The 57,671-nt window shown below is 72.2% G+C and carries 37 protein-coding genes; 11 read left to right on the top strand and 26 right to left on the bottom strand.

Annotated elements, in window-relative coordinates:
• Positions 1 to 318: 318 nt before the first annotated feature.
• The 3 genes from pxpB to ACFVQ3_RS16400 form a co-directional block, all read right to left on the bottom strand.
• Entirely contained in the window at positions 319 to 1,929 is a 1,611-nt protein-coding gene (gene pxpB, locus ACFVQ3_RS16390; RefSeq protein WP_387641213.1) for a 5-oxoprolinase subunit PxpB, read from the bottom strand.
• Between the two features lie 2 nt (positions 1,930 to 1,931).
• On the bottom strand, positions 1,932 to 2,717 hold the full coding sequence (locus ACFVQ3_RS16395) for a LamB/YcsF family protein (protein WP_387641215.1): 786 nt from the start codon (positions 2,715 to 2,717) through the stop codon (positions 1,932 to 1,934).
• A 104-nt stretch (positions 2,718 to 2,821) separates the two neighbouring features.
• The gene (locus tag ACFVQ3_RS16400) at positions 2,822 to 3,013 is read right to left on the bottom strand and encodes a DUF1059 domain-containing protein (RefSeq protein ID WP_205308304.1); all 192 of its coding nucleotides are present in this window, start codon (positions 3,011 to 3,013) and stop codon (positions 2,822 to 2,824) included.
• Positions 3,014 to 3,192: 179 nt separating this feature from the next.
• Here ACFVQ3_RS16400 and ACFVQ3_RS16405 point away from each other — a divergent pair, with 179 nt between their 5' ends.
• A complete protein-coding gene (locus ACFVQ3_RS16405) occupies positions 3,193 to 3,795 on the top strand; it encodes a GNAT family N-acetyltransferase (protein WP_387641217.1) in 603 nt (200 codons plus the stop codon).
• Between the two features lie 168 nt (positions 3,796 to 3,963).
• On the opposite strand, the gene ACFVQ3_RS16410 is transcribed toward ACFVQ3_RS16405, so the two are convergent.
• From ACFVQ3_RS16410 to ACFVQ3_RS16480, 15 genes are all read right to left on the bottom strand, one after another.
• Positions 3,964 to 4,764, bottom strand: coding sequence for a hypothetical protein (locus ACFVQ3_RS16410; protein ID WP_387641220.1), 801 nt, complete (start codon positions 4,762 to 4,764; stop codon positions 3,964 to 3,966).
• A gap of 152 nt (positions 4,765 to 4,916) precedes the next feature.
• Positions 4,917 to 10,898 (bottom strand): ThuA domain-containing protein, encoded by a 5,982-nt coding sequence (locus ACFVQ3_RS16415; protein WP_387641222.1) that lies wholly within the window; start codon positions 10,896 to 10,898, stop codon positions 4,917 to 4,919.
• A 223-nt stretch (positions 10,899 to 11,121) separates the two neighbouring features.
• A complete protein-coding gene (locus ACFVQ3_RS16420; protein ID WP_387641225.1) occupies positions 11,122 to 11,985 on the bottom strand; it encodes a sugar phosphate isomerase/epimerase family protein in 864 nt (287 codons plus the stop codon).
• Positions 11,986 to 12,227: 242 nt separating this feature from the next.
• Entirely contained in the window at positions 12,228 to 13,448 is a 1,221-nt protein-coding gene (locus ACFVQ3_RS16425; protein ID WP_387641228.1) for a substrate-binding domain-containing protein, read from the bottom strand.
• Between the two features lie 105 nt (positions 13,449 to 13,553).
• Positions 13,554 to 14,651 (bottom strand): ABC transporter permease, encoded by a 1,098-nt coding sequence (locus ACFVQ3_RS16430; protein ID WP_387641230.1) that lies wholly within the window; start codon positions 14,649 to 14,651, stop codon positions 13,554 to 13,556.
• Positions 14,648 to 15,814, bottom strand: coding sequence for an ABC transporter permease (locus tag ACFVQ3_RS16435; RefSeq protein WP_387641233.1), 1,167 nt, complete (start codon positions 15,812 to 15,814; stop codon positions 14,648 to 14,650). Before ACFVQ3_RS16435 ends, ACFVQ3_RS16430 begins: the two co-directional genes overlap by 4 nt.
• A complete protein-coding gene (locus tag ACFVQ3_RS16440) occupies positions 15,811 to 17,424 on the bottom strand; it encodes a sugar ABC transporter ATP-binding protein (protein ID WP_387641236.1) in 1,614 nt (537 codons plus the stop codon). Before ACFVQ3_RS16440 ends, ACFVQ3_RS16435 begins: the two co-directional genes overlap by 4 nt.
• A complete protein-coding gene (locus tag ACFVQ3_RS16445) occupies positions 17,421 to 18,683 on the bottom strand; it encodes a Gfo/Idh/MocA family protein (RefSeq protein WP_387641239.1) in 1,263 nt (420 codons plus the stop codon). The genes ACFVQ3_RS16440 and ACFVQ3_RS16445 overlap by 4 nt, the downstream gene beginning before the upstream one ends.
• Positions 18,684 to 18,958: 275 nt before the next feature.
• Complete coding sequence (locus ACFVQ3_RS16450; protein WP_387641242.1) at positions 18,959 to 19,963, bottom strand: sugar phosphate isomerase/epimerase family protein; 1,005 nt, start codon at positions 19,961 to 19,963, stop codon at positions 18,959 to 18,961.
• Between the two features lie 83 nt (positions 19,964 to 20,046).
• Complete coding sequence (locus ACFVQ3_RS16455; RefSeq protein ID WP_387641245.1) at positions 20,047 to 20,736, bottom strand: hypothetical protein; 690 nt, start codon at positions 20,734 to 20,736, stop codon at positions 20,047 to 20,049.
• 400 nt (positions 20,737 to 21,136) lie between these two features.
• Positions 21,137 to 26,668, bottom strand: coding sequence for a ThuA domain-containing protein (locus ACFVQ3_RS16460; protein WP_387641248.1), 5,532 nt, complete (start codon positions 26,666 to 26,668; stop codon positions 21,137 to 21,139).
• Positions 26,669 to 26,829: 161 nt separating this feature from the next.
• Positions 26,830 to 28,005 (bottom strand): Gfo/Idh/MocA family protein, encoded by a 1,176-nt coding sequence (locus ACFVQ3_RS16465; protein ID WP_387641251.1) that lies wholly within the window; start codon positions 28,003 to 28,005, stop codon positions 26,830 to 26,832.
• A gap of 88 nt (positions 28,006 to 28,093) precedes the next feature.
• Positions 28,094 to 29,155, bottom strand: a complete 1,062-nt coding sequence (locus tag ACFVQ3_RS16470) for a substrate-binding domain-containing protein (RefSeq protein WP_387641254.1) — start codon at positions 29,153 to 29,155, stop codon at positions 28,094 to 28,096.
• A gap of 130 nt (positions 29,156 to 29,285) precedes the next feature.
• A complete protein-coding gene (locus tag ACFVQ3_RS16475) occupies positions 29,286 to 30,341 on the bottom strand; it encodes an ABC transporter permease (protein WP_387641256.1) in 1,056 nt (351 codons plus the stop codon).
• Positions 30,338 to 31,864 (bottom strand): sugar ABC transporter ATP-binding protein, encoded by a 1,527-nt coding sequence (locus tag ACFVQ3_RS16480; RefSeq protein ID WP_387641258.1) that lies wholly within the window; start codon positions 31,862 to 31,864, stop codon positions 30,338 to 30,340. The genes ACFVQ3_RS16475 and ACFVQ3_RS16480 overlap by 4 nt, the downstream gene beginning before the upstream one ends.
• Positions 31,865 to 32,293: 429 nt before the next feature.
• On the opposite strand from ACFVQ3_RS16480, the gene ACFVQ3_RS16485 reads away from it, so the two are divergent.
• Together ACFVQ3_RS16485 and ACFVQ3_RS16490 are read left to right on the top strand one after the other, a co-directional pair.
• A complete protein-coding gene (locus ACFVQ3_RS16485) occupies positions 32,294 to 33,427 on the top strand; it encodes an ROK family protein (protein ID WP_387641323.1) in 1,134 nt (377 codons plus the stop codon).
• Between the two features lie 17 nt (positions 33,428 to 33,444).
• Positions 33,445 to 34,110 carry a ThuA domain-containing protein gene (locus ACFVQ3_RS16490; RefSeq protein ID WP_387641326.1) on the top strand — a complete coding sequence of 222 codons (666 nt, stop codon included), beginning with the start codon at positions 33,445 to 33,447 and terminating at the stop codon, positions 34,108 to 34,110.
• Between the two features lie 150 nt (positions 34,111 to 34,260).
• Here ACFVQ3_RS16490 and ACFVQ3_RS16495 read toward each other — a convergent pair whose 3' ends face one another.
• Positions 34,261 to 35,379: a hypothetical protein gene (locus ACFVQ3_RS16495; RefSeq protein ID WP_387641260.1), complete on the bottom strand. Its 1,119-nt coding sequence runs from the start codon at positions 35,377 to 35,379 to the stop codon at positions 34,261 to 34,263.
• 81 nt (positions 35,380 to 35,460) lie between these two features.
• On the opposite strand from ACFVQ3_RS16495, the gene ACFVQ3_RS16500 reads away from it, so the two are divergent.
• Entirely contained in the window at positions 35,461 to 36,444 is a 984-nt protein-coding gene (locus tag ACFVQ3_RS16500) for a dihydrodipicolinate synthase family protein (protein ID WP_387641262.1), read from the top strand.
• A 60-nt stretch (positions 36,445 to 36,504) separates the two neighbouring features.
• Here the strand turns inward: ACFVQ3_RS16500 and ligA are convergent, their stop codons facing one another.
• Positions 36,505 to 39,114 carry an NAD-dependent DNA ligase LigA gene (gene ligA, locus ACFVQ3_RS16505; protein ID WP_387641265.1) on the bottom strand — a complete coding sequence of 870 codons (2,610 nt, stop codon included), beginning with the start codon at positions 39,112 to 39,114 and terminating at the stop codon, positions 36,505 to 36,507.
• A gap of 349 nt (positions 39,115 to 39,463) precedes the next feature.
• The gene (gene adhE, locus ACFVQ3_RS16510; RefSeq protein ID WP_387641268.1) at positions 39,464 to 42,193 is read right to left on the bottom strand and encodes a bifunctional acetaldehyde-CoA/alcohol dehydrogenase; all 2,730 of its coding nucleotides are present in this window, start codon (positions 42,191 to 42,193) and stop codon (positions 39,464 to 39,466) included.
• Between the two features lie 186 nt (positions 42,194 to 42,379).
• Between adhE and ACFVQ3_RS16515 the strand changes: the two genes are divergently transcribed.
• The gene (locus ACFVQ3_RS16515) at positions 42,380 to 44,557 is read left to right on the top strand and encodes a prolyl oligopeptidase family protein (protein WP_387641270.1); all 2,178 of its coding nucleotides are present in this window, start codon (positions 42,380 to 42,382) and stop codon (positions 44,555 to 44,557) included.
• A gap of 183 nt (positions 44,558 to 44,740) precedes the next feature.
• Here ACFVQ3_RS16515 and ACFVQ3_RS16520 read toward each other — a convergent pair whose 3' ends face one another.
• Both ACFVQ3_RS16520 and ACFVQ3_RS16525 read right to left on the bottom strand, forming a co-directional pair.
• Complete coding sequence (locus tag ACFVQ3_RS16520) at positions 44,741 to 47,218, bottom strand: glycoside hydrolase family 65 protein (protein ID WP_387641273.1); 2,478 nt, start codon at positions 47,216 to 47,218, stop codon at positions 44,741 to 44,743.
• Complete coding sequence (locus tag ACFVQ3_RS16525) at positions 47,218 to 47,958, bottom strand: HAD family hydrolase (RefSeq protein ID WP_387641276.1); 741 nt, start codon at positions 47,956 to 47,958, stop codon at positions 47,218 to 47,220. Before ACFVQ3_RS16525 ends, ACFVQ3_RS16520 begins: the two co-directional genes overlap by 1 nt.
• A 306-nt stretch (positions 47,959 to 48,264) precedes the next feature.
• On the opposite strand from ACFVQ3_RS16525, the gene ACFVQ3_RS16530 reads away from it, so the two are divergent.
• The 5 genes from ACFVQ3_RS16530 to ACFVQ3_RS16550 are packed head-to-tail and all read left to right on the top strand — an operon-like array spanning position 48,265 to position 53,147.
• A complete protein-coding gene (locus ACFVQ3_RS16530) occupies positions 48,265 to 49,215 on the top strand; it encodes an ABC transporter ATP-binding protein (RefSeq protein WP_387641279.1) in 951 nt (316 codons plus the stop codon).
• On the top strand, positions 49,212 to 50,099 hold the full coding sequence (locus tag ACFVQ3_RS16535) for an ABC transporter permease subunit (RefSeq protein ID WP_387641281.1): 888 nt from the start codon (positions 49,212 to 49,214) through the stop codon (positions 50,097 to 50,099). The genes ACFVQ3_RS16530 and ACFVQ3_RS16535 overlap by 4 nt, the downstream gene beginning before the upstream one ends.
• A 12-nt stretch (positions 50,100 to 50,111) precedes the next feature.
• Positions 50,112 to 50,951, top strand: coding sequence for a hypothetical protein (locus tag ACFVQ3_RS16540; protein ID WP_387641283.1), 840 nt, complete (start codon positions 50,112 to 50,114; stop codon positions 50,949 to 50,951).
• A gap of 55 nt (positions 50,952 to 51,006) precedes the next feature.
• Positions 51,007 to 52,473 carry a sensor histidine kinase gene (locus ACFVQ3_RS16545; RefSeq protein ID WP_387641287.1) on the top strand — a complete coding sequence of 489 codons (1,467 nt, stop codon included), beginning with the start codon at positions 51,007 to 51,009 and terminating at the stop codon, positions 52,471 to 52,473.
• A complete protein-coding gene (locus tag ACFVQ3_RS16550) occupies positions 52,470 to 53,147 on the top strand; it encodes a response regulator (RefSeq protein WP_387641290.1) in 678 nt (225 codons plus the stop codon). The genes ACFVQ3_RS16545 and ACFVQ3_RS16550 overlap by 4 nt, the downstream gene beginning before the upstream one ends.
• A gap of 14 nt (positions 53,148 to 53,161) precedes the next feature.
• On the opposite strand, the gene ACFVQ3_RS16555 is transcribed toward ACFVQ3_RS16550, so the two are convergent.
• The gene (locus ACFVQ3_RS16555; RefSeq protein ID WP_387641293.1) at positions 53,162 to 54,226 is read right to left on the bottom strand and encodes a hypothetical protein; all 1,065 of its coding nucleotides are present in this window, start codon (positions 54,224 to 54,226) and stop codon (positions 53,162 to 53,164) included.
• Between the two features lie 217 nt (positions 54,227 to 54,443).
• On the opposite strand from ACFVQ3_RS16555, the gene ACFVQ3_RS16560 reads away from it, so the two are divergent.
• Positions 54,444 to 55,004 (top strand): ester cyclase, encoded by a 561-nt coding sequence (locus ACFVQ3_RS16560; RefSeq protein ID WP_387641296.1) that lies wholly within the window; start codon positions 54,444 to 54,446, stop codon positions 55,002 to 55,004.
• 22 nt (positions 55,005 to 55,026) lie between these two features.
• On the opposite strand, the gene mnmA is transcribed toward ACFVQ3_RS16560, so the two are convergent.
• Both mnmA and ACFVQ3_RS16570 read right to left on the bottom strand, forming a co-directional pair.
• On the bottom strand, positions 55,027 to 56,283 hold the full coding sequence (mnmA, locus tag ACFVQ3_RS16565; RefSeq protein WP_387641299.1) for a tRNA 2-thiouridine(34) synthase MnmA: 1,257 nt from the start codon (positions 56,281 to 56,283) through the stop codon (positions 55,027 to 55,029).
• Positions 56,280 to 57,551 carry a cysteine desulfurase family protein gene (locus ACFVQ3_RS16570; protein ID WP_387641302.1) on the bottom strand — a complete coding sequence of 424 codons (1,272 nt, stop codon included), beginning with the start codon at positions 57,549 to 57,551 and terminating at the stop codon, positions 56,280 to 56,282. Before ACFVQ3_RS16570 ends, mnmA begins: the two co-directional genes overlap by 4 nt.
• Positions 57,552 to 57,671: the final 120 nt, after the last annotated feature.

Below are 57,671 nucleotides of genomic sequence, written 5' to 3' on the forward strand. Positions count from 1 at the left end.
TATCAAGCACACTGTTGAGTTCTCAAGCAACCGACACGCACCGACTCCAACCCACCAGGGGCCTTCACTCGGGGCAACTTCTCTAACCTACCAGACTCATTCCCGCGTCTCAACTCCGCCGTTTCCGGTGAAAGTGATCCGCCTGAGTCGACCGCCCCGACGACTCCCGCGACACGCAGAGGTGTCCCGAGCAGATCTGAGGGGTGGCCACCCGGGGGATCCAGCCACTTCGCGGCGGCTCCGAAGAGCTTCGCAGTGGTGTCTGTTCCTCCCTGCCGGGCTGACTTCGAGAACATTACGGGGTGCCCGTCGCCTCCGTCAACTCGCCTCCCTGAAGCGAAGCAGGTCCCCCGGGCGGAGCTGCGCGGCGACGTCGAGCGCGTCGGCCGGGACGACGCCGATCACGGGATAGCCGCCCGTGACGGGGTGGTCACGGAGGAAGAGGACGGGGTGCCCGTCGGGAGGGACCTGGATCGCGCCGGGCACGAGGCCCTCGCTCGGCAGCTCACCGCTCCGTCGGCGGACGACGGGGCCCGACAACCTGAGGCCCACCCGGTTGCTCGCGTCCGACACCTCGAACGTGGCACCCAGGAGGTCGCGCCAGGCGTCGTCGTCGAACCACTCGTCCCGTACGCCGCGGCGCACCACGAGGTCGACGACTCCCGTCGCCTCGGCACGGGGCGCCACCAGGTCGACCACGGGCAGGCGCGCGGGACGCGGCCCGATCGCCAACCGGTCGCCCGTGCGCAACGGCGACGGCCCCAGCCCGGCGAGGACGTCGGACGAGCGGGACCCCAGCACGGACGTCCCGTCGAACCCGCCCCGCACCCCCAGATACGTCCGCGTCCCGCGCGCGGCGAACCCGAGGCGCAGCTCGGCCCCCGGACGCACCTCGAGCAGCGCCTGCATGCCGACCGCCATGCCGTCGATCGTCGCCGACACCGTCGCACCTGCGAGCGCGATCGTCGCCCATTCGTGGAACTGCAGGACGAGCCCGCCGAGGGTCACCTCGAGCGCCGCGGCGGAGTCGTCGTTGGCGAGCAGGCGGTTCAGCAGGCGCAGCGCCCCCTGGTCCGCGGCGCCCGATCGCCCGACGCCCGACGACGCCCACCCTGGCCGCCCCTCGTCCTCGACCAGCGCCAACGGTCCCGTGGCGAGGACCTCTGCACCCCCGGCGGGTGCACCGTCACCCTCGCCAGAGTGCCGGTCACCCCCGCCAGAGTGCCGGTCCCCCCCGGCCGCAACGCCGGCACCCCCGGCAAGGGGCACGTCGCCCGGCAGCCGGTCGACCTCCCGGAAGCGCACCCGGGTCCCCGCCGTCAGCAGCGCCGGCGGGTCGCGGTCGACGTCGAACAGCTCGACGTCGGTCCGTCCCAGCAGGCGCCATCCGCCGGGAGTCGCCCGGGGGTAGACCGCCGTGAGGTCGCCCGCGAGCGCGACGGATCCCGCCGGCACCCGGGTCCGCGGGGTCGCGAGCCGGGGTGCCGCGATCGTCGGGTCGACCTCGGTCAGGTAGCCGAAGCCCGGCATGAAGCCGCCGAACGCGACCACGTACTCCCGCCCGCTGTGGCGCGCCACGACCTCGGCGACGGTCAGTCCGGCCCACGCGGCGACGTCGGGCAGGTCCTCGCCGTCGTAGACGACCGGGATCTCCACGAGGCGACCCTCCCCCTGCTGCGCGACCGCGCTGCGGGAGCCCCACGCGACCTTGACCGCGTCCTCGACCCGGGCCAGGTCCGCGACGGACGCCCGGTCGTCGAGCAGCACGAGCACAGTGCGTGCCGCGGGCACGACGTCCACGACGCCCGGCACGGGCGCGAGGCGCAGCGCGGCCGCGAGCGCGTGCACGTCGGCGAGCCCCTCGACGTCGACCATGAGGGCGTGGTCGCCGTAGACCTGGACGTGCGGCCCGACCGACCTCGTCGGCACGGTCACCGCCCGGCCGCCCGCACGACGACGCCGCTCGCCTCCAGCACCCTGCGCACCTCGGTCAGGAGCGCGACCGCACCGGGGGTGTCGGAGTGCACGCAGACCGAGTCGGCCTCGACCGTGATCTCGCTGCCGTCGGACGCGACCACGACGCCCTCGGTCACGAGGCGCAGCGCGCGGTCGGCGACCTCGACCGGGTCGTGCAGGACCGCCCCCGGCGTCCCGCGGGGAACGAGCGACCCGTCGGGCGCGTAGCCGCGGTCGGCGAAGACCTCGTGGACCACGGGAAGCCCCGCCTCCCGGGCGAGGCGCAGCACGGCCGAGCCGGACATACCGACGACGGGGAGCGTCGCGTCGTAGGCCGCGACCGCGTCGACGACCGCGCGGGCCTGCTCCTCGTGCCGGACGATCGCGTTGTAGAGCGCGCCGTGCGGCTTGACGTACCTGACCCGGTCCCCCGCGAGGCGCGCGAACGCGTCGAGCGCACCGAGCTGGTAGACGACGTCGGCCGTCAGCTCGGCGGGCGTCACCGCGAGGAAGCGGCGGCCGAATCCCGCAAGGTCGCGGTAGGCCACGTGCGCGCCGATGCTCACGCCCCGCTCGACCGCCGCGCGCGTGGTCGCACGCATGATCATCGGGTCCCCCGCGTGGAAGCCGCACGCCACGTTCGCGCTGGTCACGAGGTCGAGGAGAGCGTCGTCGTCCGCGAGCGCCCACGGCCCGAACCCCTCGCCCAGGTCTGCGTTGAGGTCGATGCGGCGCGCGTCGGGCGCAGGGAGGTGCGTCATGTCCCCATCATGGCCGAGAGCACGCGCGTCGGTCGTGACCCTCCGGTCACGACCGGCTGTGCTGTCAGGTGCTCTCTCGTGCTCGTCCCGTCCCGTCGGGCGCGTCAGGCCATCGACGGCTCGGCGTCGACCAGGTCGGCACGGATGTCCTCCCGCAGCTGGGGTGTGGGTTCGTGACCGTGCTTGCTGACCATGTGGTCGTATGCGGCGTCGAGGACTTCCTCCTCCTCGCCGGCGATCGTCAGCGTGCAGTTGATGACGCTGGGCGTGGTCCGACAGTCGACCATCTTCCTCATGTGTTCTCACCTCCCCTCACGCGGGCCCCGTCGTCGGGGCTCCGGCGGGGGCGGCGTCCGTGGGCTGGGCGGGCGACGTCTCCGGTCCTTCCACCGTCCTCCGGCCGGGGCGGGGTGTCAACGGCCCAACGGCGGGACGCCCCTCCCGCTCGTGGGTGCGGCCGGGTAGATTTCCGCGGGTGACGACCTCCCTGCGCACCGCGACCCCTGCCGACGCCGACCGCCTCGCGGCCCTGGCCGCGATCACGTTCCCGCTCGCGTGCCCGCCGGGCTCCGACCCGGCGGCGGTCGCCGAGCACATCCGCACGCAGCTCTCCCCGGAGAGGTTCGTCGCGTGGTCCGCGAGCGCCGACCACGCGCTGCTCGTGGCCGAGTCGCCCGGGTCGCCCGGGTCTCCCGACGTAGGGCCCGGGTCGCCCGACGACAGGACCGGGTCCGACGGCGCCGGCGACCTGGTCGGCTACGCGCTGCTCGTGCGCGGCGTGCCCGACGACACGGACATCGTGGCCGTCGTGGGCGCCGAGCCCACGGTCGAGCTGTCGAAGATCTACGTGCATCCCGCGTCCCAGGGCACGGGCGTCGCGAGCGACCTCCTGCGGGCCGCGCTCGACGCGGCACCTGCCCTCGTCCCGGACCGGGCCGTGTGGCTCGGCACCAACGGGGAGAACGCGCGGGCCCAGGCGTTCTACCGCAAGCACGGGTTCGCGGTCGCGGGAACGCGCACGTACGTCGTGGGCGGCGAGGCGCACGACGACGTCGTGATGGTGCGCCCGCTCGACTGAGCCCTCCGCCCGAGGCGTTCCCCGGGTCGGGGAAGACGCCGAAGACGCCCGGGCTGTCGTCCCCGGCCATCTTCCAGACCGCGCCGTCCTCACCTCCTCGTGCGCACCGTGCCCCTGGGCGCCCGCCGGGACTCGGCCCACCCGCAGGTGGTCCCGGCGGGCACCGGTCTAGTGGTCGCCCAGGCTCGCGGCGCCGTCGCCCGCGTCGTCCGGGTGGAGCGGGAGGAACACGTGGACGTGCCCCTGGTCGGCGCCGACGCTCAGCTCGTCGAGCTGGGTCGCGGCCATGGCCCACGTGTCGGCGGCGCGCAGCCGCAGGTCGGACGCGAGCGCCAGGAGCTCGGCGCGGGCGGGCTCGGCCGCGCCCTCGGCCAGGACGAGCGCGTCGACCGTGTCGCCCAGCAGCGCGATCGAGACCCCCAGGCCGTTGCGCGTGACGTTGTACCCCGACGCGCCGGTGGGCAGCGCCTCGGCCTCGGTCGTCAGGGCCGCGAGGTCCTCGCGCCAGGTCGCGACCTGCTCGGGGGTCGCGGGGGTGCCGGGTGAACCGTCGAGCGGCAGCGCCACGGACAGGTCGTTCATGGTCGGGACGAGGCGTTCCTGCGCGGAGAGCGCGAAGTCGGTCACGACGCCCAGGTTCTCGGCGTCGCGCGCGGCCTCGGCCGCCTCGAGCTCGGCCACGCGCGCGGGGTCGACGGCGTACGCGCCGGACGCTGCGTCGTCGGGCCCTCGTGTGAGCGCCCAGGCGACGACCGCGACGACGATGCCGACGACGACCACCGCCGCGGCGAGCAGCAGGGCGCGACGGCCGCGCGAGAGGTTCCGCGGCCACCGGGCGCGCTCGCGCTCCGGCGGCCGCGGGCGGGGACGGCCGGCACCGTCCCCGGTCTGGTGGCCCGCACCACGGGCGGTCGCGGAGCGGGCGGCCCGCTGGGCCTTGGTGCGCTGCGCGGACGTGGTCTGTGCCACGGGAGGACTCCTGTCGTCTCGGGTGCGGGAGGTCTGTGGGACGTCGGGTGCGTGGTCCTGCTGCGACGCGCCGGGCGTGTCCCGGCCGGGCCACGCACCCGACGTGCGCGGCAGGCGCCGCCCCCTGAGGGGCGACGCCTGCCGTTCGTGCATCAGCCGCAGGACGCGGCCGCGTAGTCGACCGTGTACGTCGACGTCCGGTCCCCGATCGTCGCGACGACCGTGGCGGAACCCGCCTCGACCGACGTGGCGCGCGAGGCGAACGACTGCGACGCGGACTTGCCCGGAGCGACACCCGTGAAGGTCTTCGTCCCGAACGGCGTGCTCACCTTGATCGTCGCCGGCGCGTCGTCGGTGTTGACGACCCGCACGTTGACGAGCACCTTGCCCGCGGTGCACTGGGTCTTGGCCACGACCTCGGCCGTGACCCCGCCCTCGACCGGCGGCACCGAGAGGGTGAGCGGCTCGCTCACGTTCCCGGCGACGTCGACCGCGCGGTACGAGACCTCGACGGCCCCGTCCCCGACGACGAAGGGCTCGGTGTAGGCGAGCCACTCGCCGGCGGGGGTGTCGGCGAGGCGGTACTCGACCCGGGCGAGGCCCGAACCGGTGTCCGCGCCGGCCAGGGTGACCGTGCGCTCGGACAGCTCGGCCGTGGCGGTCGGTGCCGTGGCGTCGATCTTCACCACGTGCACGACCTCCTGCGACACGTTGCCCGCCTCGTCGCTCGCGCGGAAGGCGAGCGAGTGCTCGCCACCCGTCGAGAGCGCGATGCCGCCCGTGTACGGGGCCCAGTCGGCGCCCGCGACCTTGACCTCGATCGACGGCGTCTGCGAGACGTCGTCGGTCGCGGTCGCGGTGACCGTCACGGCCCCGGTGTTCCAGCCGGACGCGCCGGCTGCCGGGTCCTGGGCGACGGCCACGACGGGCGCCTGCGTGTCCTCGTCACCCGTGGTGACGTGGAACCAGTCGAAGGCGACCTTCACGGGGACCTCCTGCTCGGGGCCGATGGCCACGAGACCGAAGGACGTCAGCGCCGCGTCGTTGGTGACCGGGGCCCCGAGGGACGTCCAGTTCACCCCGCCGTCGCTGACCCAGCCCTGGTAGGTGTTGCCCACCTTCTCCATGCGCAGGTACCAGTAGCCCGACTCGGTCGTGTCGGCGATCTCGAGCTGGCGGTTGCCGCCGCTCGAGGCCGCGTTCTTCTCCGACGCGAGCTCGGCACCCAGGTTGAGCGGGGTGCCCGGCTGGTTCTTGGCGACCACGTCGAGCTTGACGTAGTTGTCGTCGTCGCCGTAGGCCATCAGTCCGGCGTACTGCCAGCGGTGCAGCAGCGGCGCCTTGAAGCGCGTCTCCGCGACCCAGTCACCCTCGGGGGCTGCCTGGAGCACGAAGTTGCGCGGGCTGACCGGGTTGGTGTTGTTGATGTCCCCCGGCTGCGTGGTGATGCGCAGCTCGCCACCGGCGACCTCGACCTTCGAGGCGTCGTAGCGGACCACGTTGTTCCAGCGGCAGCCGTCGAGGGCCGTCCCGTCGAACTCGTCGGACGGCTCACGCGTGCCGTCGTCCTCGGAGTCCGGCGTGACCTTGAACCAGTCGACCAGCGCGACCGAGTCGGCCGTCCCCGTGTCGCCCGCGGCGATGACGCCGAAGGTCGCGTTCGCCTTGACCGGGGCCGAGCCCGCGATCGCGGTCCACGTCTGGCCGTCCGCCGAGTACGCGGCCGTGATGGCCGTGCCCGTGGAGGTCAGCTTGAGGTACACCGACGACGGGAAGCTCGCCGCGACGTTCGTCTGGCCGTGCCACGTGCGCGCACCGCCCGTCTCGGTCTGGAACTCCAGGAACCGGTTGCCGTTCTGGTTCTTCGTGAACGCGAACTTGGTGTACTCGTCGTCGCTCACGTGCACGAGGAGACCCGCGTGCTGCCAGTGCCGTGCGAGCGGGACCTCGACCTTGGTCTGGATCTCCCACGCCCCGGCGGGTGCCGGCTGGCCCAGGTAGCTGATCGGGCCCGGGACCGCCTCGTTGATGTCGCCCTGGACGACGGGCAGGACCGCCTTGCCGTCCGCGACCGAGATCGACTTCCCGGGTGCGGTGCGCACCACGGTCCAGCGACCCGTGTTGATGTCCGCGGCGTCGAAGTCGTCCGACTTCTGTGCCGCGCACTGCGGCGGCGTTCCCGTCCCGGGCTCGGTCGGGTCGACCGGGTCGTCGTCGAACGAGAAGTCCTGGAACTCGACCGCGCTCGTGGCGGAGCTGTGCGCCGTCACGAAGAGACCGACGTCCTGGACCGACGCCGCTCCCGGCAGGGACACCGGGTCGCCGATCTGGGTGAAGTTCTCGCCGTCCTTGCTCCACGACGCCGTGTACAGGTTGCCGTCGCGCTCGATCCGGACCCACGCGGGGTAGCTCGTCGAGCTGGCCGCCGAGGAGGTCACGAGCTGCCCCGCGGCGTTGCCGCGCAGCCACTCGAAGCCGCCGTTCGGACGGATGCCCAGGGCCGCGTAGCCCGGCGACTTGCCCGGCTGCGTCACGTCGTTGCGGACGATGAGACCCGCCTTGGCGGACCCGTTGGAGTTGCCCTGGCTGTTGACCTTGACCGTCGCGGACCACTTCTCGTCCGCACCGGCCTCCTTGTAGATGGCCGAGTACTCGTCGGTGCCCTGCCACATGTTGGCACCCGCAGAGGTCACGAGGTACTTGCCCTCGGACAGCTGCTCGAACGTGCCGTTCGCGTTCGTGAAGGTCTTCATGCCCGCGAAGAGGTCACCGACCTGAGCCATGACGATGCGGGACTTCGTGGTGAGCCCCTTGTCGTTCGTGGCGACCGCGGTCAGCTTGTAGTAGTTGTCCGCCGTGGCGTTCCACGTCGTCGTGTACGGCGCGGAGGTGTCCGTGCCGATCGACTGGCCGTTCACGAAGAACTCGACCTGCGTGACCGTGTTCTCGGCGTCGGTCGCGTCCGCGGTGACCGTGATCGCGCCCTGCTCGAGCTGGACGCCCGCCTCGGGAGCGGTCACGACGACCTCGGGACGGGTCGTGGCCGAGATGCCCTTGCCGTGCGCCTCGATGAAGTTCAGGCGACGCTCGCCCGCACCGGGGAACACGACGTACAGCGTGAAGCTCTCGCCCGGGTCCGCCACGTCGACGCGCACGTCGGTGAAGGTGCCCAGCCCGGTCTCCGGGACGGAGGCCGTGGCGAGGAGCTCGCCGTCGGGAGCGTCACGGCGCAGCTCGACGGTGCCCGCCTGGGCGGCCGAGACGCGCAGCGACAGCGCGCTGATCTGGTGGAGGTTGAACGGGTCGTACGAGGACCAGGCCCCGTCCTTGCCCGTGATGACGGACCCGCCACCCTCGACGTCCCGGCTGGGGAGCTGGGTCGTGCCCTGGGAAGCGGTCTGGAACTCGGCCTCACGCTTCTTGCCGAACACCAGCGTCGTGTCGGAGCCGGTCAGCGCGGGCACGTCGCCCTCGCCGCCGCCGTCCGTGTACCGGGCGTCGAGCACGTAGAAGACGTTCATGTCCTCACCGTGGCCACCGCCCAGGCCGGTCTCGACCGACCCTGTCGTCCCGTGGAGGGGCTCGGACGGGTGCGCGTGGGCGTCATGCCCGAGCGCGGGCTGGATGATGACGTTCTCGTCGACGATCGAGGAGTCCTCGGCGTCGCTGACCTCGACGTCCCAGTCGATCCGGTCGCCGAAGTCGAAGAACGACCCGGTCGGCGGCAGGTTGAAGTCGACCTCGGGGCGCGTGTTGCCGACCGTGATCGGGACCGTGGCGGTACCGACCTTGCCCGACGGGTCGCTCACCGTGAGGCGGGCGTCGTAGACGCCGTTCACGGTGTAGGTGTGGGTCGGGGCCGCCTCGGTCGAGTCGGTCGTGCCGTCACCGTCGAAGTCCCACGCGAACGTGAGCGCCTCGTTCTCGGGGTCGGTGCTCGCGGCGCCGTCGAACGTGACGGTGAGCGGGGCCGTGCCCGAGTCCGGCGTCGCGGCCGGCTTGGCGACCGGGGAGCGCGAACCGGAGATGTAGTCGATGCGGTGCAGACCCGAGTTCGGGTTGTCACGCCCGAAGCCGCCGCCCCAGTCGAGCACGTAGAGCGCGCCCTCGGGACCGAACGTCGAGTCGATCGGGGCGAGGAACTGCTCGTTCGACAGGAACGGGTTGACCTTCTCGACAGCGGCGCCCTGGGGCGTCGAGTCCTTGAGGTCGATCGAGTACATCTTGTTGCGCGCCCACTCGTAGAAGAAGGGCTTGCCGTCGTAGTACTCGGGGAACTTGGTGTCCGACACGAGGTCCGCGTCGTAGCTGTAGAACGGGCCACCCATGGGTGCGAGCCCACCACCGGCGTTGATGACGCCGGGGGCCGAGGTGCGCTGGTAGCCGTAGTACATGTCCGCGGGCTGGGCCGGCGGGAGCTGCGTCAGACCCGTGTTCTTGACCGAGTCGTTGACCGGGTTGGCGCAGTCGAAGTTCGCGCCGACCGTGACCGGGTTGGTGCGGTAGTCGACGTCACGGAAAGGCTCGTTCTTGCCCATGCACAGGGGCCAGCCGAAGAAGCCGGGCTCCTGGATGAGGTTCCACTCGGCGATGCCCGCAGGGCCGCGGTTCGCGAGGTTGTCGGAGCCGTTGTCCGGCGAGTAGTCGGCCACGCCGAGGTTGCCCGAGGCGGGGTCGATCGTGAACCGGAAGGGGTTGCGGAAGCCCATCGCGTAGATCTCGGGCAGCGTCTTCTCGGTGCCCGGGGCGAACAGGTTGCCCTCGGGGATCGAGTACGTGCCGTCGGCCTCGGGGTGGATGCGCAGCACCTTGCCGCGCAGGTCGTTGGTGTTGGCCGACGTCGCGCGCGCGTCGTGCTGGGTGTTGGGACGCTCCGAGATCGGGGCGTACCCGCCCGAGGGCTCCGAGTGCGGGTTCACGTCGTCGCCCACGCCGATGTACAGGTCACCGGTGCGGTCGTCGAAGATCAGGCTGCCGCCCGTGTGGCCCGGCTCGTCGGGCAGGCGCCCGGCCGGGACCTCGATGAGGACCTTCTCCGAGGCCGGGTCGATCACGGTGCCGCCGGGACCGCCGTCGGTCACGGTGAAGCGCGAGATCCGGTTGAAGAAGTTCGCGGGGTTGGTGTCGTCGGCCGAGGCCGGCGAGTAGTACTGGTACAGGTACCCGTTGGTCGCGAAGTCCTTGTCGAGCGCGATGCCCAGCAGGCCGTCCTCACCGCCCGAGTACACGGGGATGGTGATCGCGGTCGAGGTGTTCTGGGTGCGCGGGTCGTAGACGCGGATCTGTCCGCGCACGAGCTCGGTGAAGAACACGCGGCCGTCGGGCGCGACGTCCATGCCGAACGGTGCGCTCGTGTTGGTGTCGAGCGCGACCTTCTCGAACTGGCCCCAGTCGGTGCCGCCGCAGTCGCCGGCCACCTGGCCCGACGCCCACTGGACGCCGCCCACGATGTGCTGGACCAGGTCCGGCTCGCCCGTGAAGTGCGCCCCGAAGTGACCCATGCCGGTCATCCAGGCGCGGCCGCCGTCGTAGGGCTTGCACCAGGAGATCGGGTGGTCGGCGCCCATCTTGTTGCCGCCCGCGTCGTACGTCGACTCGTCCATCGTGGCGAGCACGTGCGCGCTGCCGCGGACGTTGGCCGAGTAGTTGTACCACTCGTCGGCGCGGTTCCAGCGCTGGTCGAGGTGCTTGGTCGAGGGGTGCACGCGGTCCTCGACGCGCACCGTGCCGGGCAGGCCGGGGCTGTTGCCGGTCGCGGCGTGACCGGGCATGAGCGCCCCGATCATGTCGTCCCACCAGTCGTAGTTCCCGCGCATGTCGGTCGCGTTGTGGATCGCGACGATGCCGCCGCCGGCCTGCTGGTAGCGCTCGAGCGCAGCCTTCTGGTCGGCGTTCCACGGGTCGCCCGACGTCTGGAACATCACCAGCGCGTCGTACTGGGCGAGTCCCGCGTCGGTGAAGACCGAGGAGTCCTCGGTGTGGTCGGACGCGATGCCCACGTCGGCGAACGCGGCCTCGAGCACCGGGGTGCCCTGCGTGATCGCCTCGGTGTGCCGGAACTGGGTCGTCTTGGTGAAGATGAGGACCTTGCGGTCGTCACCGGGAGCGTGTGGTCCGTCGTGGGCGGCAGCCATGGTCGCGGGCGCGAGAGTGAACGCCAGAGCTCCGATGGTCAGCGCCGCGACGGCTCTTCCCCGCAGGGGAAGTCGCGCAGCCTTCATGTGTCTTGCCTCCAGGGCAGTCGGCACGTGGCGAGAGTCCGTGCCCCGCTCGTCGGTGAACGGGGCCGCACGTGCTGTGAAGAGTTACGTCGTCCCACGGCGTGCCGGCGCCGTCGGTCCTGCACCTACCGAACGGTCAGCCGCGCATCAGTCCTCTCAGGAAGTCCAGGCCATCGACAGCGATGGCGTCCTGGGTGGGGGCGAGCGGTCGCCAGATCGAGGCGGCCGTCGCGATGGTCGCGTTGTCGGCGGTGAACGACTCGATGCACAACGAGCCGTCGTAGCCGCTCGCGTCGAGCGCGCCGAGGAACGCGGTCCAGTCGAGGTGGTCGGTACCCGGCGCGCCGCGGTCGTTGCCGCAGACCTGCACGTGCGCGATGCGGTCCCCGGCGCGCGTCACTGCGGCCGCCAGGTCCGTCTCCTCGATGTTCATGTGGTAGACGTCGAGCATGAGCCCGATCCCCTCCGACGGGAGGGGGGCGACGACGGCGAGGCCCTGGTCGACCGTGTTGACCAGGCTCGTCTCGTAGCGGTTGAGCGGTTCGAGGCCGATCCGCACGCCCGCGGTCATCGCGTGCTCGACGACGGGCGCCAGGTGGTCGACGAGCTCGGCGTTCGCGGCCTCACGCTGCCCGGTGGTCATCCGCCAGGTGCGCCCCACGGACGCGTACGCGGGGCCACCGATGACCCGGGAACCGACCGCGTGCGCCATGTCGACGACCTGGCGCAGGTAGTCCTGGGTCCGGCGGATCGTGCCGGCGTCGGCCGCGACGAGCTCGCGGCCCTGGCCCATGACGAGCGAGACCGAGGCGCCGAGGCCGTGGTCCGCGAGGACGTCCGCGGCGAGCTGGGGGTTCCAGTCGGTCACGTCCTCGACGGGCAGCTCGAGGACGTCGAAGCCCCACCCGGCGACGCGCGGGGCGATCTCGCGCAGGGAGACGTCGGTCAGGGGCGAGGTCCACACCCAGGTGTTGACCCCCAGGGGGCGCGTGCGAGCCACGGTGCTCTCTTTCGTCGGTGGGTGCGCTGCCCGGGCGCCCGACGCCGGAGCTCACCTTCGTGCGGAAGGTGCGCTCCGTCGTCGGGCACCCGGGTGGGTGCGGTGCGTACCGGCTCCCGGCCGGTCCCCCGAGGAGAGCGAGGGACCGGCCGGGCGGTACCGGTCACGGGCCGGGCTGGCCCGGCCCGTGACCGGTGTCGGTGACCGGCGGCGGCTGGTGCCGCCGGGTCGTCAGGCGAGGGTCAGCGGTCCGTCCAGGCCTCGGGGAAGCCCGGCAGGTCCTCGCCGCCGAACTTGGCGTAGTGCAGCGAGGGCATGTCCTTGTTGGCGTCGAGGTAGGCGTCCAGGTCCTCGCCCGTGATGGGCGACTGCGGCAGGACCCACTCGGCCGGGACCTGCTCGCCGTTCCAGATCTTCTGGGCCGCGAGGATCGGGGTGCGCCACTGGAAGTTCGAGTACACGGCGCCCAGGGCGGTCATGTCCGTCTCCTTCCACTTGCGCATGAAGCTGAGCTCGTCCTCGCCCATGAAGACCGGGTAGGGCTTGCCGGCGTCCTCGAACGCCTCGACCGCCGCGACCGCGCCGTCGCCCGCGTCCATCCAGATGCCGTCCACGTCACCGCGCTGCAGGTACTGCGTCACGATGTCCTTGATCTTCGCGCCGTCACCACCGGTGAACTCCTGGCCCACGACCTCGATCTCGCTCTCGGAGAAGATCTTGTCGGCCGCGGCCCAGCGGTTCTCGAGCACGTCGACGCCGGGCAGGATGCGCAGCGCGAGGACCTTCGAGCCGGGCTCGAGGTTCTCGACGAGGAACTCCGCACCGTCGGCGCCGTAGGCGTAGCCGCCGATCGGGTGGATGTAGGTCACCATGCAGTCGGAGTTGACGCCGCGGTCGAACACGATGACGGGCTTGCCCGACGCGCACGCCGCCTCGACCGCAGGGGTCAAGGTCGCCGTGGTCGAGGGCGAGATGATGATCGCGTCGCAGTCACCGGCCTCCACGAACGCCTGGATGTCCGAGATCTGCTTGTTGTCGTCGTCCGCGGCGTCCGAGACGCGGAACTCCGAGATGTCGCCCGAGGCCTTGAGGACCTCGACCTGCTGCTGCATCGTGATGAAGCCCGTCACACGCCACGGGTTGGACACCGAGGCGTTGGAGAAGCAGAGCTTCTTGCCGCCCTCCTTCTTGTACTGCGCGGTGTCCACGTACTCGGGGTCGATCGCCTGCAGCCACGGCTGCTCACCCGGCCCCTCGGGCACCGCGGTGCGCTGCGCGAGCTGGCGGTCGTAGTCGGCCTGCACGAACCACTGGCTGTTCGCACCGGACTCGTTCGACTCCTCGGCCGCCTCGGAGGCGGTCTCGCCCCCGGCGGGGGCGTCGGGCACGTCGGTGCTGCACGCAGCGGTGAACAGCAGTGCCGCGGTCGCGGCCCCTGCCATGAGAACTCGAGAGCGTCGCATGTTCCTTCTCCTGTGATCGGAAGACTTCGTTGTCCTGCCGACGCAACGGTTGCGGCGGCCTGTCGGGGACGGATCTGTGTGGCGTTCCGGGTGGTGACCGGAGGACTAGGGCGCTGCTGGCTGGGGCTCCTTGGGGACGGTGGGCTCGGGAACCCCTGCCGGGGTGGTCGGTGCAGCCTTGGACCGGCGCGGCATCGCGGCGTAGGCCACCGCGGCGATGATGATCACGCCCTGGACCGCGGGCCGGATCGTGGACGGCAGGCTGAGCTGGTTGAACAGGGTGAACAGGGCCTCGAGGGTCAGTGCGCCGGCCATGGCCGCGACCACCGACCCCCGGCCACCGCCCAGGACGACGCCGCCCAGGACGACCGCCGTGATCGCCATGAACTCCAGGCCCTCGCCCACCTGGGCCGTCACGCCGGCGTAGCCGCCGATGAGGATGCCCGCGACCGTGGCCATGAAGCCGGAGAACAGGAAGGCCCGCGTGCGCACCCACCAGACCGAGGCTCCCGAGAACGCCGCGGCCACGTCGTTGTCGCCGGTCGCGACGAGCGTGCGGCCGAACGGACGCCGCATGATCACGACCGCGATCACGCCGAGCACGACCGTGATGAGCACCGCGTACGGGAGCTGGAACTGCCCCGGGGTGTCCGGCAGACCACCGCGGCCCCACTGACGGAAGCCGTCCGTGAGCGAGCCCGTGGGCGCCCCGCCGGTCCAGAGGCGGATCGCGCCGTAGAGCACGAGCATCATGCCGAGCGTCGTGATGAACGACGGGACCTTCAGGAGCGTGACGATCAGGCCGTTGACGAGCCCGACCGCCAGGCCGAAGAGGACCATGAGGCCGATCACGGGCCAGGTCATGGAGTCCTCGCCGTCGATGAGCTTGGCCGCGATGACGACCTGCGCCCCCACGAGCGAGCCGACCGAGAGGTCGAACTCCCCCGACACGATGACGAAGTACTGACCGATCGCGAGGACGATCAGCGGCGCCGCCTTCTTGAGGAAGGCCATGAGCGACATGGGCTCGCCGAACGAGGGGTTCATCACGAGGATCGCGACGAACACCACGATCAGCAGGGCGTAGACCGTCCAGGTGCTGCCCGACGTGACGCGCTGGACCCAGCGGGAGAACCCGTTCCGGGTGGCGGCCTGCGTCCCGCCCGGGGTGCTCGGGCTGGTCGCTGGAGAGCTTGCGCTCATCGGTCGGCCTCCTTGCCGGTCGTGGCGGTCGGGTTCTCGGGGCCTGCGGCGGTCCCCGGCCCTGCTGGGCTCGTGCGGTCCTGCGGGCTCGTGCCGTCCGGGCCGCCGCGGGGGCCGGGTCGGACCGACTGGGCCAGGGCCCGGAACCTCGCCCTGCTGCTCGCGGGGTCGATCTGACGGCGGGCGTACATGGCGACGGCCGCGATGATGATCGCGCCGCGCAGGACGTCCTTGAAGAACGGGCTGACGTCGAGCACGTTGAACACCGTGTCGAGCGAGGCGAGGATCAGCACGCCGGCGATCGTGCCGAGGATCGAGCCCCGGCCGCCCATGAGCAGGGTCCCGCCGAGCACCACGGCCGCGATCGAGTTGAGGTCGTAGCCGTACGTGTAGACCAGGGCGTTGCCCGTGCCGAACCGGGCCGCGATGAGGAGTCCGGCGACACCCGCGCACAGCGAGCACAGGACGTGGGCCAGGATGATCGACCGGTCCGTGCGGATCCCCGAGAGACGCGCGACGTCGATGTTCCCGCCGACCGCGAACATGTGGTACCCCGGACGGGTGCGGGTCAGGAGCACGACGCCGAGCACCATGACCACCGCGAGCACGATGACCGAGACCGGCACCGGACCGATGCGCGTGTACCCGAAGCCCTGGAAGGCCTTGGGGACCTCGCCCGACGGGCCCTTGTACTGGGTGTCGAGGTAGCCCTTGATGATGAGGCCGACGCCGAGCGTCGCGATGAACGAGTTCACGCGGAGCTTCGAGATGACGAGGCCGTTGACCAGACCGACGCCCGCGGCGACCGCGAGCGCCGCGACCACGCCGAGCCAGATGCGCGACGGGTCACCGGCCATGGTCGTGGCGGCGACGAGCGAGGACCAGGCCACGACGTACCCGACCGACAGGTCGAGCGACTTGCACAGGATGACGAACGTCTGGCCGATCGCGACGAAGCCCAGCAGGCTCGTCTGGGACAGCAGGTAGAACAGGTTCCCCTGGCTGAAGAAGCTGCCGCCCTGCGCGGCGACGAGCCCGGCCGAGACGACCAGGATGCCGACGAGCGCGAGGTAGACGATCCCCGTCGAGCCGAGCCGGCGCCGTCGGGGGCTGGACGTCGCGCTCCCCGCCCGGGGCGAAGCGGTGCTCACCGCGGTGCTCATTTCTCCTCCTGGAGGGTGTCGCTGTGCGCGGGACGCGGTGGCCGGACGGTGGACCCCACGGGGACGTCGAGAGCGGAGAGGTCGACCTCGACGTGCTCCGACGTGTCTCCTGCACCGGTCGCGAGCGCCATGATGGTCTCCTCGTCGCTGCCCGCGGGGAGCTCGCCGGCGACCCGGCCGTCGCGCATCACGAGGATGCGGTCGGCCATCGCGACGACCTCGGGGAGCTCGGACGAGATGAGCAGGATCGCGACGCCGCGCGCCGTGAGGGTGCGCATGAGGTCGTAGACCGCGCGCTTGGCGCCGACGTCGATCCCGCGCGTGGGTTCGTCGAGGACGATCACCGACGGGTCCGTCACGAGCCACTTGGCCAGGACGACCTTCTGCTGGTTCCCGCCCGAGAGGTACTGGACCTCGGCGTCCTTGGAGCGCGAGACGAGGTCGAGCGACGACAGGATGCCGGGGATGGACCTGGCGCGGCGGTCGGACGAACCGGGGGTCACGGCGTCGAGCACGAGCCGCGCGTTCGCGGAGATCGACTGCTCGAGGGCCAGGCCCTCGGCCTTGCGGTCCTCGGTCACGAGCGCGAGCCCGCGGCGGACGGCCTCGCGTGCCGAGCCGATCGAGACGGGACTGCCGTCGAGCAGGACCGTGCCCCGGGTGAACGGGGCGACGCCGAACACGCCGTGCGCGATCTCGGTGCGCCCGCTGCCCTGGAGCCCCGCGAGGGCCACGATCTCCCCTGCGCGGACCTCGAGGTCGATCCCGTCGACCTGGGTGTTGCCGGCCCCCGCGAGGGCGAGCTTGACGGCGCCGGGCACCGTGCCCGGGTCCTTGTCCGGGTAGTAGCCCGCGAACTCGCGACCGACCATGGTCCGCACGAGCTGGTCCGGGGTGATGTCTGCCGTCGCGGTCGTCACGACGAAGTCGCCGTCCTTGAGGACCGTGATGGTGTCGCAGAGGTCGAAGATCTCCTTGAGGCGGTGCGAGACGTACAGGATCGCGACGCCGCGGGAGCGCAGCTGCTGGACGAGCGCGTAGAGCAGCTCGACCTCCTGGTCGGCGAGCGCCGCCGTCGGCTCGTCCATCGAGATGATGCGGGCGTCGTACGAGACCGCCTTGACGATCTCGACGATCTGCTGCTCGGCCACGGACAGCGACCCGACCCGCATCCACGACGCGAGGCCGTGCAGACCGAGGTCGGCGAGCAGCTCGTCGGTGTCGCGGGCCATGCGACGCGCGTCGACGATCCCGAACCTGCGTGGCTCGCGACCGAGGTACACGTTCTCCGCGACCGTGCGCTCGGGCAGGAGGTTGAACTCCTGGAAGACGGTCGACACCCCGGCTGCCTGCGCGGCGAGGGGGGACGCGAACGTGGCGGGCGCGCCGTCGAGCTCCATCGTGCCCGCGTCGGGCTGGTGGACCCCGGCGATGATCTTCATGAGCGTGGACTTGCCGGCGCCGTTCTCCCCGACGAGCGCGTGGACCTCACCGGGTCGCACGTCGAGGTCGATGCCGCGCAGGACCGAGTTGCCGAAGAAGACCTTGCCGATGCCCCGCAGCCGCAGGAGGGGCGCGGTCACGCCCTCTCCCGCCGTCGGTGCTGTCATGCCTCTACCTCCACCCAGGTGCCGGTGCGTGCGGATCGGGCCACGGCCTCGGCGAGGTGGGCGGCCCGGAGCCCGTCGGCGAACGTGGGCAGCCCGTCGGGCGCGAGCCCGTTGATGGCCGCCGCGGTGTCGCCGACGAGTGCGTCGAAGCAGTCCTGGTATCCCTGCGGGTGTCCTGCGGGGAGCCGGGAGTAGCGGGCAGCCTCGGGCGAGAGCGCCTCGGGGTTGCGGATGAGCAGGTGGCTCGTGTCGCGGCGACCCTCCCAGAGGGTCTCGGGCCCCTCCTGGTCGAACGCGAGCGTCGACTCGGAGCCCGAGATCTCGAGGAAGAGCCGGTTCTTGCGGCCGGCCGAGACCTGGCTGATGACGGCCGAGCCGAGCGCTCCCCCGTCGGTCTCGTACTGCAGCGTCACGGCGTCCTCGGTGCGGACCGCCGCGGGCCGCCCGTCGGCGCCCGTGCGCTCGGCGTTGATGGTGGCGGTCTGCGCGACGAGCCGCGCGATGCGCTGGCCCGTCGTGAACTCGAGGAGGTCGCAGAAGTGCGAGCCGATGTCGCCGAACGCGCGGCTCGCGCCGCCGAGCGCGGGGTCGACGCGCCAGTTGTCGTCGCTCGCCCGCAGGAGCCAGTCCTGGAGGTAGGAGCCGTGCACGAGGCTGATGGTGCCGACCGCGCCGCTGCGGACCCGTGCGCGTGCCTCGCGCACCATGGGGTGGAAGCGGTAGGCGAAGGGCACGACGGCGACGCGGCCGTCCCCGGCGGCGGCCTCCTCGGCGAGACCGGCGAGCGCGATCGCGCCCTCGAGGTCCATCGCGAGGGGCTTCTCGCAGACCACGTGCTTGCCCGCGGCCAGCGCGGCCGTGGCGAGCGGGACGTGCAGGAAGTTGGGGGTGCAGATGTGCACCACGTCGATGTCCGGGTCGTCGATGAGCTCCTGCGACGTGGCCGCGTACCCCTGGGCCCCGAGGTCGGCGGCGGCCTCGCGTGCGCCGGGCGCGTCGATGCCGGCGACCGAGACGAGGTCTCCCCCGGCCGTGCGGATCGCACGGGCGTGGACCTCCCCGATGAATCCGGTGCCGATGATGCCGGCGCGGTAGCCCGCGGCGGGCAGCCGGCTCGGCAGCAGGTCGGTCGCGGGGTGGACAAGAACGGGGGTGGTCGCGGTCCCCACGACGGGGCGGCCGTCCAGGGCGGACAGCTCCGTCCGGACGGTGGGGGCGTCGATGGCCCCGTGGTCTCGCGCGACTTCTTCGGCTCGCATGTCCCATACCGTAGGGCCGACTTATGACGAGCGTCAAGCAAAAGCCGGATGTTTGATGTCACCGTTTAGTAACTCCATCGGTTAAACAATTGAGGAAGCGCGCCGCTGCGCGGCAAACCGCCCCTCGTACAGCGCAGAACCGTGCTCCTCCAGCCCGTCGACGAGGCCCCGGGGACGCCCGCGGACGGCCCGACGCCCCCGGCCCGGCGTCGCGCCGCGCACGCCGAAGGGCGCCCTCCCGGGACGGGAGGACGCCCTCGCGGTGGGCTCGGTGACTACTCCTTGGTCGAGAACGCCGCGTCGAACGCGGCCTCCGGAGCCTCGAACGCGTACTGCTTGACGAAGGCGAGCGCCTCGGGCGCACCGACGAGGCGGTCCATGCCCGCGTCCTCCCACTCGACCGAGATCGGGCCGTCGTAACCGATGCTGTTGAGCATCCGGAACGCGTCCTCCCAGGGCACGTCGCCGTGGCCGGTCGAGATGAAGTCCCAGCCGCGACGGGGGTCGGCCCATGCCAGGTGCGACCCCAGCCGCCCGTTGCGGCCGTTGTGCATGCGCTTCTTCGTGTCCTTGCAGTCCACGTGGTAGATCCGGTCCTGGAAGTCCCACAGGAACCCGACGGGGTCCAGGTCCTGCCACACCATGTGGCTCGGGTCCCAGTTGAGGCCGAACGCCTTGCGGTGGCCGATCGCCTCGAGCGTGCGGACCGTGGTCCAGTAGTCGTACGCGATCTCGCTCGGGTGCACCTCGTGGGCGAAGCGGACCCCGACCTCGTCGAACACGTCGAGGATCGGGTTCCAGCGGTCCGCGAAGTCCTGGTAGCCCGCGTCGATCATGTCCTGCGACGCCGGCGGGAACATCGCGACGTACTTCCAGATCGACGAGCCCGTGAAGCCCACGACCGTCGTGACGCCCAGCTTCGCCGCGAGTCGAGCGGTGTTCTTCATCTCCTCGGCAGCGCGCTGCCGCACGCCCTCGGGGTCGCCGTCGCCCCACACGCGGTCCGACAGGATGTCGCGGTGCCGCTGGTCGATCGGGTCGTCGCACACCGCCTGACCCTTGAGGTGGTTCGAGATCGCGTAGACCTTCAGCCCGTGCGCCTCGAGCAGCGCGAGCTTGCCCGCGACGTACTCCTCGTCGTCCCAGCGCCACGGGTCCAGGTGGTCGCCCCAGCAGGCGATCTCCAGGCCGTCGTAGCCCCAGCCCGACGCGAGGCGCACGACCTCCTCGAAGGGCAGGTCGGCCCACTGGCCGGTGAACAGGGTGATGGGTCGTGCCATGTCGATGTCTCCTTCGTTCCGACGCCCGTGGTCCGGGATGTCTCGGTGCTCGTCCTGCGGTCTGTGGTCTCGATGACGGCGCCCTACGGACGCTTGGCGGCCGCCGTCCGGCGACGGGCCACGAGCACGGCCCCCACCGCGAGGAGCAGGACCGCGCCCCCCACGACGAGCGCCGCCGTCGGGACGCCCGACCCCTCGTCGCTCGCCGCCGCTGCCGAGGCTCCCTCTCCCTCGGCACCGACCTCCGCGCCGCCCTCCGCAGGTGCGGGTGCGGCGGGCGGCGGGACCACGTCGATCTGCGAGGTCGCGGTCGTGGCGACCGGGGTGGTCGTCGTCGCGGTCACGGTCCAGTGGCCGTCGGCCAGCACGTCCGGCGCGGACGTGTACCAGCCGACGCCCTCGGAGGCCGACGAGAGCTGGAGAGGACCGATCTCGGTGCCCGCGTCGGACACCGCGGTGACCATGACGTCGACGATCTCCTCGACCGGGTGCCCGTCCGTCTTGTAGGTCACGTTGACCGAGATGCCGCCGGCGCCGTCGCCGCCGATCGACAGGATGATGTCGCCGCCGTGCGCGCTCGCCGGGGCCGCGCCGAGCACGGTCGCGAGCAGCGCCCCGAGCAGCAGGGCCACGCCCGCGGCCGTGGCCGCGCGCAGGCGCCCGAGGACGCCTGCCAGGGGGCGGCTCAGGGGGCCGGAGCGGGCGCGAGGGCGCGGGGTGCGCGCCCGGTCGGGACCGGTGTGCCGGTTCGCCTGCTGAGTCATGTCGCTCATCACCTCGTCGTGAAGGAAGGGGTCGTGCGTCGGGCTGTGCGGCCCGGTGGACCGAACGGTACTGCTGGACGTGCGCTGCACGGACCGCGCCTCGCGCGGCGGTGCAGCCGGTGGTGCTCGCCCGCGGGACGGGTGTCCCGCGGGCGTCCCCTCCGCTGTCGGAGGGGTGGCTCCCGGCACCGGCCGGAGCACCGGGGTTCCGGTGCCGGGGGCCGGTGCTCCCCAGGACGCCGACTCGCGTCGGACGTCCGGGGAGCACCCGGGTGTGCGCGGCCTTCGACCGTGCTGGCGAGGTCCCGGCCGAAGGGCCCTCGTCAGCACACGTCGGTCGACGCTCCACGGCACACCGGTCGTTGCCGGTGAGGTCGCGGCGTCACCGCCACGACCTCACCGGGGCCGGTCAGCCGCAGCTCGCCGCGGCGTGGTCGACCGTGTAGGTGGTGGTCCTCCCCTCGGAGTCCGTCGCGGTGACCGTGACCTGTCCGGCGGCGATCGACGCCGCACGGGTCGCGAACGACTGGTGGGCCGACTTGCCCGCCGCGACGCCCGTGAAGGTCTTGGTGCCGTAGGCCGAGCGGACCACGATCGTGACCGGGGCGTCGCCCGAGTTCACGGCCGTGACCGCGAGCGTCACGCGGTTCGCGACGCACTTGGGGGCTGCCGAGACCGTCACGGGGACGGTCTCGCCGGCGGGCACGTCGACCGACTGCGTCGTGACGTTGCCTGCCAGGTCGGTCGCGCGGTACGCGAACGTCACGGCCTCGTCGCCGACGGCGACCGGGGCCTCGTACGCGGCCCAGGTCGTCCCGTCGAGCGAGTACTCGACCGAGGCGATGCCCGAGACGGCGTCCGTGGCGACGACCTCGACCGTGCGGTCCTCGCGCAGCGTCGCCGCCACGCTCGGGCCGTCGGCGTCGATCTTGACCACCACGTCGGCACCCGTCACGTTCTCGGTGCCGGCCGAGGCCCGCACCTTGAGCGTGTGCTCGCCCGGGGCCGCCACGACCACGGGGGCCGTGTACTCGGCCCACGCGCCGCCGTCGAGCTGGTACTCGCGGTAGACCTGCTGGCCGACCGCACCGCCCGTGGTGGCGACCGTGACGGTCACCGGTCCGGTCCACCAGCCGTTCGCGCCCGACGGCGAGGCCGGGTCGAGCGACCCGCTCACCGTGAGCGGCTCGGCGGCCGGGCCCACGACCTTGAAGTGGTCGAACGTCGCGGTCGCGGAGGCCTGCTGGGCCGCTCCCAGGGCGTACAGACCGATCTTGGCGTCGGCCAGACCCGGGTTGGTCACCTTCTCGGCGATCTCGGTCCACGTCACGCCGTCGGCGCTGTACGAGCCGGTGAAGGTCGTGCCCACCTTGGCCAGGCGCAGCCACCACACGCCCTGCGTCAGGTTGTTGACGTTGGGCTGCGGGTTGAGGACGGTCGCGCCGGCCTCGCTGCGCATCTCGAGACCACGGTCGACCGCCGCGCCCGGCTGGTTCTTCGTGATGAAGTCCAGCTTGACGTAGTTGTCGTCGTCGCCGTAGAGGATCAGACCACCCTGCTGGTACTGCTGGTTGAACGTCGAGCCGTCGACCTTGGTCTCGACGGTCCAGTCACCGGCAGGCTGGTCCTGCAGGACGATGTTCGGCACGTCGGTGTTGCCCGTGCCGTAGATGTCCGTGGGCGTGGTGTCGATCTCGAGCTTGCCGCCCGCGACCCGCAGACCCGACGCGTCGGGACGGACCACCGTGTTCCAGCGGCAGCCGTCGAGCGACGTCCCCTCGAACTGGTCGTCCGGCCCGGCCGCGGTGGCCGTGTCGTCCGGCGTGATGTGGAACCAGTCGAACTTCGCGTCGACGACGTCCGGGACGGAGCCGTCGTTCGCGAACGCGACGAGCCCGATCTTCGGGTTCACGAGCCCGTGCAGCGACTTCGTCTCGGACATGGCCGTGAAGTCCAGGCCGTCGGCCGAGTAGTACGCCCGCAGGTTCGACCCGTCGCTCGTGTAGCGCACGTAGAACGTGTCCGGGAAGTCCGTCGTGATGTTCACGTTGGACGCTGCGACCTCGTTCGGCGTGCCGTTCTCCTCGCGGATGAACTGGAAGACGCGCGAGTTCGGGTTGGCCCCGGTCCCACGGCCCTGGATGACCATCTTGGCGTAGTTGTCACCGTCGCCCCACAGGAGCAGGCCGGCCTGCTGGTACTGCGCGCGTGCCGGGAAGGTGACCTTGGTGGTCGCCGTCCACGGACCCGAGGGCAGGTCCTGCAGGACGATGTTGGACACCGGTCCCTCGCCCTGGCCGTAGAAGTCCGCCTTGCTCGCGGGGATCACCAGGTGACCGTCGGAGACCGCGAGCTTCTGGTCCCGGCGGATGATCGTGGACCAGCGGTCCTCGTCCACCGCGGTCCCCGTGAAGTCGTCCGAACGGCCCGAGAAGCACATGACCGGGCCGGTCTCGTTGACCTTGATGTTCACGTACTTGACCGTGTAGGCGCCGCCGGCGTCGGTCACGCGGACCTGGAGCCGGTAGGTGCCCGCGGCCGTGTACGTGTGCGAGAACTCCGGACCGCCGTCGACGAACCCGCCGCCGAGCCCGTCGTCCCACGCGTACACCAGGTCGGACGCCTCGCCGTCGGGGTCGGTGCCCGTCGCGGTCGCGGTGACCGTCAGCGGGGCCGGACCGACGAGCGTGGGCACGTCGAGCTCGACGTCGGGACGGATGTTGTCCGTCACGCCGCGGCCCTCGATGTCCATCCAGTTGACGTTGATGCCGCCCGAGAGCAGGACGAAGTAGAGCGTCCCGCTGCCTTCCGGCACGTTCGTCAGCTGCGTCGACACGTCGCGGTAGACCTGCCAGTCGCCCGTGTTCGGCACGGTGATCCGGCCGATCTCGGGGCCGTCCGCCGCGTCCCAGCGCAGCGAGACGACACCGCCCGCGTTGGGCGAGGCCACGCGCAGGCTGATCGCCTCGACGTTGGCCAGGCTCACGGGCTCGTGCGCCCACCAGTCACCGGGCTCGATGTAGCCCAGGTTCTGGCCGCCGCCCGCGGAGTCCGAGGTGGTCTCCTTCTGGACGCCGGGGGTGCCGCCCGTGCCGATCGAGGTCTCACGACCGGTCGAGGTGTAGAACTCCGACTGGACGCGCTTGGGCTGGAGCACCTGGAGCGCGTTGCCCGTGAGGGGCACGCCGGCGTCGCCGCCGTCGTCCGTGTACGAGCCCTCGATGACCCAGAAGATGTTCGACTCGATGCCGTGCCCCTCGTCGCGAGCGGTCTGGAGCACGCCCTCGCAGCCGTACAGCTCCTCCATGGGGTGCGCGTGCGAGTCGTGTCCGAGCGAGGTGCGCAGCGCCACCGTGGAGCAGTCCACCTCGCCGTCGGGGTCGTCGACCGTGATCCGGTAGCGGACCTGGTCGCCCCACTCGAAGAACCCGCCGTTGTCCGGGAACTCGATCTTCACCACGGGCGACTGGTTGCCCACGACGACCGTGACGTTCGCGACGGCGAGCTTGCCGTCCGTGTCGCTCACCGTGAGCTGCGCCGTGTAGGAGCCGTTCTCGGTGTACGTGTGGGTCGGGTTCGCCTCGGTCGACGGCGCGGAGCCGTCACCGAACGTCCACTGGAGCGAGATGGGCTCGCCCGCCGGGTGGCGGGTGCCCTCCGAGGAGAACTGGACCGTCAGGGGCGCGGAGCCGCTCGTCACGTCCGCCTGGGCGTGCGCGATGGGCGACGGGTCACCCTGGACGTAGTTGACCTTGTAGACCGCGCTCGAGTCGTTGTTGCCGCCGAAGCCCGAGCCCCAGTCGATCACGTAGAGCGCGCCGTCGGGACCGAAGTCGAAGTCCATCGGACGGTCGAAACCGTTGGACGGGTCGAGGACGCCCGGCATGATCCGGTTGATGTCGACGATCTGGTCACGCTTGTCGCCGTCAAGCTGGATCGAGAACATCGTGCCGTGGTTCCACTCGCCGAACAGCGCCTTGCCGTCCCAGTACGCGGGCCACTTCACGTCGGAGTCGAGCTCGGGGTCGAACTCGTACACGGGGCCGCCCATGGGGGCACCGCCCCCACCGATCTCGGGGAACTGCGGGTTGGCCGCGCCGGTGTACCAGATCTCGGCAGCGACGGCGGCCGGGAGCTTCTGGATGCCCGTGTTGTTGGGCGAGTCGTTGGTCGCGCCCGCCGCGCAGTCGAACGACGCACCGGACTGGCCGGTCGCGAAGTTGTAGTCGATGTACGACGTGTTGGCGCCCGTGCAGTACGGCCAGCCGTAGAAGCCCGGCTCGCTCACGACGTTCCACTCGACCGCACCACGAGGACCGCGGGCCGGGTCGGCCGCCCCCGAGTCGGGGCCGTAGTCGGCGACCAGGACGTTGCCCGAGGCCGGGTCGAGACCGATCCGGAACGGGTTGCGGAATCCCATGGCGTAGATCTCGGGGCGCGTCTTGTCCGTGCCCGGGGCGAACATGTTGCCCTCGGGGACCGTGTACGTCCCGTCGTCCTGCGGCGTGATGCGCAGGACCTTGCCGCGCAGGTCGTTCGAGTTCGCCGACGAGCCCTGCGCGTCGTAGTTCTTGCGGCCCGCTCGCTCGTCGGTCGGCGTGAAGCCGCCCGACTCGAACGGGTTGGTGTTGTCGCCCGTGGCGAGGATCAGGTTGCCGTCCTCGTCGAAGATCATGTCCCCGCCCGCGTGGCAGCACGTGTCACGCTGCGTCGCCACGGTCAGGAGCTTCTTCTCGCTCGCCAGGTCGAACGTCTTCGACGCCGTGTCGTACGTGAAGCGCGAGATCCTGTTGTGCGGGCCGTCCGACCCGGTGTTCGCGGGCGACCAGTAGGCGTACAGCCAACCGTTCGCGGCGAAGTCCGGGTCGAGCACCAGGCCGAGCAGACCGTCCTCGTTCGCCTGCGTCACGTTGAGCGTGAGCGCCGTCGAGGTGACGTTGGCGTCGTGGTCGATGCGGCGGACGCGGCCGTCACGCTCGGCGTAGAACACCGTGCCGTCGGGTGCGACGTCGAGCATCATCGGGTTGCTCGTGTCCTCGTCGAGCGCGACGCGCTCGAAGCTCGCGCTCTGCGTCGCGTTGCAGTCCGAGTCGACGACGCCCGCGGCGGTCTGGATGCCGCCCAGCAGGTGCTCGACGAAGTTCGGCTCGGTGTAGCTGGCCTGCGTGTGGCCGCCACCGGTGTACCAGGAGCGTCCGCCCTCGTAGGTCTGGCACCAGGCGATCGGGTGGTCGGAGCCCATCTTGGCGCTGCCCGCGTCGTAGGACGTCTCGTCGAGGCTCGCGAGCACGTGGACCTTGTCGCGCGGGCTCGTGCGGAAGTTGTACCACTCGTCGTGCCGGTCCCACCGGGACGGCAGGTGCGCGGTCGAGGGGTGGACCCCGTCCTCGACCTTGATCGTGGCGTCCTGGTTCTGCGGGTGACCGGAGAAGTAGGCGCCCACGAGGCCGCCGTACCAGGGCCAGTCGTACTCGGTGTCGGAGGCCGCGTGCACGCCGGCGTAGCCGCCGCCGTTCGCGATGTACCGCTCGAACGAGGCCTGCTGCTCGGTGTTGAGCACGTCGCCGGTCGTCGAGAGCCAGATCACGACCTCGTACTGGGCGAGGTTCGCGTCGTTGAAGTCGGCCGCGTCCTCCGTGACGTCGACCGTGAAGCCGTTCTCGGTGCCGAGCTTCTCGATCGCCGTGATCCCGGCAGGGATCGCGTCGTGCCGGAACCCGGCGGTCTTGGAGAAGATCAGCGCGTCGAAGGGCGCCGCAGCGGCCTCCGGGGCGGCCGCGACGGACGCGGCGGGCTGGACGGAGCTGAGGGCGGCGCCCGGTTCAGCGGCGAATGCCGCCGCCCCGGTCGCCATGGACAGTGGGAGGGCCACCGCGGTAGCGGCGACGGCCGCGACCGTGCGCATCGTTGCGCGCGGTGCTCTCCAGAGCACGTTTCTCACCAAGGACTCCTTGTGATGATGGGACAAGGGTGCTGCGCTCCGGGGCGACGACGGCATCGGCCATGACCCGTCGTCGCCGGTGACGGACCTGCTCCGCCGGGCATCTCGCACCACGTTCCACGTGGCTCCCCCGCCGGGTCGGCGGGACGGTGGACCTCCTCTCAGACCTGCTGCCAGTCGCTGTCGGACGCAGCGCTGCGCTCGACGGCGTGAAGGATCCGCTGGACGGCGAGGCCGTCCGCGAAGGACGGGGTGGGCTGGGTGCCGGCCGCGACGTCGCGCACGAGGTCGACGGCCTGGTGCGTGAACGCGTGCTCGTAGCCGAGGCCGTGGCCCGCGGGCCACCAGCTCGCGATGTACGCGTGCTGGGGCTCGGTCACGACGATCCGCCGGAAGCCTGCGACCTGCGGGTCGTCCGACGCGTCGAAGAAGTGCAGGACGTTCATGTCCTCGAAGTCGAACGCCACCGAGCCGCGCGAGCCGTTGATCTCGAGCCGGATCGCGTTCTTGCGCCCGTAGGCGAAGCGGGTGGCCTCGAAGACCCCCAGCCCGCCGCCCGTGAGCCGCGCGAGGAACACCGCGGCGTCGTCGACCGTGACAGGCCCCTTCTCGGTGCCGGCGGTGCCGGACAGGCCCGAGAAGCCGGTCGCGATCGGACGCTCGTCGACGAACGTCTCGAGGATGCCCGAGACCCCGGTGATCGACTCGCCCGTGACGAACTGCGCGAGGTCGATGATGTGGGCACCGATGTCGCCGAGCGCCCCGGACCCGGCCTTGGTCTTGTCGAGGCGCCACGAGAGCGGCACGTTCTCGTCGGCGATCCAGTCCTGGAGGTACTGGGCGCGCACGTGGCGGATCGTACCGATCCGGCCGTCGACGACGAGCTGGCGCGCGAGCTGGACCGCGGGAACCCGGCGGTACGTGAAGCCGACCGTGGAGAGCACGCCGCGCTCGGCCGCCGCCTCGGCGGCGGCGACCATGAGCTCGGCCTCGGCGACCGTGTTGGCCAGCGGCTTCTCGCACAGCACGTGCTTGCCCGCCTCGAGCGCCGCGATCGCGATCTCGGCGTGCGTGTCGCCCGGGGTGCAGATGTCGACCAGGTCGACGTCGTCGCGTGCCACGAGCTTGCGCCAGTCGGTCTCGACGTCGTCCCAGCCGAGCCTGTGCGCCGCCGCCGTGACCGCTGTGGCGTCGCGGCCGGCCAGCACGCGCATCTCGGGCGCGAGCGGCAGGTCGAAGAACCGCGGTGCGGTGCGCCATCCCTGCGAGTGGGCAGCCCCCATGAACGAGTACCCGACCATGCCGATCCCGAGGGTCGGGTGATCGTCTTGCGCCATCTCAGGCACTTCCTTTCGTGGTGGACGTCGCGGGCGGGGCACCCACCGGGCGCAGCTCCCCGCCCGCGACGTCAGCGGTGGGACGTGCTCAGGACTGGAAGGCCGACGGCAGGTACTCGTCGACGTTGTCCTTGGTCACGACCGGCGCGTACAGCTGGATCTGGCGCGGGACGCCCATCGAGGCGAGGTCGCTCATCGACTTGCCCTGGACCGCGAGGCGGGCGAGCTTGATGCCGTCGGCGGCCTGCGTGGACGGGTAGACGACCGTGGCCTGCAGGACCGTGTCGCCCGCCTTGATGTCCTCCATGACGTCCTTCGAGCCGGCGCCGCCGACCATGAAGAACTCGTCACGGCCCGCCGCGTCGATCGCGGAGAGCACGCCGATGCCCTGGTCGTCGTCGTGGTTCCAGATCGCGTCGATCTTGGGTGCGGCCTGGAGGAGGTTCGACGCGGCCTGCTCGCCGCCCTGGACGGTGAAGTCCGCCGCGACGCGGTTGCTCACGTCGAGCCCGCAGCCCTTGAGCGCGTCGGCGAAGCCCTGGCTGCGGTCCTGCGTCAGGGGCAGCGAGTCGATGCCCGCGATCTCGGCGACGACGGCATCCGGGTTGTCGCCGAGCTGCTCGCAGATGTACGTGCCGGCGCTCACGCCCATGCCGTAGTTGTCGCCGAGGACGGTGGCGCGCGCGGCGAACGGGCTGGAGAACTCGCGGTCGACGTTGATGACCGTGATCCCGGCCTCCATGGCGTCGGTCGCGACCTCGGTCAGGGCGGCGCCGTCGAACGGCAGGATGACGATCGCGTCGACGCCGTCGTTGATGAAGGTCTCGATCTGGCTGATCTGGAGGTTGACGTCGTTGGTGCCCTCGGCGACCTTGAGCTCGACGTCGTCGTACTTGGCGGCCTCGGCCTGGGCGGCCTTGGTGATGGCTCCCATCCAGCCGTGGTCGGCGGCCGGGGCCGAGAAGCCGATGACGACCTTGTCGCCCGACGCGTCGTTGTCGGACGACGCGACAGGGGCGGCGGCGGCGCCGGTCTCCTCGGCCTGCGGGGTGTTCGAGGTGCAGGCCGAGGCGAACAGCGCGACCGAGGTGAGGGCCACGGTGGCGAGGGCCAGGCGGCGACGCGCCGAGGTGCGGGTACGAGCGGACATGAGGATCTCCCTTGATTCTGGTCCTGCTGGTGCTGGTTGGGACGGGACGTGCTGGGGTCCGGCCCCGGGGGGGCGGAGCCGTGGTGCCGCAGTGCGGTGGTGCGGTGCGAGAAGCCCCGACGGCGGGGCGTCAGGCCGATCTGGCGCGCGAGGCGAAGCGCTGCTGGAGGAGCACGGCGACCACGATGATCACGCCCTTCGCGACGGCCTGGGCCGACGTCGACATGTTGTTCTGCGTGAAGACGTTGGTCAGCGTGGTGAAGATGAGGACACCGAGCACGGTGCCGACGATCGTGCCGCGACCACCCACGAGGAGCGTCCCGCCGACGACGACCGCCGCGATGACGTCGAGCTCGTAGAACAGGCCGTTCGTCGAGGACCCGGCCGTCGTGCGGGCGAGCATCATGACGGCCGCGATGCCGGTCGTGAGACCGACCAGGCCGTAGAGGTACATCGTGTGGCGCTTCACCTTGATGCCCGCGAGCCGGGCCGCCTCGGGGTTCCCGCCGACGGCGACCGTGCGGCGGCCGAACGTCGTGCGGTTGAGGAGGAACCAGCCCGCGACCGCCACGACCGCGAACATCCACACGAGCACGGGGACGCCGAGCAGGTCCGCGCGGAAGAAGTCGAGGAACGCGTCGACCTCGGTGACGCGCTGCGTCTGCCGGTTGGAGATCATCTCGGCGAGACCACGGGCGCCCACCATCATGGCGAGGGTCGCCATGAATGCGACGACCTTGCCGTAGGCGACGAGGACACCGTTGATCAGGCCGCACGCCGTGCCGACCGCGAGCGCCACGCCGACCATGACGATCCAGTGGGTGTCGGCGGCCATGGTCTGGGTCGCGAGCGTGCTCGCCCAGACCGTGGCCAGCCCCATGACGGACCCGACGGACAGGTCGATCCCGCCGCCCGTGATGACGAAGGTCATCCCGATGCTCAGGACGCCCAGGACGGCGGCCAGGCGCAGGATCGTCAGCAGGTTGTTGACGTTCGCGAAGTTCTCCCCCGCGGTCGCGTACCCGACGACGCACAGCGCGACGAGCGCCACGACGAGGCCGATGTTCCGGCCGACCGATCCACTGAACAAATTGCGGCGCGACCGTCTGCCCTCGGGGACCTCGGAGCTCGGGGCGTGCCCCGGTCCGTCCACGACGGCGGCGCGAGCCACCTCCTGCTCGCTCATGCGGCACTTCCTTCCATGACGAGGTCGAGCACGCCGTGCTCGTCGATCGAATCTGCTGGGCCTTCGTGCACGACGCGTCCCTCCGAGATCACGAGGACGCGGTCGGAGAGACCGAGCACCTCGTCGATCTCGCTCGAGACCACGAGCACGGCCGCACCCGACGCCGCGAGGTCGCGGATCAGTGCGTAGATCTCGGCGCGCGCCCCGACGTCGACGCCCCGGGTGGGCTCGTCGAGCAGGAGGACCCGGCACCCGTGCACGAGCCAGCGCGCCAGGAGCGCCTTCTGCTGGTTGCCGCCGGACAGCGTCCGGGCGTTCCGCTCGACCCCTGCGGGACGCAGGTCGAGCGAGACGGCCTGCTCCTTCGCCGCGGCCCGCTCCGCCCTCTCGTCGAGGAAGCCCGCCTTCGCGAAGCGCCCGAACGTCGAGAGGGTGATGTTGCGGTAGACCGGCTCGTCGAGCAGCAGGCCCTGGCTCTTGCGCTCCTCGGGGCACAGGCCGATGCCCGCGTCGACCGCGGCGGCGACCGAGCCGCCTCGGAGCTTCTTGCCCGCGACGGCGACGGTGCCCTCGGTCGCTCGACGCGCCCCGTAGACGGTCTCGAGGATCTCGGAGCGGCCGGAGCCGACGAGCCCGGCGAAGCCCAGGACCTCACCCGCGCGGACCTCGAACGAGACGTCCGCGAACTTCCCTTCGAGCCCGAGCGACTCGACCGCGAGCAGCACGTCCGCCTCGTCGGCGACCGGCGCACGCTCGGGGAAGACGTTGTCGACCGCGCGCCCCGTCATGAGCTTGATGAGCTCGGCCGTCGGGGTCTGCGAGACCGCGAGGTTCTGCGCGACCGTGCGCCCGTCCTTGAGGACCGTGATCCGGTCGCCGATCGCACGGATCTCCTCGAGGCGGTGCGAGATGTAGACGATCGCGACCCCGCTCCCGGTGAGCTGGCGCACGACGCGGAACAGGTTCTCGACCTCTTCGCTGTCGAGCACCGCGGAGGGCTCGTCCATGACGATGACCCGTGCGTCGTGCGAGAGTGCGCGCGCCATGGACACGATCTGCTTGCCCGCGGCGGACAGCTCACCCACCTCGCGGTGGGGCGAGATCTCGGGGTGCCCGAGGCGCTTCATGAGCTCACGCGTGTTCTTGGCCGCCGTGCGCCGGCTGGAGAAGCCCGCGGTCGACAGCTCGTGCCCGAGGTAGATGTTCTCGGCGACGGTCAGGCCGTCGACGACGTCGAGCTCCTGGTACATCGTGGCGACCCCGAGCTTGAGCGCGGCCACGGGGTGCGGGATCGTGACGACCTCGCCGTCGATGAGGATCTGCCCCTCGTTGGGCTGGTGCGCGCCGGCGAGCACCTTGATGAGGGTGGACTTGCCGGCACCGTTCTGGCCGAGGAGGCAGTGGACCTCTCCGGGGAGGATGTCGAGATCGACGCCGTCGAGTGCTCGGGCGCCGGGAAACTGCTTGACGATGCCCTGCATCTGCAGGAGCGGCCGGGTGGGCTGAGGGTCTGCGTTGACCATGTGGGAGAAACTAACGGACCTTTTGACGGCGGTCAAGCAGAAGATCTCGAACTTTCGCTTCGTTACCCCACCGTGACCGACAAAAGTGGGCATGACCGTCCGAACCGCCAGGGGCTCCCGTCGCGTGACCCAGGTCACTCGAGGGTCACCGCGACACTGCGCGACGAGCGGTGCATAGAGGAGGAAACGGTCGAACGACAGGAGCTCCGGGGTCCCGGCCGGCGAGGCGCGAGCTCTCGCAGGGCTCCGGCGACCTTGCCGCAGCAAACCACACGCTAGGTCGGCTTTTGTCGATCGTCAAGCAAAAGCCGAAGATCGCAGTACGCTAGACGGATTGTCACCACTGCGTAGCAACGAGAGGCTCCGTGATACATCGTGCCCACCGAGGAACTGCTGAAGTTCGCCCCCCGCCCGACCGGCGCCGGGGACATGTTCCAGCTGCTCCGCGACGGCCAACCCCGCACGCGGGCTGACCTCGCCGCGATCACCGGGCAGGCGCGGTCGACGATCGCGGCCCGCATCGACCTGCTGATGGCCTCCGGGCTCATCGCCCCCGCGGGCGAGGCGAGCTCGACCGGCGGCAGACCGCCCGTGACGTTCGCCTTCAGCCCCGGTGCACGCATCGTCCTCGCCGTGGACCTGGGCGCGACGCACGCGCGCCTCGCGGTCACGGACCTCGCCTCGAACGTCCTCGCGGAGGTCGACGCACCGCTCGCCATCTCCGACGGCCCCGAGAACGTCCTCGCCTGGGTCGCCGAGACGGGCGAGAAGCTCATCGCGACGACCGGGCGCGACCTCAAGGACCTGGTGAGCGTCGGCGTCGGGCTCCCCGGGCCCGTCGAGCACTCGACCGGGCGCCCCATCAACCCGCCCATCATGCCCGCGTGGGACGACGTCGACGTGCCCGCGATCCTCAAGCGGACGTTCGACGCCTCGGTCCTCGTGGACAACGACGTCAACATCATGGCCCTCGGCGAGCACCGCACCGCGTGGCCCGGCGTGAGCGACCTGCTCTTCGTCAAGGTCGCCACCGGCATCGGCGCGGGGGTCATCTCGGACGGCGAGCTGCGCCGCGGCGCCCAGGGCGCGGCCGGCGACATCGGCCACATCGCCGTGCCCAACGCGACGGACACCCCATGCCGCTGCGGCAACATCGGCTGCCTCGAGGCCGTCGCGAGCGGCCAGGCCATCGCGGGCGCCCTCAAGAAGGAGGGTCTGGAGGCCACCAACAGCGGCGACGTCGTGTCGCTCGTGCGCGGTGGCGACCTCATGGCGTCCCACGCCGTGCGCCAGGCCGGGCGCGACATCGGAGCCGTCCTCGCCGCGTGCGTGAGCCTGCTCAACCCCTCCATGATCGTGGTCGGCGGCGTCATCGCCGACGCGGGAGAGCACCTCATCGCGGGCATCCGCGAGATCGTCTACCAGCGCTCGCTGCCGCTGGCCACGCAGCACCTGCGCATCGTCACGTCCCAGGCACGGGGGCAGGCGGGCGTGCTCGGTGCGAGCGCCATGGCGATCGATCACGTACTCTCTCCCGCAGCGATCGATGCCCTGATCGCGTGAGCGCCAACGGAGGACTCATGAGCGTGCCGGACCGTCGGGCCCTGATCGTCCGGGGAGGATGGCCAGGCCACTCCCCCGAGGAGAGCACCGACCTCTTCCTCCCCTTCCTCAAGGAGTCGGGCTTCGACGTCGTCGTCGAGTCCTCTCTCGAGGTGTACGCGGACGCCGAGTACATGGCCGGCGTCGACCTGATCGTCCAGTCCTGGACCATGGGCGAGATCCTGCCCGACGAGATGCGCGGCCTGCGCCAGGCCGTGACGAGCGGGACGGGTCTCGCGGGCTGGCACGGCGGGATCATCGACTCGTACCGCATGGCCACGGACTACCTGCAGATGCTCGGCGGCCAGTTCGCCGCGCACCCGGGAGACCTGGTCGAGCACACCGTCGAGATCCTGCCCGAGCACGCCGACCACCCGATCGTCGCCGGCGTCGGACCGATCACCCTCCGCTCCGAGCAGTACTGGGTGCTCGCGGACTCGCTCAACGAGGTCCTCGCGACCACGACCATCGAACCCACGGCCGGCTCCCCGTGGCGCTCCCCCGTCGTCTCCCCCTCGATCTGGACCCGTCAGTGGGGCGAGGGACGCATCTTCGTGTGCGCGCCGGGGCACCAGCTCGCCGACCTCGAGACCCCCGCGCTGCGCACCGTGATCGAGCGCGGGCTGCTGTGGGCCGCCCGGTGACGCTCCCCCGCACCTAGCGGGCGAGCGCACGAGCACGACGAACGGTCGACGACCCGTCGGGGTCGTCGACCGTTCGTGCTCCCGGCGCTGCCACGCACCGGGGCACGTCCGGTCACCGACGTACGCTGCGCCGTCGGGCAGCGGGCACTCCTACCAGGGGCGCGCGACCGCCGTGTGCACGTCGAGCAGCGGGCCGGTGCGCTCGCTCGGGCCGCGCCCGAACCCGCACTCGGTGCCCACGCCGACCTCGCGGCCCAGGACCTGGGTCGCAGCAGCGAGGCGACGCTGCGCGCCCTCGACACCGTCCTCGTGGTGCACCACGCCGAGGTAGAGCTCGGTCGCGTCGTCGATCGTGAGGTCCGCGAGCGGGGCGACGTACTCGACGTCGTCGCGCTCGATCGGCACGGGCAGGTGGAACCACGCGATCTCGCGCGAGACGGTCGCAGCCAGCCCGTTCGCGACCTCGACCAGGCGGCGCGTGTCGGACGGCTCGACGAAGTGCTTCTCGGCGACGTCGCCGTAGCAGAGGTGGAAGCCGAGCTCGACGCCCGCGGGCACCGCGGAGGCCACGCGAGCGGCGCGCGCGACGCAGCCCGCGAGCACCTCGTCGGAGTCGACCGCGAACCACGCCTGGGCCGGGCCGGCACCGAGGTTCGCACCTTCGATCAGTGCGAACTCGCTCGCGAGGTCGAGCTGGATCGCGAGGTCGTCCGCGGGGACCGCGGCGACGATCGCCTCGATCTCGCGCAGCATCGCGGCCTCATAGGCGGGGTAGACGGCCTCTCGCGCGTCGGGGACGACGAAGGCCACGACGGGGGCGAGCGGCGTGGGCAGGCACACCTGGAAGCGGGTGCCCGCGGGGATCGCACCCTCCCCGCACAGCCGCGCGAAGTCCGCGTACGACGCCGCCGCCGCGGCCGCGTAGCCCAGCTCGCCGAAGGCCAGCTCGTCCGCCGGGACCGAGCCGTCGAGCACGAGAGGACGTACGTCGAACCCGGCGACGACCACCGGCTCGATCGGCAACCGTGCCAGGCCCGGTGCGGCGTCGAAGCGCTCGCCCTGGAAGAGGATCCAGTGGAAGCGCTCGCCGACCTCGCCGTCGGGGATGCGCCTGAGGTGCGTGCCCGCGTGCGCGGCGACCGTGCGGAACGTGTCCTCGGCCGTGGGAAGGTTCACGGAACCGACGAGGTGCGCGCCGCGCACCTGGGCGCGGTCCTGCGGGGCGGTGTCGTGCGGGGAGGGCTGGGTCGCGGGGGTCGCCTGAGTCATGAACGCATCGTAGACGCGGGTACCACTTCACTGGCCGGGCCGACCATCGCTCGGCGGTCGGCCTGTGGCACCATCTCGGAGATGACCTCCCCGACACCCTTCAGCGGGCTGCTCGCCTACCCGATCACGCCGCTGGGCACCGACGGGCTCCCCGACCTGGGCGCGCTGGCGTGCCTCGTCCAGGACGCGGTCCGTGCCGGGGTCGACGGCGTCACGGTCCTCGCGTCGTCGGGCGCGGGCACGTCCTTCTCCCCCGGGGAGCGCGCCGCCGTGGTGACCGCCGCGGTCCGCGCGGCGCACGACGCCGGTCCCGGCCCCTCGGGGCGGCGGGTCCCGGTGCACGTCGCGGTCGCGGCCCCCTCGACCGCCGAGGCCGTGCGGAACGCGGTCGCCGCGCAGGCCGGCGGGGCCGACGGGCTGGTCCTGACCCCCTTCGCGTACGTCCCGCTCGTCGACGCCGAGGTCGTGGCCCTGTTCGAGTCCGTGGCCGCCGAGACGGACCTGCCCGTGTGCTTCTACAACCGGCCTGCCCAGAGCGGGTACGACGTGACGCCCGAGGTCCTGGCCCACCTCGCCTCCACCGCCAGGCTCCGAGGCCTCAAGGAACCCGCGGGGCGGACGGACGTGGGCGCACGGCTGGACGCCGTCCGGACCGCGGTCGCGGGCGAGCCCTTCGCCGTGGGGCTGAGCGGCGACCTCGCCATGACCGAGGGCGCCTTCACGACCCTGCCGTCGAGCGACGCCTGGCACACCGGGCTCGCAGCCCTCGTGCCCGACGAGTACGTCGTGGTGCGCCGCGCGCACGTCGACCGGCGGCCCCTCGACGCGGTCGTGGAGCGGTCCTGGATCCTCGCCCTGGCCCGCGAGCTCGGGCGGCTGCGGCCCGTCGCGGGACTCCACGCGCTCGCCGAGCTGCTCGACGTGCCGACCGGCCCGCCACGGGGGCCGGTCCTGGCGACGCCACCCGAGCAGACCGCAGGACTGCGGGCCGTGCTGGCACGCCGACCGGCCGCGCTGCCCGGCCCTGGGGTACCGGGTCCCGGGGAGCCTGGCCCCACGACGTAGAGGGCTCCGATCGGGCACCCAGGCGGGCCACCGTGGGCCCTGCCGGAGCCGTGCGTGCCGTCAGTCGGCCGTCGGGCCCTCGGGACCCGAGTCCTCCCCGGTGCCGTCGAGCCCGCCGGGTGCGTCCGCGTCCTCGTCCGGCCCGTCGCCGACCGCCGCCGGTCCGCCCGCGAGCAGCGCCACGAACCCGGCCTCGTCGAGGATCCGCAGGCCCAGGTCCCTGGCCTTGGTCTCCTTGGAGCCCGCGTTCTCCCCGACGACCACGTAGTCGGTCTTCTTGGACACCGAGCCCGAGGCCTTGCCGCCCGCGGTGAGGATCGCCTCCTTGGCGCCGTCGCGCGAGAACCCGTCGAGGCCTCCCGTGACCACGACGGTCAGTCCTGCGAGGGGGCCGGTCGGCTGCTGGCGGGCGCCGGGGCCGGGGTGGCCCGGGGTCTCGAACCGGACGCCGTCCAGCTTCCACGTCTCGACGATCTCCTGGTGCCAGTCCACCTCGAACCAGGCGAGCACCTCGTCGGCGATGACCGGTCCGACGCCCTCGACCGCGGCGAGCTCCTCCCGGCTCGCGGCCCGGATCGCGTCGAGCGACCCGAACCACTCCGCGAGCGCCCGGGCGGCGACCGGCCCGACGTGCCGGATGTTGAGGCTCACGAGGATGCGCCACAGGTCCTTGGTCCGCGCGATCCGCAGCTCGTCCACGAGCGTCTGCGCGGTGGTCGACGGTCCGTACACCGGGAAGTCCTTCCGCACGCCCGCGGCCCGTCGCTCGGCGGGGGTGGCGTCCTCGAACCCTGGCGGGTAGGTGCGCGCGGTGACCTTCTGGAACGGCCGGACGACCTTGGCCCGCAGCACCGAGCCGTCGGACATCTCCACCTCGCCCGACTCCCCCACCCCTTCGAACGGCCGGGGCAGCCCGGTCTCCGGGTCACGGACGACGACGCGGATCGGGGCGAGCTGGTCGACCGTGAGCCCGAACAGGTTCTTCTCGGTCCGCAGCGGAGGCTCGGCGGGCTCGTAGGGCTGCGTGAGCGCGGCCGCGGTGACCTCGCCGAGCGCCTCGACGTCGAGGCCGCCGCGGGAGCCGATGTGCTCGACCCGCCCGCGGACCTGGGCCGGGCAGCTCTCGGCGTTGGGGCAGCGCAGGTCGACGTCGCCCTCCTTCATAGGGCGCAGCGGCGTGCCGCACTCGGGGCACTCGGCGGGCATGACGAACTCCGTACGCTGCACGCCGTCCTCGCGCAGCGCGCCGACCGGCCCGAGGATCTCCGGGATGACGTCCCCGGCCTTGCGCAGCACCACGACGTCACCGATCAGCACGCCCTTGGCGCGCACGACGTCCTGGTTGTGCAGCGTCGCCTGGCGCACCGTGCTGCCCGCGACGAGCACGGGCTCCATCACGGCGTACGGGGTTGCCCGGCCGGTCCGCCCGACCCCCACCTGGATCGCGAGCAGGCGCGTGTTGACCTCCTCGGGCGGGTACTTGTAGGCGATGGCCCACCGCGGTGCGCGGCTCGTGGACCCGAGGCGGCGCTGGAGCGCGAGCTCGTCGACCTTGACCACGATCCCGTCGAGCTCGTGCTCGATGTCGTGCCGGTGCTCGCCGAAGTACGTGATCATGTCCTGCACGCCCGCGATCCCGTCGACGACCCGGTTGTGCGGCGAGACGGGGATGCCCCACTGCTCGAACAGCGCGTAGGCGTCCGACTGGCGCCCGAGCTCGGTGTGCTCCCCCTCCTGCCACTGGAGCGCGCCGACGCCGTGCGCGTAGAGCCGGAGCGACTCCACCCGGGCGAGGCCCGCCTCGAGGTCGAGGCCGGACTTCTTGTCCAGCATCTGCCGCAGCCCACCTGCCGCCGCGTTGCGAGCGTTCGCGAAGGCCGGGAACCGTCGCAGCGCAGCGTCCTTCGCGCGCGCCTCGTCGAGCACGGTCCCCCGTCCCACCGCACGCTCGCGCGCCTCCTCGACCGCTCGACCCCGCATCTCGACCTGCAGCGCGTTGAGGCGGTCGAACGCGGCCACGGGGATGAAGACCTCTCCCCGCACCTCGACGACGTCCGGGTGGCCCTCACCACGCAGGGTCTGCGGGATCTCGGCGATGCGCAGCGCGTTCTGCGTGATGTCCTCGCCCTCGCGCCCGTCGCCGCGCGTCGCGGCCCGCACGAGACGCCCCTTCTCGTACAGCAGCGCGATCGCGAGACCGTCGATCTTCACCTCGGACAGGTACTCGACGGACTCCTCGGGAGCGACCCCCAGGTCACGGTGCACGCGTACGTCCCACGCCTCCAGCTCCTCCGCGCTGAACACGTTGTCGAGCGAGAGCATGCGCTCGAGGTGCTCGACGGTCGCGAAGCCCGTCGCGGCACGCCCGCCGACGCGCTGCGTGGGTGACTCGGGGGTCTGGAGCGCGGGGTGCGCCGCCTCGAGCGCCTCGAGCTCGCGCATGCGGGCGTCGTAGTCGGCGTCGGACGACACGGGGGCGTCCGCCTCGTAGTAGGCCCGCTGGTCGGCCTCGAGCTGGGCGACGAGCTCGGCCCACCGACGCTGCGCCGCCGCCTCGTCGAGCGCAGGCGCGGCGTCGGGGACGACGGCGGTGGCGGAAGCGGTGGCCGCGACGGCCTCGGTCGTGCTGTCGGGGCTGGTCACGGGGTGCGGCGGGGTGGCGTCGTTCACGTGCCCATCATCGCTCGCCCCACCGACAGCCGCGCGTCCCGGCGGCGGCGCGTCCTGCCCGACGGCGCCGCTCACCCGTGCCCGCCGGCCCACCTCGGGGACGCCCACCGGACGCCCGAGGCGAGCTCCGCCGTCGGGCACGGGTGCTCCCGGACCGGACGCGGAGCAGCGCCCCCGCGCTGGAGGACGCGGGGGCGCTGCGAGCGGGACCGAGGCCAAGGGGGATGCCTCGGGCCCGGGATGGGTGGCGCCACCCGGCAGGACGCGCCACCCGACCGTGACCCGTACCGCTCGGGTCGTCGTACGGGCTACCGGCGTCCGGGCTGCTCCCCGGACGCCGGTGCCCAGATCACTTCGAGGACTGGCCCGCGGCAGGGGCCGCGGCCTTCTTCTCGGCGGTCTTGCGGGCTACCTCCTCGGTGGCCTTGCGCTCGGCGCGGACCTCTTCGCGGCTCGTGCCGTAGTACGCCGCGACCATGATGTCCTTCATGTCCTCGAGCATCGGCAGACGCGGGTTCGCGGGGGCGCACTGGTCCTCGTAGGCCCGCATCGACAGGGCGTCGAGGCCTCCGATGAACTCGCGCTCCGAGACGCCCTGCTCCTGGAACGAGCGCTCGATCCCGACCTTGGCGCGCAGCTCCTCGACGGCCCGGGCGTAGGACTCGACGGCCTGCTCGGGCGTCGAGGCCGGGAGGCCCAGGTGCTTGGCGATCTGCTGGTAACGCTCGTGCGCGATGTACTTCTCCGCCTTGGGCCAGCCCGTGACCTTGGTCGGGATCTGCCCGTTGTAGCGGATCGCGTGCGGCAGGAAGATCGCGTTCGTGCGGCCGTGGACCAGACCGAACGTCGAGCCGACCGTGTGGGCCATCGCGTGGACGATCCCGAGGAACGCGGAGCCGAACGCCATGCCGGCGATCGTGGCCGCGTTGTGCATCTTCTCGCGGGCCTCGGGGGCAGCCGCGCCCTGCGTGACGGAGGCCTCGATGTGCTCGAAGACCAGCTTGATCGCGTGCAGCGCCAGACCGTCCGTGAAGTCGTTCGCGTAGACCGACACGTAGGCCTCGGTCGCGTGCGTCAGGGCGTCGAAGCCCGAGTCCGCCGCGAGCTTCGCGGGCATCGTCGCGGTCAGGACCGGGTCGATGATCGCGACCGACGGGGTCAGCGCGTAGTCGGCGAGGGGGTACTTGTACCCGGTCGCGTGGTCCGTGATGACCGCGAACGGCGTGACCTCCGAGCCCGTGCCCGACGACGTCGGGATGCAGACCAGCTTGGCCAGGTCACCCAGGGTGGGGAACTTGAACGCGCGCTTGCGGACGTCGAAGAACTTCTCGCGCAGGTCCGAGAACGCCATCTCCGGGTGCTCGTACTTGAGCCACATGACCTTCGCGGCGTCCATGGGCGACCCGCCGCCGATCGCGACGATCGTGTCGGGCTTGAAGTCGCGCATCATCTCCGCGCCCTTCTCGACCGTCTCGACGCTCGGCTCGGGCTCGACCTGGTCCATGATCTGGATCGAGACCTTGTTCGGGCGGCGCCCCAGGACGTCGAGGACCTTGTCGACGATCCCGATCTGGCTCATGACCTTGTCCGTGACGATGGTGACGCGCTCGACGTCGGGCATCTGGGCCAGGTACTGGATCGAGTTCGGCTCGAAGTACGTCTTCGGCGGGATCTTGAACCACTGCATGTTGTTGTTACGACGTCCGATCCGCTTGACGTTGACGAGGTTGACGGCCGACACGTTGTTCGACACCGAGTTGTGCCCGTAGGAGCCGCAACCGAGGGTCAGCGACGGGATCAGAGCGTTGTAGATGTCACCGATGCCGCCCAGCGCCGACGGCTGGTTCCAGAGGATGCGGACGGCCTTGACGCGCTGGCCGAACTCCTCCGCGATGGCCTTGTCCTCGGTGTGGATCGCACCCGAGTGGCCCAGGCCGTCGAACTCCACCATCTGCTCGGCGAGCGAGATGCCGTGGTCGGTCGACTCGGCACGCAGCACCGCGAGGACGGGGCTGAGCTTCTCGCGCGTCAGGGGCTCGGCGGGGCCGACCTGGCTGCACTCCGCGAGGATGATCGACGTGCCGTCGGGGACCGAGAAGCCTGCCTGCTCCGCGATCCACTGGGGGCTCTTGCCGACGATCGAGGCGTTGAGCTTGGCACCGGCACAGTTCGCGCCGCCCGCCTCGACGCCGAAGATGAAGCGCTCGAGCATCGCCTTCTCCTCGGGGTTCGCGAGGTAGGCGTGCATGTGGGCGAACTCGGCCAGGGCCGCGTCGTAGATCTCGGTGTCGAGGATGACGGCCTGCTCCGAGGCGCACACCATGCCGTTGTCGAAGCCCTTGGACAGGACCACGTCGTTGACGGCACGGCCGAGCTTGGCGGTCTTCTCGATGTAGGCGGGGACGTTGCCCGCACCGACGCCGAGGGCCGGCTTGCCGGCCGAGTAGGCGGCGCGGACCATCGCGTTGCCGCCGGTGGCGAGGATCAGCGAGACGCCGTCGTTGTTCATGAGCGCCGAGGTCGCCTCGAGCGAGGGCTGCTCGACCCACTGGATGCAGTCCTCGGGCGCGCCCTCGGCCACGGCGGCGTCCCGCACGATGCGGGCTGCGGCGACCGAGCACTTCTGGGCGCTGGGGTGGAACGCGAAGATGATGGGGTTGCGCGTCTTGAGCGCGATGAGCGACTTGAAGATCGCGGTCGAGGTCGGGTTGGTGACCGGGGTGATGCCCGCGACCACGCCGACCGGCTCGGCGATCTCGACGATGCCCGTGAGCTCGTCGCGCCCGATGACGCCGACCGTCTTGAGGTTGGCCATCGAGTTCGGCACGTGCTCGCACGCGAAGATGTTCTTGGTGGCCTTGTCCTCGAAGACGCCGCGCCCGGTCTCCTCGACCGCGAGCTGCGCGAGGCGGCCGTGCTCGTGGAGCGCCGCGACGGACGCCTTCTTCACGATGCGGTCGATGTCCTCCTGGGTGAAGGCGTCGTACTGCTTGAGCGCCTTGAGGCCACGGTCGACGAGGGCGTCGATCTCGGTGACTCCGGCGGGGGCCTTGACGGGGGCCTTGCTCGTGCTGCTCACGTTGCTCCTCCAGTGACCCGAGCGGCCGGGTCTGCGTGTGTCTTTCCCTTGCTTGTGAATGATTTCACAAGGTACGGATAGATGCAAGTGGCAGCAGGGCGTGACCCGGAACGCACCTCGCGCGCGCCGCTCCCGCACGGATCTATGCATGCCCGGCCCCGCGGATCGGTCGCCTAGTGTGTTCGCATGAGCGCTGAGAACGTCGTGACCGACACGCCCGCCGGACAGCCGACCACGCCGCACGACCCGTACCTGTGGCTCGAAGAGGTCGAGGGCCGCGAGGCGCTCACCTGGGTCCAGGGCCGCAACGCCGAGACCGCCGCGACGATCGAGGCCACGAGCGAGTTCACCGCGACCGAGCAGGCGATCCGCGAGGTCCTCGACTCCGACGACAAGATCCCCGACGTCTCGAAGATCGGCGAGCACTACTACAACTTCTGGCGCGACGCGCAGCACGAGCGCGGCGTCTGGCGCCGCACGACGCTCGACTCGTACCGCACCGACCACCCCGAGTGGGAGCTCGTGCTCGACCTCGACGCCCTGGGCGAGGCCGAGGGCCAGAGCTGGGTCTGGCACGGTGCGAGCGTCCTGCGCCCCGCCCCCGGCGGCGAGTGGCGCCACGCCCTCGTCGACCTGTCCCCCGGCGGCTCCGACGCCGACGTGACCCGCGAGTTCGACCTCGTCACGAAGCAGTTCGTCGCCCCCGAGGACGGCGGGTTCCACCGCGAGGAGTCCAAGGGCGGGCTCGGCTGGATCGACGCCGAGACCGTCTACGTCTACACCGACTTCGGACCGGGCTCGATGACCCCCTCGGGGTACCCCCGGATCGTCAAGCGCTGGCGCCGCGGCACCCCGCTCGCCGAGGCCACGGTCGTGTACGAGGGCGAGCCCGAGGACATGTACATCTTCGGCTGGCGCACCCACTCCCCCGGCTTCGAGCGCGACTTCGTGGGCCGCTCGATCGCGTTCTACGACTCCGAGACCTACCTCGTCCAGGACGCGGGCACCCCCGACGAGCACCTCGTCAAGATCGACGTCCCCCGCTCGGCCGAGGTCGGCGTCAAGCGTGAGTGGATGCTCGTCGAGCTGCGCGACGACTGGGCGGTCGGCGGCGCGACATACCTCGCGGGGTCGCTGCTCGCGGCCCGCTTCGAGGACTTCCTCGCGGGGTCGCGCGACTTCACCGTCCTGTTCGAGCCCACGCCCACGACGTCGCTCGCCGGCGCCACGTGGACCGCGCACCACCTCGTGGTCAACGTCCTGGAGGACGTCAAGAACCGCCTCCACGTGCTGACGCCGCCCCCCTCGGGCACGGGGGCGGACGCCGACGCGCAGGACCGTGGATGGCCCCGCAGCGAGCTGCCCGGCCTGCCGACCATCGGCACGGTCGTCGTGGGCGCGGTCGACTCCGAGGAGAGCGACGACGTCTGGCTCGTCACGACCGACTACCTCACGCCCTCGACGCTCTCGCTCCTGTCGGTCGGGGCGGGCACCGCCCCCGAGGTCCTCAAGTCGAGCCCCGCGTTCTTCGACGCGCAGGGCCTGGTCATCGACCAGCACTTCGCGGTGTCCGACGACGGCACGCGCGTCCCGTACTTCGTCGTCGGGCGGGAGGACCTCGTCCGCCCGGGGGCCGGCTCGGTCGCCGGGACCGACGCCGCCCCCGTGGGCGCCGCACCCACGCTGCTGTACGGCTACGGCGGCTTCGAGGTCTCGCTGACCCCGGGCTACTCGGGCGGGCTCGGACGGGCCTGGCTCGCCGACGGCGGCGTGTACGTCGTCGCGAACATCCGCGGTGGCGGCGAGTACGGCCCGGCCTGGCACCAGGCAGCCCTCAAGGCCAAGCGCCACAAGGCCTACGAGGACTTCGCGGCCGTCGCTCGTGACCTCGTGGCCCGCGGCATCACGACCCCCGAGCACCTCGGCATGGAGGGGCGCTCGAACGGCGGGCTCCTCGCAGGCAACATGCTCACGCAGTACCCCGAGCTCTTCGGCGCCGTGATCGTGGGCGTCCCGCTGCTCGACATGCTGCGCTACACGCACCTGCTCGCGGGGGCGTCGTGGGCCGCCGAGTACGGCGACCCGGACGACCCCGAGCAGTGGGAGTTCATCAGGACGTTCTCGCCCTACCACCTGTTCGACGCCGACCGCGAGTACCCGCCCGTGCTCTTCACGACGTCGACCAAGGACGACCGGGTCCACCCCGGGCACGCGCGCAAGCTCGCCGCGAAGATGCTCGCAGCCGGCAAGGACGTGACGTACTACGAGAACGTCGAGGGCGGCCACGGCGGCTCCGCGAACAACGCCCAGGCCGCCCACATGGCGGCGATCCACTACCGCTTCCTGCGGGAGCAGCTCGGCTGACCCCGGGCAGGTCGCACGCAGGACGCACGCACGCCGACCTGCGGGAGCAGCTCGGCTGACCCCGGGCAGGTCGCACGCAGGACGCACGCACGCCGAGAGGGCGGTTTCCCCGGGGAACCCGCCCTCTCGGCGTGCGTGCGTGCGCTCCGTCGGCGCGGCGGCCGGCGATCAGTGACCGGCGACCTACGAGTGCGGCACCGTCGCCGTGATGAGCGTCCCGTCCTCGCGCCGGTTGCCGGTCAGGTCGCGCAGGCTCGGCACGCCCTGGCGGACGGGCCCCTGCCCGTCGAGGGCCACCGTCACGGGCTCGCCGGCACCGACGCGCACGGTCTCGCCGCGCACCAGCACCTCGGCGCTCTCGCCCGTCTCGCACACGAACGTGATCGCGTCGGCCGTGACCGTGACCTTGAGCCGGGCCCCGCGCAGGGACACGCGGAACGTCAGCGACTCCCACTCCTGCGGCAGGCGCGGGTCGAAGCTGATCCGGCCGCAGTCGTCGCGCATGCCGCCGAACCCGAACGCCAGCGCCGACCACGTCCCGCCCGCCGAGGCGACGTGCACGCCGTCGGACGCGTTGGCGTGGCGGTTCTCCAGGTCGACCAGCAACGACGACGTGAAGTACTCGAGCGCGAGCTCGTGGTACCCGACCTCGGCCGCGATGATCGACTGGACCACTCCCGAGAGCGTCGAGTCCCCCGTGGTCAACGGGTCGTAGTACTCGAAGTCGGCCAGCTTCTCCTCGGGCGTGAACTCGGCCCCCTGGAGGAACAGCGCGAGGACGACGTCCGCCTGCTTGAGCACCTGGTAGCGGTAGATGACGAGCGGGTGGTAGTGCAGCAGCAGGGGCCGCTTGTTCGCGGGGGTCGCCGCGAGGTTCCAGATCTCGCGCTCCAGGAAGTGCGAGTCCTGCGGGTGGATGCCCAGGTGCTCGGCGTACGGGATCGACATGCGCTCGGCCGCGTGGGACCACTCGGCCGTCTCCTCCGCCGAGACGCCGAGCCGGATCCGGAGCCGCTCGTACTCGTGCGGTGCGTCGAGGCGCATGGCGTCGAGGGTCTCGGCCGCCACGCGCAGGTTGAAGCGGGCCATGACGTTGGTGAAGAGGTTGTCGTTGACGACCGTCGTGTACTCGTCGGGCCCCGTGACGCCGTGGATGTGGAAGTGGTCGTCGCCGTTGGCCCGCCAGAAGCCGAGGTCGGCCCACATGCGCGCGGTCTCCACGAGGATGTCGACGCCCTCGCGCTCCAGGAAGTCCTGGTCTCCCGTCGCCCGCACGTACTGCATGAGGGCATAGGTGACGTCGGCGTCGATGTGGTACTGCGCGGTGCCCGCGGCGTAGTAGGCCGAGGCCTCCTCGCCGTTGATCGTGCGCCACGGGAACAGCGCGCCCTCCTGCGAGAGCTGACCTGCGCGGCGGCGGGCGGCGTCGAGCATCTGGTACCGGAAGCGCAGCGCGTTGCGCGCGTACCGCGGGCTCGTGTACGTCAGGAACGGCAGCACGTAGATCTCGGTGTCCCAGAAGTAGTGACCGCCGTATCCCGACCCCGTGAGGCCCTTGGCGGGGACGCCGTTGCCCTCGGCGCGGGCCGTGGCCTGCGCGAGCTGGTAGATGTTCCACCGCACGGCCTGCTGGATCTCGGGCTGCCCCGGGATCTCGACGTCGGAGCGCGACCAGAACTCGTCGAGGAACTCGCGCTGCTCGGCGTGCTGGAACGCGACGCCCTCCTCGCGCACGCGGTCGAGCGTGCGACGACAGCGGTCGATGAGCTCGCGCGCGGGCACCCCGCGGGACGTGTGGTAGGCCACGGTCTTGGTGAGCCGGACCGGCTTGCCGGGCTCGGCCTGGATCCGGTAGACGTGCTTGGCCAGGTCCTCGTCCACCTGGGTGCGCACCTCGTGGGTGTTCTCCGTGACCAGCTCGTCGTCCGCGGCGACCGCGATCGTCATGCCCGAGTTGGTGCAGCGGTAGGACAGCACGAGGCGCTGGTCGTCACCCCACTGGGCCTGCGGCTGCAGGACCCGCTCGGTGAACTGGTTGGCCTTGCGGGGGTCGAACCCCAGCCCCATGGCGGCCGACGGGACGTGGTACTCGTCCTGGCCGTCCTGCCGGTTGAGGATCTGGGACGAGATCGCGATGGGCGCCGGGTCGTCGAGCATCGTGACCTCGAACGTGATGACGGCCAGGTGCCGCTCGACGAACGAGACCATGCGCTCGGACTTCACCAGGACACGCTTGCCCGACGGCGTGCGCCACAGGATCTCGCGGCGCAGCACGCCGTCGGCCATGTCGAGCGACCGCTCGTAGGAGACGAGGTCCGCGACGGGAAGCAGCAGCGGCTCGTCGTCGACGTAGAGGCGGATGATCTTGACGTCCGGGACGTTGACGATGGTCTGCCCGACCTCGGCGAACCCGTACGCCTCCTCGGCGTGGTGGATGCGCCACGTCTCGTGGAAGCCGTTGATGAACGTGCCCTGCGTGTGGGACTCGCGCCCCTCCTCGACGTTGCCCCGCATGCCGAGGTACCCGTTGCCGACCGAGAAGAGGGTCTCGGTGACCCCGAGGTCGTGCGCGGAGTAGCGGTTCTCGGTGAGCCGCCACGGGTCTGCCGGGAAGCGGCTGCGGTCGACGGTGCCGTCGAACCCGTGCTCGAACCCGCCCATCAGAGTGCCCCCTCGCGCGCCGCGCGGTCCAGGACCGTCGCGTCGAGCTCACCCAGGTCGGTGACGACCACGTCGGCGCCGTGCTCGGTCAGGACGTCGGCCCCGACCCCTCGGTCCACCCCGACGACGAGCCCGAAGTCACCGGCCGCTCCCGCCTGGACGCCCGAGATCGCGTCCTCGATCACGATCGCAGCGGTCGTCGGGACGTCCAGGAGCCGGGCGGCGTACTCGTAGGTCGCAGGTGACGGCTTGCCCGCGAGGCCCTGCGCGGCCGCGACGGCGCCGTCCACGACGACCTCGAAGCGGTCCGCGATCCCCGCGGCCGCGAGGACCGACGGGGCGTTGCGCGACGACGAGACGACCGCGACGAGCGCCCCGGCCGCGGTCACGGCGTCGAGGAACGCGATCGAGCCCGGGTACGGGTCGATGCCCTCCTCGACGAACATCGCGTTGACGATCTCGTTCTTCTTGTTGCCCAGCGCACAGACCGTGCCCTCGCCGGGGGCGTCGTCGATCGTGCCCCACGGCAGCTCGATCCCGCGTGAGGCGAGCATCGTCGCGACCCCGTCGAAGCGGGGCTTGCCGTCGATGTGCGCGAAGTAGTCCGCCGACGTGTACGGCGCGACCCCACGTTCCGCGCACAGCGGCGCGAACAGGCGTTCCCAGGCGCGCATGTGGACCTCGGCGGTGGGCGTGAGGACCCCGTCGAGGTCGAAGAGGACGGCGTGCAGAGCGGGCATCGCGCTCCTTCGGGAGAGTGGACGGACGAGGGAGCGCCGCGAGTTCGGCACCTCCCTCCGAGCCTACGCACCAGGGGGCGTCACGGCGAAAACGGGGAGGTGCGCACGGCGCGTGAGCACCGCGACCGGCGCCCTGCCCCAGGCGGCGCTCCCTTCCGGGGGACCACCTGCCTCCTCCTTCCGGAGGAGGAGCGTCCGCAGCAGATCTCGGCCGTCGGGAGGTGCTGGGGTCACGGGCCACCTCCGTAGCGTCGACGACGGACCGGGCACGCGCCGACCAGGCCGCCCGACGACGACAGGAGACGCATGATCCAGGTGGAGGCGCTGACGAAGCGCTACGGGGCCACGACGGCCGTGGACGGGCTGACGTTCACGGCTCGCCCCGGGACGGTGACGGGCTTTCTCGGCCCGAACGGTGCCGGGAAGTCGACGACCATGCGGATGATCGTCGGGCTCGAACGTCCCACGTCGGGCACCGCGACGGTCGGCGGCCGCCGGTATGCCGACCTGCCCGCGCCGCTGCACGCCGTCGGCGTCATGCTCGACGCGCGCTCGGTCCACCCCGGGCGCTCGGCGTTCCGACACCTCCTCGCGCAGGCCCGGACCCACGGCGTCTCCCGTTCACGCGTGGACGAGGTGATCGCGACGACCGGGCTCGAGTCCGTCGCCGGGCGCAGGGCCGGGACGTACTCGTTGGGCATGGGGCAGCGTCTCGGGATCGCTGGTGCCCTCCTCGGCGACCCCGAGACCCTGATCCTCGACGAACCGGTCAACGGCCTCGACCCCGACGGGGTCCTGTGGGTGCGCGGGCTCGTCCGGAGCCTGGCGTCCGAGGGCCGCACGGTCTTCCTCTCCTCGCACCTGATGCACGAGCTCTCGCTGTGCGCGGACCGGGTCGTCGTCATCGGCAAGGGTCGGCTGCTCGCCGACGCCACGGTGACCGAGCTCGTCCGACGCTCCGAACGCGCGAGCACGGTCCGCGTCCGCACGACCGATCCCGACCTGCTCACGAAGGCCGTCGTCGGCCTCGGTGCCGACGTGGTGCCGCACGAGGACGGGGTGCTGACCGTCCGGGGGGCGTCCGTCGACGAGGTCGGCGCGACCGCCGCACGCTGCGGCGCGACGGTCCTGGAGCTCGCGACCGAGGGCGGCTCGCTCGAGGACGCCTACCTGCACCTCACCGCCGACGCCGTCCAGTACCGGGGCGGCAGCCCCGACGGCGCGGCGACCGGCACGTCGGCCGGAGGGGTCCGATGAGCGCCCTCACCACGTCGCCCGCGGGGGGCGCCGGCGCACGGACGGGCGGGCCCGCGGTCCGCCGCGGCCCGACCTTCCCCCGAGTCGTCGCCTCGGAGTGGACCAAGCTCACGAGCCTGCGGTCCACGGCGGTGATCGCGGTCGCGACGGTCGTGGTGTCGTGGGCGCTGACGTACCTGGCCGCGAACGCCTCGTCGGTCGACCCGGGGTTCGTCCCGCTCGACTCGCTCACGGCGGGGCTCCTGCTCGCCCAGGTCGGTCCGCTGGTCCTGGGCATCCTCGTCGGGACCGGTGATTTCACCACGGGCACGTTCCGCTCGACGTTCACGGCCGTCCCCCGGCGGCTGCCCGTGCTCGCCGCGCAGGTGGTCGCGGTCGGCGCGTCCGCGCTCGTGGTCGCGGCCGCTTCCGTGGTTGCCGCCGTCGTGGCGCTGGTGCCGGCGGCGTCCTCTCGCGGCATCCCGCTGGACCTGACCGGCGACGGGACCCCGCAGGTCCTGGTCGGGATGGCGGCGTTCCTCGTCGCGATGGCGCTGCTCGGCCTGGCGGTCGGTGCGCTGCTGCGCAGCCCGGTCCCCGCCGTCGCGCTCGCGGTCGTCCTGGTGCTCGTCCTGCCCGTCGTCCTCTCGCTGGGCTCCGACCTGGCGACCGACCCGATGTCCCCGGCGGAGGGCACCGTGTCGTCGCAGCAGTCCCTCGTGAACACCGTGGTGACGTTCCTCCCCAGCGGCGCGGCCGACCTCCTCGTGCGGGGACCGGGAGGCAGCGGCATCGAGGGCGCCCCGGACCTCGGCCCCTGGGGTGGCGCGCTCGTGCTCGTCGGCTGGGTCCTGGTCCCGCTCGCGGTCGCCGCGGTCCGCCTGCGCGCCCGCGACGTGGTCTGAGGAGGACGAGCGATGAGCCACCTTCTCGACCGGGCCGCGGACCGCACCACGGCTCCCGAGCCCGGGAGCGACCGGGGCCCCACGATCCCCCGCGTGCTCGCAGCCGAGTGGACCAAGATCACGAGCCTTCGCTCGACCGCCTGGCTCGCGGCGGCCACCGTCGTCGCGGCGGCCGGGCTCGCCTTCGGCCTGGGCCTGTTGGTCCGACCGGGTGACGCCGGGAGCGGGGCGTCGCTCGCGGTCACGGGCCACGTGCTCGCCCAGCTCGGCCCGCTCGTCCTGGGCGTGCTGGTCGGCACGGGTGAGCACGCGACGGGAACCTTCCGGGCCACGTTCACGGCCGTCCCCCGACGCCTTCCGGTCCTCGGTGGCCAGGCCGTGGTCACGGCCGGGTGGGGGGCCGTCGTCGCAGCCGCCGCGGTCGGCGCCTCGCTCCTCGTCACGTCGGGGCAGCGGGCAGACGCCGGGCTCGTCGTCGACGTCACCGACGCCGAGACCGTGCGTCTGCTCGCGGGCTACGTGCTCCACCAGACGGGCGTCGCGCTGCTCGGGCTCGGGATCGGCGCGCTCGTGCGTCGAGCCACCGGCGCGCTCGTCACGGCGGTCATGCTGCTCCTCGTCCTCGACCAGTTCCTCGCCACGAACCCGGGCCGGTTCACGGACACCCTCCGGGCGCTCCTGCCGGCGGCCGGTGCTCGACTGGTCCAGGGCGACGCCCAGGCCGCGGCGCTGGACGCCACGAGCGTCGGTCCGGACCTCGGCACGTGGGGCGGTGGCCTGGTCCTCCTCGTGTGGGTCGTCGCGCTCCTCGCGGCAGCGTTCTACCGCCTGCGTCGCCATGACCTCTCCTGACCCGCACCGGGAGGCAGGGCCCTCGGACCGGACGATCGGTGGGACAGTGGGGTCCATGCCCACCCCGCGCGCGGTCGCTCCGCCGACCCCCGCGTCGACCGTCCCGTCCGTCCTGACCGAGACCCAGGCGCTGCACGTCGGACCGATCGGGCACCTCGTCGCGGCTCGTCCGTGGGTCGCGGACCTCGCCCTCGCTCTCGGCGTGCTGCTGCTCGGTCTGGTGACGACCGAGATGGCGCGCATGACGGTCCACGGGTCGACCGGCCTGGGTCTCTTCCTGCCAGGGGCGTCCGCAGCCCGCCTGGTCTCGGCCGTCTGGTGGGCGGGGTCCGTCCTGGGAGCCGTGCTCCTGGTGGTGCGGCGAGCGTCGCCGCTGGTGGTCACGGGCGCGCTCACCGTCCTGGCCCTCGGCTCGCTCGCCACCGCGGGAGTGCTGGGCGTCCTCGGGGCGTGCCTCGCGTGCGCGCTCTGCACGGTCGCGGCCACGCGACCACCGCGCACGACCTGGATCACGTGCGCCACGGTGTTCCTCGTCGTCACGGTCGCCCTCTGGCACTGGCAGGACATCGGCCTCGCGGAGCTCCTCCTGTGGAGCGACCCCGCTCTGGCCTCGATCGACGAGCCCGGCCGACGGCTCCCGGCGCCACCGTTCTCCGCGGGCCGCCGGACGTTCTCGGTGCTCCTGCTCCTCGGGCTCCTGCTCCTGGGCGTCGCGACCGGCGCGGTGGCGCGTGCCAGGCGCCAGCACGCGCACGACCTCGTGGAGCGCTACGCGGCGATGGCCCGTGAGCGCGACCAGAGCGCCGCGCTCGCGCGTGCCGCCGAGCGTGCGCGGATCGCGCGCGAGATGCACGACGTCGTCGCGCACAACGTGTCGGTCATGGTGGCCCTGTCCGACGGCGCAGGGGCCGCGCTCGACCGGGCCCCCGAACGCTCGCGCGAGGCGTTGCGCGAGCTCTCCCGGACGGGGCGGGGCGCGCTGTCCGACATGCAGGGCGTCCTCGGCGCGCTCGACCCCGGCGAGAGCGCCGACGCGGCAGGAGGCGGAGCGGAGCCTGTCGCCACCGACCTCGCGACGATCGTCGGACGCTTCCGGTCCGCGGGCGTCCCGGTGGGCGTGCGGGGGCTCGACATCGAGCTCCCCCAGGACACCACGCTGCGGCTGGCGGTCGCCCGCGTCGTGACGGAGGCGTTGACCAACGTGCTCCGGCACGCCCCGGGCACCCCGCGTGCCGAGGTCGCCGTGCGACGCGGCCCGCGGGGTCTCGAGGTCGAGGTGCTCGACGACGGCGGCACCCGCCCGGGGAGCGGTGGCGGCTCGGGGCGGGGCATCCTCGGCATGCGGGAACGCGCCGCGCTCCTCGGGGGGCACGTCGAGGTCGGCCCCCGACCCGGTGGAGGATGGCGCGTGCACCTCGTGCTGCCGTCCGACGACCGACGCCCGGCACCGGCACCGGCAGCGGCACCGGACCAGGGCACGGGACCCGGCGGGACCGACAGATCGGACGGACGACAGCGATGACGACGGTGCTGCTCGTGGACGACCAGGCGCTCCTGCGCCTGGGGTTCCGCCTCGTGATCGAGTCCGAGCCCGACCTCGAGGTCGTCGGTGAGGCCTCCGACGGCCAGGTCGCTATCGCCCAGACCGCGGCCCTGGCCCCTGACGTCGTGGTCATGGACATCCGCATGCCGGGCATGGGCGGCATCGAGGCCACACGCCGCATCGTCGCGGAGCACCCCGCGACCCGGGTGCTCGTCCTGACCACGTTCGACGTCGACGAGTACGCGTTCGCGGCGCTGCGCTCGGGTGCCAGCGGCTTCCTGCTCAAGAACGCCCTGCCGGCCGAGCTCGTCGCCGCGATCCGTACCGTGGCGGCGGGCAGCTCGATCGTCGCCCCGCGGATCGTGCGCCGCCTGCTCGACCTCTTCGCCCCGCACCTGCCCACGGGCGCGACCGCCGCGGCGAGCGCGGACGACCTGAACCCGGCGCTGCGCACGCTCACGCCCCGCGAGCTCGACGTCCTGCGGTGCGTCGCGGAGGGCCTGTCCAACGCCGAGATCGCCGAGCGGCTGGTCCTCTCGGCGACCACGGTCAAGACCCACGTCGGGAACATGCTCGCCAAGCTCGGGGTCCGCGACCGCGTGCAGGCCGTGATCGTCGCCTACGAGAGCGGGCTCGTCGGGCAGGGGCGCTGACGCGCGCCCGACCCTCAGTCCTGCGCCCGCTCCGCGAGCATCTCCGCGACCCGCCCCAGGTTCCCCAGCGCCGCGCGGTTCTCGTCGATGCTCCCGAGCCGTCGGCCGGACCCGAGCCCCACTCCCCCCGGGCGCGCAGCGGCGAGGAGAGTGACGTCGTCGAGCCCCGAGGCCGGGAGACCGATCCGGCGCCACGGGACGGTCACGAGCGACGCGAGCTCGCCGAGGTTCGGTCCCGAGCACTGCGAGACCTTCGCGGGCGGCAGCCCCGCCCAGACCCCGACGTCACGCTCGACCGCACGGGCGACCAGCTCCCAGCCCTTCTCGTCCCAGCCGTCGGCCCGGGCCGCGAGGTCGAGACCCACGGCGTCGGCCCCGGCGAGGACGACGGGGGCGATCCCCACCCACGCGGGTCCCACGTGCACGACGCTGCGCGCACCCGCATCCCGCACCGCGTCCAGGACCGTCTCGAGCCCCTCCACGATGGCGGGCCCCTCGACCGGTCGCAGGCGGGAGTACCCGGAGAACGTGGGCAGGACGCCCGCGTTGATCTGCCCGAGCAGCGGCTCGGAGACCTGCACCACGAGCTCGGCCCCGGGTACCTGCCGACGCACCTCGTCGAGGTGCGCCCGCACCCCGACGGCGAGCGAGGACGCCAGGTCGGCCCGCGCGCCCTGGTCGGCGAGGACCCGGTCGCCGCGTGCGAGGTACAGCTCGGCCGCGAGCGTCCACGGCCCCACGACCGACACCGCGAGCGGCCCGACGTACCCGTGCCCGGCGATCGCGAGCGCCCCGAGGTCGTCCCGGAGGAAGGCCCGCGCCCTGCGCTCGTCCATGCCGGGGCGGTCCGCGAGCTTCCACCCGTGCGGCCCGATCTCGACGGGCAGGTCCGCGAGCAGGGTCGCGGTGCGGCCCACGCCGTCGGCCCCCGGACCTCGCTGGGGCAGGCGCACGAGGAACGGGACGGGCGTCACGCCCGTGGGGACCTCGGCGAGGTCCCCGAAGACCGTCTGCTGCGCCTCGAGGACGTCGGTGCCCTCGCCGCCGGGCCACGGCCCGTGGCCGCTGACTGACGTCATGTCCAGTTCTCCTTGCTGTTCGACGTGCTCCAGGACCGGCCCGATGGTCGGGCCCGTCCACCAACTCCCCTGACGCTCCCCGGAGAACTCACCCGAGCATCACCCGCACGAACTCTTGCGGTGTCCCTCTCTCCGAGTGAAGGCTGATGAGTATGCACCACAGACCGTGACGACGCGGTGGCCGCTGGACCGACCCCGCCGGACGAGCGAGGCGGACATGAGCAGCAGCAGGCACGAGGCGACCGGGACCACCCTTCCCGGCGACCAGCACCACGAGGCGGCCACGACACCCGCCGGTGCGACCAACAAGGCGGCCGCGATCGCGGTGCACACCCAGGCCATCCCCGGGAACCACGCCGAGGCGCTCGCGGCGCTCGTCGCCGCCGACTTCCACAACCACGACCCGGCGCCCGGCTGCTCGGGCGGCATCGAGGGGCTGGTCGCGACCATGCACTGGTTCTCGGACGCGTTCTCCGACCAGCACGTCGAGGTGCTGCACGCGGTCGCCGAGGGCGACCTGGTGGCGCTGCACGTCGCGTTCAGCGCCCGGCACACGGGCTACTTCCGGGGCCTGGCCCCCACGGGCCGTCACTTCACGGTCCGGGAGATGCACATGCTGCGCTTCGTGGACGGGCGCGAGGCCGAGCACTGGGCGGTGCGCGACGACGCGTGGCTCGTGCGCGAGCTCAGCGAGCACCCCGTGGTCCCGACGAGCGCGGTGCTCGCCGCGACGCAGCCCGGCGCCGCGGTGGGGAGCAGCGTCCCTGTCGCGGTGTGACGGGCGCACGGCCGGGGACCGGTCAGCGGGCGGCGCTCGCCGCGCGCTGCGCCCGGTAGGCGCGCTGCACGGTCGACTGCCCGATCACGCGCGTGCCCTGGTACACGACGAGCGACTGCCCTGCGGCGACGCCGCGCAGCGTCTCGCCCGTGAGCTCGACCTCGGTGCGGGCGCCGTCGGCAGCACCGGGTGCCGACCCGCCGTCCGCCTGCCCGACGACGGCACGCACCCGCGCGGGGACCGGCGCCCCGTGGGCGCGCACCTGGACGGACGCGTCGAACCAGCCGGTCACCCGACCGGACGCCGCACCGTCGGGCACCGACCCCGCGAGGGCGGGCTCCCACCCCGCGGCCGCGAGGACGTCGTCCGCGAGCCACACCGAGCGGTCCCCCTCGATGCGGTCGACCGTGAGCAGCTCGGCCGGCCCCACGACGACCCGGTTGGAGACCGGCTCGACCTCGAGCACGTAGCGCGGCCTGCCGTCCGCGGCCGGGCGCCCCAGCGACAGGCCCTTGCGCTGGCCGACCGTGAACGCGTACGCGCCCTCGTGCTCGCCCAGGACCTCGCCCTCGGTGTCGACGATGTCGCCCGTGCGCGCGCCCAGGCGCGCCTTGAGGAAGCCCTGCGTGTCGCCGTCGGACACGAAGCAGATGTCGTAGGAGTCGGGCTTGTTCGAGACCGACAGGCCGCGCCGCTCGGCCTCGGCCCGGACCTCGTCCTTGGACGCGAAGCCGCCGAGCGGGAAGATCGACCGGGCCAGCCGCTCCTGGCCCATGACCGCGAGCACGTACGACTGGTCCTTGGCGTCGTTGGGCGAGCGGTGCAGCTCGCGGACCGTGCGCGTCACCGCCTCGCCGTCGGGCCCGGGGACGGTGACCTCGCGCGTGAGGACCTGCGCGTAGTGCCCCGTCGCGACCGCGTCGAAGCCCAGCGCGGTGGCCTTGTCGAGCAGCGCCTCGAACTTGATGTGCTCGTTGCAGCGCACGCACGGGTTGGGTGTGCGCCCGGCCTCGTACTCGGACAGGAAGTCCGCGACGACCGTGTCCTCGAAGCGCTCCGAGAGGTCCCACACGTAGTACGGGATGCCCAGCACGTCGGCGGCGCGGCGCGCGTCTCCCGCGTCCTCGATCGAGCAGCAGCCGCGCGAGCCCGCACGGAACTGCTCGCGGTTGCGCGACAGGGCCATGTGCACCCCGACCACCTCGTGGCCGGCCTCGACGGCCAGGGCCGCCGCGACGGCGGAGTCGACCCCGCCGGACATCGCTGCCAGGACTCTCATGCGGACCTCCCTGTCGTGGCGGCCGGGCGCGTCCTCGGGCTCACCCCGGGCCGGGCCGAGGACGCGAGCCCCGCTGCCTGCGCCCGGGCCACGACCTGCGGCAGGGCGTCGAGGAGGCGCGCGACGTCGTCGGGCGTCGAGGTGGCCCCGAGCGAGAACCGCAGCGCACCGCGCGCGTCCTCCTCGGAGACCCCCATCGCGAGCAGGACGTGCGAGGGCTGCGGCACGCCGGCCTGGCACGCGGAACCCGTGGACGTCTGGACGCCCGCCGAGTCGAGCAGGTACAGCAGCGAGTCGCCCTCGGAACCGGGGAACGTGAAGTGCGCGTTGCCGGGGAGGCGCAGCGACGGGTCCGTGAGCGGGTCGGGGCCGCGCAGCATGGCGTCGGGCACGGCGGCACGCACGCCGCGGACCAGGTCGTCGCGCAGCGACGCGAGGTGCGCGGCACGCTCGGCGCGGCCCGCGACGGCCTCGGCCACCGCGACCGCGAACGCACGGATGGCGGGCGTGTCGAGCGTGCCCGAGCGCACGCCGCGCTCCTGCCCGCCGCCGTGCAGCACCGGTGTCAGGGGCAGGCCGCGCTTCGCGACCAGGGCGCCCACACCCATGGGCCCCCCGAGCTTGTGGCCCGTGAGGGTCAGGGCGTCGAGGCCGCTCGCGGCGAAGTCCACGGGCACCTGCCCGACGGCCTGCACGGCGTCGGAGTGCACGGGGATGCCGTACGGGCGCGCGATCTGGACGACCTCCTGGACCGGCTGGATCGTGCCGACCTCGTTGTTCGCCCACATGACCGAGATGAGCGCGACCTCGTCGCCCTTGGCGGCGAGCTCGGCGCGCAGCGCGTCGAGGTTGAGCCGACCCGCGTCGTCGACGGGCAGCAGGACGATCTCCGCGCCCGTGTGCTCGGCCATCCAGAAGGCGGGGTCGAGCACCGCGTGGTGCTCGACGGCCGAGACCAGGATCCGCCGACGGTGCGGCTCGGTGGTGCGCCGCCCCCAGAACAGTCCCTTGATCGCGAGGTTGTCCGACTCGGTGCCTCCCGCCGTGAAGATCACCTCGCTCGGGCGTGCGCCGAGCGCAGCCGCGACGGCCTCGCGCGACTCCTCGACGACGCGGCGCGCGGCCCGGCCCGCCGCGTGCAGCGACGAGGGGTTGCCGGTCTGGGTGAGCTCCGCGACGAAGGCCTCGAGCGCGGCCGGCGACATGGGCGTCGTGGCGGCGTGGTCGAGGTAGGCGCCGTGCGAGGGCTCGGCGGGCGTGGCGGTCATGAGGCGATCACAGTCGTCCAGTCTACGAAGGTATTCGCGGGCTGCCGCCGCCACGGTGCGGACGAGGGCCGTGAGATCTGTGGAGCATTGCTGGACAGCACAGGAAAACCCGATATCTTG

The organism is Oerskovia sp. NPDC057915, from assembly GCF_042887685.1.
Classification (GTDB): domain Bacteria; phylum Actinomycetota; class Actinomycetes; order Actinomycetales; family Cellulomonadaceae; genus Oerskovia.

What these genes read in the sequence shown, in the direction of transcription:
- ACFVQ3_RS16395 (WP_387641215.1), bottom strand. Translation starts at nt 2,717, where the DNA reads ATGACGCACCTCCCTGCGCCCGACGCGCGCCGCATCGACCTCAACGCA.
- ACFVQ3_RS16400 (WP_205308304.1), bottom strand. Translation starts at nt 3,013, where the DNA reads ATGAGGAAGATGGTCGACTGTCGGACCACGCCCAGCGTCATCAACTGC.
- ACFVQ3_RS16415 (WP_387641222.1), bottom strand. Translation starts at nt 10,898, where the DNA reads ATGGCTGCCGCCCACGACGGACCACACGCTCCCGGTGACGACCGCAAG.
- ACFVQ3_RS16425 (WP_387641228.1), bottom strand. Translation starts at nt 13,448, where the DNA reads ATGCGACGCTCTCGAGTTCTCATGGCAGGGGCCGCGACCGCGGCACTG.
- ACFVQ3_RS16430 (WP_387641230.1), bottom strand. Translation starts at nt 14,651, where the DNA reads ATGAGCGCAAGCTCTCCAGCGACCAGCCCGAGCACCCCGGGCGGGACG.
- ACFVQ3_RS16435 (WP_387641233.1), bottom strand. Translation starts at nt 15,814, where the DNA reads ATGAGCACCGCGGTGAGCACCGCTTCGCCCCGGGCGGGGAGCGCGACG.
- ACFVQ3_RS16440 (WP_387641236.1), bottom strand. Translation starts at nt 17,424, where the DNA reads ATGACAGCACCGACGGCGGGAGAGGGCGTGACCGCGCCCCTCCTGCGG.
- ACFVQ3_RS16445 (WP_387641239.1), bottom strand. Translation starts at nt 18,683, where the DNA reads ATGCGAGCCGAAGAAGTCGCGCGAGACCACGGGGCCATCGACGCCCCC.
- ACFVQ3_RS16450 (WP_387641242.1), bottom strand. Translation starts at nt 19,963, where the DNA reads ATGGCACGACCCATCACCCTGTTCACCGGCCAGTGGGCCGACCTGCCC.
- ACFVQ3_RS16455 (WP_387641245.1), bottom strand. Translation starts at nt 20,736, where the DNA reads ATGAGCGACATGACTCAGCAGGCGAACCGGCACACCGGTCCCGACCGG.
- ACFVQ3_RS16465 (WP_387641251.1), bottom strand. Translation starts at nt 28,005, where the DNA reads ATGGCGCAAGACGATCACCCGACCCTCGGGATCGGCATGGTCGGGTAC.
- ACFVQ3_RS16470 (WP_387641254.1), bottom strand. Translation starts at nt 29,155, where the DNA reads ATGTCCGCTCGTACCCGCACCTCGGCGCGTCGCCGCCTGGCCCTCGCC.
- ACFVQ3_RS16475 (WP_387641256.1), bottom strand. Translation starts at nt 30,341, where the DNA reads ATGAGCGAGCAGGAGGTGGCTCGCGCCGCCGTCGTGGACGGACCGGGG.
- ACFVQ3_RS16480 (WP_387641258.1), bottom strand. Translation starts at nt 31,864, where the DNA reads ATGGTCAACGCAGACCCTCAGCCCACCCGGCCGCTCCTGCAGATGCAG.
- ACFVQ3_RS16485 (WP_387641323.1), top strand. Translation starts at nt 32,294, where the DNA reads ATGTTCCAGCTGCTCCGCGACGGCCAACCCCGCACGCGGGCTGACCTC.
- ACFVQ3_RS16490 (WP_387641326.1), top strand. Translation starts at nt 33,445, where the DNA reads ATGAGCGTGCCGGACCGTCGGGCCCTGATCGTCCGGGGAGGATGGCCA.
- ACFVQ3_RS16495 (WP_387641260.1), bottom strand. Translation starts at nt 35,379, where the DNA reads ATGACTCAGGCGACCCCCGCGACCCAGCCCTCCCCGCACGACACCGCC.
- ACFVQ3_RS16500 (WP_387641262.1), top strand. Translation starts at nt 35,461, where the DNA reads ATGACCTCCCCGACACCCTTCAGCGGGCTGCTCGCCTACCCGATCACG.
- ACFVQ3_RS16515 (WP_387641270.1), top strand. Translation starts at nt 42,380, where the DNA reads ATGAGCGCTGAGAACGTCGTGACCGACACGCCCGCCGGACAGCCGACC.
- ACFVQ3_RS16520 (WP_387641273.1), bottom strand. Translation starts at nt 47,218, where the DNA reads ATGGGCGGGTTCGAGCACGGGTTCGACGGCACCGTCGACCGCAGCCGC.
- ACFVQ3_RS16525 (WP_387641276.1), bottom strand. Translation starts at nt 47,958, where the DNA reads ATGCCCGCTCTGCACGCCGTCCTCTTCGACCTCGACGGGGTCCTCACG.
- ACFVQ3_RS16530 (WP_387641279.1), top strand. Translation starts at nt 48,265, where the DNA reads ATGATCCAGGTGGAGGCGCTGACGAAGCGCTACGGGGCCACGACGGCC.
- ACFVQ3_RS16535 (WP_387641281.1), top strand. Translation starts at nt 49,212, where the DNA reads ATGAGCGCCCTCACCACGTCGCCCGCGGGGGGCGCCGGCGCACGGACG.
- ACFVQ3_RS16540 (WP_387641283.1), top strand. Translation starts at nt 50,112, where the DNA reads ATGAGCCACCTTCTCGACCGGGCCGCGGACCGCACCACGGCTCCCGAG.
- ACFVQ3_RS16545 (WP_387641287.1), top strand. Translation starts at nt 51,007, where the DNA reads ATGCCCACCCCGCGCGCGGTCGCTCCGCCGACCCCCGCGTCGACCGTC.
- ACFVQ3_RS16550 (WP_387641290.1), top strand. Translation starts at nt 52,470, where the DNA reads ATGACGACGGTGCTGCTCGTGGACGACCAGGCGCTCCTGCGCCTGGGG.
- ACFVQ3_RS16555 (WP_387641293.1), bottom strand. Translation starts at nt 54,226, where the DNA reads ATGACGTCAGTCAGCGGCCACGGGCCGTGGCCCGGCGGCGAGGGCACC.
- ACFVQ3_RS16560 (WP_387641296.1), top strand. Translation starts at nt 54,444, where the DNA reads ATGAGCAGCAGCAGGCACGAGGCGACCGGGACCACCCTTCCCGGCGAC.
- mnmA (WP_387641299.1), bottom strand. Translation starts at nt 56,283, where the DNA reads ATGAGAGTCCTGGCAGCGATGTCCGGCGGGGTCGACTCCGCCGTCGCG.
- ACFVQ3_RS16570 (WP_387641302.1), bottom strand. Translation starts at nt 57,551, where the DNA reads ATGACCGCCACGCCCGCCGAGCCCTCGCACGGCGCCTACCTCGACCAC.